At 68.6% G+C, this 44,986-nt stretch carries 40 protein-coding genes; 19 read left to right on the forward strand and 21 right to left on the reverse strand.

Annotation, left to right across the window (positions count from 1 at the left end; translation table 11 throughout):
- The 11 genes from AOZ49_RS19625 to AOZ49_RS19675 all read right to left on the reverse strand — a co-directional run.
- The coding region (locus AOZ49_RS19625) for an ABC transporter substrate-binding protein (protein ID WP_054477270.1) at positions 1-991 on the reverse strand (991 nt) is incomplete at its 3' end.
- Between the two features lie 163 nt (positions 992-1,154).
- Positions 1,155-1,883, reverse strand: a complete 729-nt coding sequence (locus AOZ49_RS19630) for an SDR family NAD(P)-dependent oxidoreductase (protein WP_054477274.1) — start codon at positions 1,881-1,883, stop codon at positions 1,155-1,157.
- A gap of 38 nt (positions 1,884-1,921) precedes the next feature.
- Entirely contained in the window at positions 1,922-2,707 is a 786-nt protein-coding gene (locus AOZ49_RS19635) for a cyclase family protein (protein ID WP_054477276.1), read from the reverse strand.
- A 45-nt stretch (positions 2,708-2,752) separates the two neighbouring features.
- Complete coding sequence (locus AOZ49_RS19640; protein ID WP_054432865.1) at positions 2,753-3,994, reverse strand: SDR family NAD(P)-dependent oxidoreductase; 1,242 nt, start codon at positions 3,992-3,994, stop codon at positions 2,753-2,755.
- Positions 3,991-5,166, reverse strand: coding sequence for a thiolase family protein (locus AOZ49_RS19645; protein ID WP_054432866.1), 1,176 nt, complete (start codon positions 5,164-5,166; stop codon positions 3,991-3,993). Before AOZ49_RS19645 ends, AOZ49_RS19640 begins: the two co-directional genes overlap by 4 nt.
- Complete coding sequence (locus AOZ49_RS19650; protein ID WP_054432867.1) at positions 5,163-6,794, reverse strand: AMP-binding protein; 1,632 nt, start codon at positions 6,792-6,794, stop codon at positions 5,163-5,165. Before AOZ49_RS19650 ends, AOZ49_RS19645 begins: the two co-directional genes overlap by 4 nt.
- Positions 6,795-6,803: 9 nt before the next feature.
- Positions 6,804-7,295, reverse strand: coding sequence for an aromatic-ring-hydroxylating dioxygenase subunit beta (locus AOZ49_RS19655; RefSeq protein ID WP_054477278.1), 492 nt, complete (start codon positions 7,293-7,295; stop codon positions 6,804-6,806).
- Complete coding sequence (locus AOZ49_RS19660; protein WP_054477280.1) at positions 7,292-8,605, reverse strand: aromatic ring-hydroxylating dioxygenase subunit alpha; 1,314 nt, start codon at positions 8,603-8,605, stop codon at positions 7,292-7,294. The genes AOZ49_RS19655 and AOZ49_RS19660 overlap by 4 nt, the downstream gene beginning before the upstream one ends.
- A gap of 27 nt (positions 8,606-8,632) precedes the next feature.
- The gene (locus AOZ49_RS19665) at positions 8,633-9,610 is read right to left on the reverse strand and encodes a PDR/VanB family oxidoreductase (RefSeq protein WP_054432870.1); all 978 of its coding nucleotides are present in this window, start codon (positions 9,608-9,610) and stop codon (positions 8,633-8,635) included.
- Between the two features lie 22 nt (positions 9,611-9,632).
- A complete protein-coding gene (locus AOZ49_RS19670; RefSeq protein WP_054477283.1) occupies positions 9,633-11,177 on the reverse strand; it encodes an indolepyruvate oxidoreductase subunit beta family protein in 1,545 nt (514 codons plus the stop codon).
- A gap of 11 nt (positions 11,178-11,188) precedes the next feature.
- Positions 11,189-13,414, reverse strand: coding sequence for an indolepyruvate ferredoxin oxidoreductase subunit alpha (locus AOZ49_RS19675; protein WP_054477339.1), 2,226 nt, complete (start codon positions 13,412-13,414; stop codon positions 11,189-11,191).
- Positions 13,415-13,785: 371 nt separating this feature from the next.
- On the opposite strand from AOZ49_RS19675, the gene AOZ49_RS19680 reads away from it, so the two are divergent.
- The 6 genes from AOZ49_RS19680 to AOZ49_RS19705 all read left to right on the forward strand — a co-directional run bounded on the left by AOZ49_RS19680 (position 13,786) and on the right by AOZ49_RS19705 (position 20,036).
- On the forward strand, positions 13,786-14,280 hold the full coding sequence (locus AOZ49_RS19680) for a MarR family winged helix-turn-helix transcriptional regulator (RefSeq protein ID WP_054432872.1): 495 nt from the start codon (positions 13,786-13,788) through the stop codon (positions 14,278-14,280).
- 231 nt (positions 14,281-14,511) lie between these two features.
- Positions 14,512-16,083, forward strand: a complete 1,572-nt coding sequence (locus AOZ49_RS19685; protein WP_054432873.1) for an ABC transporter substrate-binding protein — start codon at positions 14,512-14,514, stop codon at positions 16,081-16,083.
- 66 nt (positions 16,084-16,149) lie between these two features.
- A complete protein-coding gene (locus AOZ49_RS19690) occupies positions 16,150-17,139 on the forward strand; it encodes an ABC transporter permease (RefSeq protein WP_054416501.1) in 990 nt (329 codons plus the stop codon).
- Positions 17,139-18,053 carry an ABC transporter permease gene (locus tag AOZ49_RS19695; RefSeq protein WP_054432874.1) on the forward strand — a complete coding sequence of 305 codons (915 nt, stop codon included), beginning with the start codon at positions 17,139-17,141 and terminating at the stop codon, positions 18,051-18,053. Before AOZ49_RS19690 ends, AOZ49_RS19695 begins: the two co-directional genes overlap by 1 nt.
- Positions 18,054-18,063: 10 nt before the next feature.
- On the forward strand, positions 18,064-19,044 hold the full coding sequence (locus AOZ49_RS19700; RefSeq protein WP_054477285.1) for an ABC transporter ATP-binding protein: 981 nt from the start codon (positions 18,064-18,066) through the stop codon (positions 19,042-19,044).
- Complete coding sequence (locus AOZ49_RS19705; RefSeq protein ID WP_054477287.1) at positions 19,041-20,036, forward strand: ABC transporter ATP-binding protein; 996 nt, start codon at positions 19,041-19,043, stop codon at positions 20,034-20,036. The genes AOZ49_RS19700 and AOZ49_RS19705 overlap by 4 nt, the downstream gene beginning before the upstream one ends.
- A 497-nt stretch (positions 20,037-20,533) precedes the next feature.
- On the opposite strand, the gene AOZ49_RS19710 is transcribed toward AOZ49_RS19705, so the two are convergent.
- Positions 20,534-21,055, reverse strand: coding sequence for a hypothetical protein (locus AOZ49_RS19710; protein WP_054432876.1), 522 nt, complete (start codon positions 21,053-21,055; stop codon positions 20,534-20,536).
- 129 nt (positions 21,056-21,184) lie between these two features.
- Entirely contained in the window at positions 21,185-21,964 is a 780-nt protein-coding gene (locus AOZ49_RS19715; RefSeq protein ID WP_054432877.1) for an AraC family transcriptional regulator, read from the reverse strand.
- A 98-nt stretch (positions 21,965-22,062) separates the two neighbouring features.
- Between AOZ49_RS19715 and AOZ49_RS19720 the strand changes: the two genes are divergently transcribed.
- From AOZ49_RS19720 to AOZ49_RS19735, 4 genes are all read left to right on the forward strand, one after another.
- Positions 22,063-22,989: a DMT family transporter gene (locus AOZ49_RS19720; RefSeq protein WP_082380506.1), complete on the forward strand. Its 927-nt coding sequence runs from the start codon at positions 22,063-22,065 to the stop codon at positions 22,987-22,989.
- A 79-nt stretch (positions 22,990-23,068) separates the two neighbouring features.
- Positions 23,069-24,742 carry an energy-dependent translational throttle protein EttA gene (ettA, locus tag AOZ49_RS19725; RefSeq protein WP_054477289.1) on the forward strand — a complete coding sequence of 558 codons (1,674 nt, stop codon included), beginning with the start codon at positions 23,069-23,071 and terminating at the stop codon, positions 24,740-24,742.
- A gap of 84 nt (positions 24,743-24,826) precedes the next feature.
- Positions 24,827-25,360 (forward strand): isochorismatase family protein, encoded by a 534-nt coding sequence (locus AOZ49_RS19730; RefSeq protein ID WP_054432878.1) that lies wholly within the window; start codon positions 24,827-24,829, stop codon positions 25,358-25,360.
- Positions 25,361-25,550: 190 nt separating this feature from the next.
- Entirely contained in the window at positions 25,551-25,775 is a 225-nt protein-coding gene (locus AOZ49_RS19735; RefSeq protein ID WP_006388976.1) for a glycine zipper 2TM domain-containing protein, read from the forward strand.
- 133 nt (positions 25,776-25,908) lie between these two features.
- On the opposite strand, the gene minE is transcribed toward AOZ49_RS19735, so the two are convergent.
- The 4 genes from minE to AOZ49_RS19755 form a co-directional block, all read right to left on the reverse strand.
- The gene (minE, locus tag AOZ49_RS19740; RefSeq protein WP_006393143.1) at positions 25,909-26,166 is read right to left on the reverse strand and encodes a cell division topological specificity factor MinE; all 258 of its coding nucleotides are present in this window, start codon (positions 26,164-26,166) and stop codon (positions 25,909-25,911) included.
- A gap of 3 nt (positions 26,167-26,169) precedes the next feature.
- Positions 26,170-26,985, reverse strand: a complete 816-nt coding sequence (gene minD / locus AOZ49_RS19745) for a septum site-determining protein MinD (RefSeq protein ID WP_035361266.1) — start codon at positions 26,983-26,985, stop codon at positions 26,170-26,172.
- A gap of 168 nt (positions 26,986-27,153) precedes the next feature.
- Complete coding sequence (gene minC, locus AOZ49_RS19750; RefSeq protein ID WP_054432879.1) at positions 27,154-28,035, reverse strand: septum site-determining protein MinC; 882 nt, start codon at positions 28,033-28,035, stop codon at positions 27,154-27,156.
- 90 nt (positions 28,036-28,125) lie between these two features.
- A complete protein-coding gene (locus AOZ49_RS19755; RefSeq protein ID WP_054432880.1) occupies positions 28,126-28,857 on the reverse strand; it encodes an IclR family transcriptional regulator in 732 nt (243 codons plus the stop codon).
- Between the two features lie 103 nt (positions 28,858-28,960).
- Here AOZ49_RS19755 and AOZ49_RS19760 point away from each other — a divergent pair, with 103 nt between their 5' ends.
- Genes AOZ49_RS19760 through AOZ49_RS19770 form a run of 3 tightly spaced genes read left to right on the forward strand, consistent with a single transcriptional unit; the run spans position 28,961 to position 32,183 of the window.
- Positions 28,961-29,887 carry a hydroxymethylglutaryl-CoA lyase gene (locus tag AOZ49_RS19760; protein WP_054477290.1) on the forward strand — a complete coding sequence of 309 codons (927 nt, stop codon included), beginning with the start codon at positions 28,961-28,963 and terminating at the stop codon, positions 29,885-29,887.
- The gene (locus tag AOZ49_RS19765; RefSeq protein WP_054477291.1) at positions 29,884-31,137 is read left to right on the forward strand and encodes a CaiB/BaiF CoA transferase family protein; all 1,254 of its coding nucleotides are present in this window, start codon (positions 29,884-29,886) and stop codon (positions 31,135-31,137) included. The genes AOZ49_RS19760 and AOZ49_RS19765 overlap by 4 nt, the downstream gene beginning before the upstream one ends.
- Positions 31,138-31,190: 53 nt before the next feature.
- Positions 31,191-32,183 carry a Bug family tripartite tricarboxylate transporter substrate binding protein gene (locus tag AOZ49_RS19770; protein WP_054432883.1) on the forward strand — a complete coding sequence of 331 codons (993 nt, stop codon included), beginning with the start codon at positions 31,191-31,193 and terminating at the stop codon, positions 32,181-32,183.
- Between the two features lie 324 nt (positions 32,184-32,507).
- Here the strand turns inward: AOZ49_RS19770 and AOZ49_RS19775 are convergent, their stop codons facing one another.
- On the reverse strand, positions 32,508-34,274 hold the full coding sequence (locus AOZ49_RS19775) for a glutamine--tRNA ligase/YqeY domain fusion protein (protein WP_054432884.1): 1,767 nt from the start codon (positions 34,272-34,274) through the stop codon (positions 32,508-32,510).
- A gap of 136 nt (positions 34,275-34,410) precedes the next feature.
- Here AOZ49_RS19775 and AOZ49_RS19780 point away from each other — a divergent pair, with 136 nt between their 5' ends.
- Positions 34,411-35,754, forward strand: a complete 1,344-nt coding sequence (locus tag AOZ49_RS19780; RefSeq protein WP_054432885.1) for a cytochrome ubiquinol oxidase subunit I — start codon at positions 34,411-34,413, stop codon at positions 35,752-35,754.
- Positions 35,751-36,806, forward strand: a complete 1,056-nt coding sequence (locus tag AOZ49_RS19785) for a cytochrome d ubiquinol oxidase subunit II (protein ID WP_054432886.1) — start codon at positions 35,751-35,753, stop codon at positions 36,804-36,806. Before AOZ49_RS19780 ends, AOZ49_RS19785 begins: the two co-directional genes overlap by 4 nt.
- 102 nt (positions 36,807-36,908) lie before the next feature.
- Here AOZ49_RS19785 and recQ read toward each other — a convergent pair whose 3' ends face one another.
- Together recQ and AOZ49_RS19795 are read right to left on the reverse strand one after the other, a co-directional pair.
- Positions 36,909-38,738, reverse strand: a complete 1,830-nt coding sequence (recQ, locus tag AOZ49_RS19790) for a DNA helicase RecQ (protein ID WP_054432887.1) — start codon at positions 38,736-38,738, stop codon at positions 36,909-36,911.
- A 94-nt stretch (positions 38,739-38,832) separates the two neighbouring features.
- A complete protein-coding gene (locus tag AOZ49_RS19795) occupies positions 38,833-40,008 on the reverse strand; it encodes a fimbrial protein (protein ID WP_231690394.1) in 1,176 nt (391 codons plus the stop codon).
- Positions 40,009-40,362: 354 nt separating this feature from the next.
- On the opposite strand from AOZ49_RS19795, the gene AOZ49_RS19800 reads away from it, so the two are divergent.
- From AOZ49_RS19800 to AOZ49_RS19815, 4 genes are all read left to right on the forward strand, one after another.
- Positions 40,363-41,064: a response regulator gene (locus AOZ49_RS19800; protein WP_006393155.1), complete on the forward strand. Its 702-nt coding sequence runs from the start codon at positions 40,363-40,365 to the stop codon at positions 41,062-41,064.
- On the forward strand, positions 41,064-42,632 hold the full coding sequence (locus AOZ49_RS19805; protein ID WP_054432888.1) for a sensor histidine kinase: 1,569 nt from the start codon (positions 41,064-41,066) through the stop codon (positions 42,630-42,632). The genes AOZ49_RS19800 and AOZ49_RS19805 overlap by 1 nt, the downstream gene beginning before the upstream one ends.
- A gap of 96 nt (positions 42,633-42,728) precedes the next feature.
- Positions 42,729-43,802, forward strand: a complete 1,074-nt coding sequence (gene ruvB, locus AOZ49_RS19810) for a Holliday junction branch migration DNA helicase RuvB (protein WP_054477292.1) — start codon at positions 42,729-42,731, stop codon at positions 43,800-43,802.
- 35 nt (positions 43,803-43,837) lie between these two features.
- Entirely contained in the window at positions 43,838-44,803 is a 966-nt protein-coding gene (locus AOZ49_RS19815; protein WP_054432890.1) for a threo-3-hydroxy-L-aspartate ammonia-lyase, read from the forward strand.
- Here AOZ49_RS19815 and AOZ49_RS33640 read toward each other — a convergent pair.
- Positions 44,779-44,986: hypothetical protein (locus tag AOZ49_RS33640; RefSeq protein WP_231690395.1), on the reverse strand; the 208-nt coding region annotated here is incomplete at its 5' end. The two genes, AOZ49_RS19815 and AOZ49_RS33640, sit on opposite strands and share 25 nt — an antisense overlap.

Below are 44,986 nucleotides of genomic sequence, written 5' to 3' on the forward strand. Positions count from 1 at the left end.
CCTTGGTGCCCGGCTTGCCGGCCTTCTCGGCCAGCGGGATGGCCTTTTCCAGCAGTAGGCCGGCGTCGTAGACGTTGGCGCCGAAGGTGGCGGGCTTGGAGCCGTTGAGCTTCTCGTAGGCGGCGATGTAGTCGCTGGCGACCTTCTTGGACGGATTGCTGTCGGGCATTTCCGGCAGCACCAGCATCAGGCTGGCGGCCAGCACGGTGCCTTCGACCTTCTTGCCGCCGAGCTTGAGGAAGTCGGGCAGCGCGGCGCCGTGGGTCTGGTAGAACTTGCCCTTGTAGCCCTGGTCGAACAGCGTCGTCTGCGGCAGCACGCTGGCGGCGCCGGGGGCGGCGATCAGCACGGCGTCGGGCTTGGCCGCCAGGATCTTCAGCGCCTGGCCGGTGACCGAGCTGTCAAAGCGCAGGTAGCGTTCGTTGGCGGTGAGCTTGATGCCCTTTTCGGCCGCCATGGCCGAGAACACCTTGTACCAGTTCTCGCCATAGGGATCGTTCAGGCCGATGAAGCCGACCGTCTTGATGCCGGTCTTGGCCATGTGGTCGACCAGCGCGCGGGCGATGATGTCGTCGTTCTGGGTGGTCTTGAAGACCCACTTTTTCTGCTCGTTCATCGGCAGCACCACGGCGGCGGTGCCCACCGGCGCCAGCATCGGCACGCCGGCCTCGGCGGCGAACTGGATCACGCCCATGGCGTTGGGTGAGCCCGACGGCCCGATCAGGGCGTCCACGTTCTGTTCGGTGATGAGCTTCTTGAAGGCCGTGACCGAGTTGGTGGAATCGCTGGCGTCGTCCAGCGAAATGTATTCCACGGTCAGGTCGCCGATCTTCTTGGGCAGCAGCGGCACGGTGTTCTTTTGCGGAATGCCGACCAGCGCGGTGGGGCCGGTGGACGAGGTGACCACGCCGACCTTGACCTGGGCCAGGACGGGCAGGGAGACCAGCGTGGCCAGCACGGCGGCGGCCAGGGGGAGTTTCTTCGACAGCATGGCAAAACCTCCGGATAGGGGGCAGAGTGGGTGCGGCTGGAAAACGGAGAAAACGGATACCGCGGAAATTGCTTTTGGCTTCAACTTTCTGGCACTGCACTGTAGACGCGGTCTGCGTGCTTACCTATCCGTCAAAACCCGAAGCGGATGCGTGGGACGCCGGTCAGATGGTGATGGAACTGACGCTGGCGCCGCCGCAGACGAACAGCGTCTGGCCGGTGACAAAGCTGTTGGCCGGGTCGGCGAAGAACATCACCGCCCGCGCCACGTCGTCCGAGCGTCCCAGGCGCTTGACCGGGATGCCGTTGGCCAGCTGCTTTTCGCGTTCGCTGCCGGGTTCGATCACTTCGTAGAACATGTCGGTCTGGATCGGGCCGGGCGCCACCACGTTGACGGTGATGCCGTAGGGCGCCAGTTCGAGCGACCAGGTGCGCGCCATGCCGACCATGCCGGCCTTGGTGGCCGAATAGGCGGTGCGGGTGGGCAGGCCCAGCGCGCCGCGCGAGGACATCATGACGATGCGGCCGAAATGGCGCTCCTGCATGCCGGGCAGGGCCGCCTGCACCAGGCTGATGGCCGCGCCCAGGTGAATCTGGGTCAGGCCGTGCAGTTCCTCCTGGGTCACCTGCGGCAGCAGGTTGGGCCAGATGACGCCGGCGTTGTGGATGACATGGCTGACCGGAAAGCGCGCCGCGATCTCGGCGCCGGCCTGGGCCGTGGCGTCGGCGTCCAGCAGGTCCACCTGCACGTTGTGCAGGCGCGGGTGGCTGAAGTCGGCGGCGCGGCGCGCCATCGAGATTACTTCGTAGCCCGCGTCGAGCATGCTGCGGCAGATTTCGGCGCCGATGCCGGCGCTGCCGCCGGTGACGATGGCGACGTTGGTGTGCGTCATGGTGGATCCCCCTGTGTTCTTTAGTTATCCGCCGCCGCTCAGGCGCGCGGCGCCAGCGCCAGCACCCGCAGAGGGCTGCCCGAGCCGCTGCGGATCTTGAGCGGCGCCGAGAAGATCACGGCGCCGGTGGGCGGCAGCTGGTCCAGGTTGGTCAGGCACTGCAGGCCGTAGCGGTTGTTGCCGTGCATGAAGTAGTGGCAGGGGTAGGGCGGATTCAGGTGATGGGCCTGGCCGGCGTCGGCGCCCACCGATTCGGTGCCGAAGCCGTGCACGTCGCGTTCCTTGATGAGCCATGGCACCACCTCGGCGTCGGGGCCGGGCGAGTGGGCGCCGTCTTCCTTCATGTTCAGGTATTCGGCCGGCTTGGCGCGCTTGGACCAGTCGGTGCGCATCAGCACCCAGGAACGGGCCGGGATGCGGCCATGCTTTTCCTCCCACTTCTTGACGAAGTCGATGGTCAGCAGGAAGTCGGGGTTGTCGCGCGCCTCGGCCGAACAGTCGATGACGCTGGTGCCGGCGATGAACGCCTCGACCGGGATGGTGTCGACGGTGTTGTCGGGCTGGTCCTTGCCGGTGACCCAGTGCACCGGCGCATCGAAGTGGGTGCCGGTGTGCTCGGAGCAGGAGAAGTTGTTCCAGTACCAGGCCGGGCCGCGCTCGTCATAGCGCGAGATTTCCTCGATGCGGAACGGCCAGGCCTGGCCGAATTCCGGCGGCAGCACGATGGTGGGGAATTCGGGCGTCAGCGTCTCGGTCAGGTCCACCAGGCGGATGCGGCCCGACACCAGTTCGGTCATGAATTGCGCAAGTATGGGTTGGCTCATCTGTTGCTCCTTTGGTTTTCGTCTCGTCGGGCACGGCGGCCGCCGTCAGGCGCCCAGTTCTCGTTCCAGTCCCTTGGGGTTCTCCGCCAGCCGCGCGCGGAATTCCTGTGCCACGTCGCCGACGTACACATCCTCGACGCCTTCCTTCAGCGCGCGCACGATGGCGCCGGCGATGGCCGCGGGCGCCACGCGTGGGGGCGGCGTGCGCTGCTCCCATTCGTGGTCGACCGGGCCGGGAAACACGTTCACCACGCGCACGCCGGCCGGCCGCAGCTCGGCCCGCAGGCATTGCGCCAGCGACAGCGCGGCGGCCTTGGAGGCCGACCACATGCCGCGCGCCGGCAGGTTGACGTGGGCGTAGATCGACAGCACGTTGACCCAGGCCGTGGCGTTGTTGACGCCGTCGGCGGCGCGGCCGCACAGCGCCGGGCCGAAGCCCTGCGCCAGCCGCATCAGGCCCAGCACGTTGACGTCCAGGGCGTCGCGCGCGGTGTTGACGTCCTTGCGGCCGAGCAGGCCGCCTTCGCGTTCCAGGTCGGCGGTGTTGACCAGGATCTCGACCTTGCCGCCGATCGACGCCGCGGCGCGTTCGACCGAGTCGCTGTCGGTCACGTCCAGCGCCAGCGCCTGCACCCGCGGATCGGCCGCCAGCGCGTCGAAGGCGGCGTCGCGGCGCCAGGCCTGCGGGTCGCCCAGGAACACGGTCGGGCAGCCGGCGTCGAGCAGGGCGCGCGCCACCGCCTGGCCCACCGCCGACTTGCCGTCGGTGACCAGCGCCCGGCGGAATTTCGGATCGCACGAGGTCTCGCGCAGGGTCTTGTCGTCTTCCATATTGGGCGTATTCCTTTCGGGCAGGGCGATCATCACGGCCTGGCCGCTGCGGTCGAGCTTGAGCGCCAGCCGCACGCGGGCGCCGTCGGCGCAATCCTGGTGCACGTGCGCCACCACCGACGGGCCGGCGTCCATGCGCACCGTGCCCACCCGCCACGGCAGGCGTTCACGGAAATAGAGGTCGTTGCTGTGATGCAGCGTGGTGCTGACCAGCAGCACGCCGTCGGGATCCACCGGCCGCCACGGCAGGCGTTCCGACAGGCAGTGGCCGCAGACCTCGCGCGGCGGATATTGCACCGCGCCGCAATCGGCGCAGGCCTGCAGTTCGAAGCGGCCTTCGGCGGCCGCGGCCGTCAAGCCCAGGGCGGCGCGGCTGCGGGCGCCGGGCGGCAGGGTCGGCTGGCGCGTGCGCGCCACGGGGTTCTTGCGCGGCGGCTTGGCTAGCGGCTCGGTCATGCGTCGCTCCTGGCCAGGATGGCCGCGGCGGTGCACAGGCCGCGGTCGTAATTGATCATGCCGAAGCCGCTGACCAGGCCCAGGCGCGCGTCGGCCACCTGGGTGCCGCCGGCCGTGCCGGTCAGCTGGCGCAGCGCCTCGACCATGCCGAGGTAGCCGCCGGCGGCGCCGGCCTGGCCCACCGACAGCTGGCCGCCATTGGTGTTGAACGGCAAGCTGCCATCGACGGTGAAGGTGTTGGCGCGCACGAACCCGGGCGCCTCGCCCTTGGCGCAGAAGCCCAGGTCTTCCATCTGCATCAGGTTGATGACGGGGTAGTCGTCGTAGGCCTGCAGGAAGTCCATGTCGGCCGGCGCCGCGTCCGCCATGCCGTAGAGTTCGTCGATGTCCATGGTCCAGCCGCCGCGGGTCTGGATCGGGTCCTCGATCCAGGCGTTGTGGCGCTCGATGGTGGACAGGATGCGGGCGTAGGGCAGGTTCAGCGCCCGCGCCCGGTCTTCGCTCATCACCAGGAAACCGTCGGCGCCGGCGCAGGGCATGACGCAGTCGAACAGGTGGATCGGGTCGGTGATGACGCGCGCGTCCAGGTACTGCCTGAGCGTCAGCGGCTTCTTCATCAGCGCGTGCGGATAGCGCAGGGCGTTGTCGCGCTGCGCCACGCAGACCTTGCCGAAGTCTTCGCGGGTGGCGCCGGTGCTGCGCATGTAGTGCGCGGTCAGCAGCGCGAAGCTGGCGTTGGGGCCGCCCGCGCCATAGGGATAGACGGCGTCCTGGGCGAAGCGCGAGAACTGGCTGACGGTGTTGCGGAACGAGTCGACCTGGTTGGTGTCGCCCGCGATGCAGGCGACGATGCCGGCGTCGCCCGCCTGCACCGCGCGCGCGGCGCGGCGCAGCGCGGCCACGCCGCTGGCGCCGCCCATGGGGATGTGGTCGAGCCAGCGCGGGCTCATGCCCAGGTGCTGCGTCAGGCCCACGGCGGTGTCCGGCGCCAGCGTGAAGCTGGACACGCACAGGCCGTCGACGTCGGTCTTGGCGATGCCGGCCTGGCGGATCAGCGCGCCCAGCGCGCGGCCCAGCCACCAATGCGCGGCATGGGTGGAGTAGCGCTCATACGGAATGCTGACGGGCAGGGCCGCCACCACGCCGTCGTAGCGGGCGCGCGTCGGGGTCATCGGGCCGGCTCCTGGCGCTTCTTCATGGCGGTGGTGTCGACGCAGCGGGCGGTGCCGGGCAGCGTCGGCGCCAGCGTCTTCATTTCGCCGCGCTGGATCTTGTTGGTGGTGGTGAGCGGCAGGCTGTCGACGAAGGCGACGTAGCCGGGCGCCTTGTAGTAGGCCAGCTGTTGCAGGCTCCATTGCACGATGTCGCGGGCCGCATCGTCGCGGGCGGCGGCGTCGGCGGGCGCGGTTTCCGCCACCACGCAGGCCAGCACCTCGTCGCCGCGCACCGGGTCGGGCACGGCGGCCACCGCCACCGCCTTGACCAGCGGATGCTGCAGCAGCACGCTTTCGACCTCCACCGCCGAGATGTTCTCGCCGCTGCGGCGGATCACGTTCTTCTTGCGGTCGACGAAGCGCAGCGCGCCATCGGCCTCGCGGCGCACGATGTCGCCGGTGTGGAACCAGCCGTCTTCCCAGGCCTGCGAGGTGGCGTCCGCGTCCTTGAGGTAGCCGGCGAAGAAGCCGTAGCGCGGGTCATCGCCGGCATGGCGCACCAGCAGCTCGCCCGGCTCGCCGGCGGCGGCCTCGCCGCCGTGGTCGGCGACGATGCGCACCGCCACGTCGTCCTCTTCGCGGCCGAAGCAGCTGCTGCCGATGTGGCGCGGCTCCTGGTTGGCGATGATGACGGCGCCGGCGCCGGTCTCGGTCATGGCCCAGGCTTCCAGCAGCGGGAAGCCGAAGCGCGCCTCGAACGGTTCATGCAGCTTGCGGTCGACCCCGGCGCCGAAGCCGAAGCGAATCGCCGGCTGCCGGTCTCGGGCCGAGGGTTCGGCCTTCATCAGGATCGCCGGCATCACGCCCAGGTAGTGCAGCACGGTGGCGCCGGAATCGCGCACGCTGTCCCACCAGGTCTTGGGATGGAAGCGGTCCAGCGGGATCAGGCAGCCGCCGGTCAGCACCATGGCCATGGCGGAATAGGCCATGGCGTTCATGTGCACCAGCGGCAGCGGCGTCAGCATGCGTTCCTCGCCGGGGCGCAATTCGGCCAGGCCGCCGATGCGGGCGTACCAGCCGCCCGCGTGCAGGAAATAGCGGTTCGGCAGGATGCAGCCCTTGGGGCGGCCGGTGGTGCCGGACGTGTACAGCAGCGCGCATTCGGTCAGTTCGTCGGGCGTGCCCGCCAGCGGCGCGGGGAAGGGCGCGGCGGGCGGCGCATCGTCGGGGCCCATCACGCGCAGCGGCCGGCCGGCGCGCTCGGCGGCGGCCAGCAGGTCGGCGTGGCGCTGCGGCAGGGCGACGGCCAGCGCGATCTCGGAATGGCCCGTCAGGTACTCCAGTTCGGCCGCGCGCAGGTCGGGGTTGATCGGCACCACCGACACGCCCAGCGCGTTCAGCGCGAACCAGTGCAGGAAAAAGGCCGGCCGGTTTTCCAGCAGCAGGCCGGCGCGATGGCCGTGGCCGTAGCCGGCGCGGGCGTAGGCCGCCCGCAGCGTCTCGATGGCGGCGGCGGCCTGGGCATAGCCCAGTTCGCCGGCGCCGATGCCGTAGATGTCGGCGGTTTCCGGCAGGATGCACAGGAAGGGCCGGGCGCCATGCCGGGCCGCGGTGTCCAGGAAAGCCTGGTGGACGGTGGTGCTCACAAGCCGCTCCTACATGAACAATTGGATGTTGCCGAACGCGGCGTCGCAGTTCACCAGGTCGACGCGCTTGAGGCGGATGCGCAGCGCGCCGTCCTGCTCGACCAGGTAATGCGTGGCCCAGCCGGCGTACAGCGTCTGCGCGTCCTGCCGCGTCTCGACGTAATGGAAGGCGGTGCGCACCACGTGGCGGCCCTGGTCCGGCGCCGAATCGGGATGGTCGTGCTCGACCGTGGGCGCCTGCAGCAGGTGGTGGCAGCGGCTTTTGGGTTGCTGCGAGAAGGTGCGCTGGCCGGCCAGGCGCTCGACGCGCACGCGCAGCAGCAGCTTGTCCTCGTACATGAGCGAGGCATGCAGACGGGCGTCGGTCTGGCCGTGGGCCAGCGGCATCCAGTAGTAGCCATCGTCGGCGTACAGCTCCAGCCAGTCCTCGAAGCGCAGCTCGTCGAGCAGGCGCGCCTCGGCGTAGACGAAATCGATCAGGTCGCGGTCGCTAAAGCTCATGCCTGCTCCGTCATGTAGCGGCCCCATGCGCGGTACTGGTTGCGCATCTGCCATTCGTTGGTGCCGTTGGTGGTGACGTTCTTCTGGCTGAGCTCGGCCGGGTCGTAGAGGCGGCCGACGTTGACCCAGTCGCGGGCGCGCGATTGCAGGCCATCCTGCGCGCGCTCGTACATCTCCAGGTCGTCGTGGCCGACCACCGAGGTGGGCGCGTTGATCAGGCGGTTGTACATGAGGGTGCGTTCCAGCAGCAGGTCGGGCGCGCCGACCAGGCGGAAGGTCCACGATTCCACCAGGGTGCGGTCGGCGGCGATCGGCTTGAACACGCGCAGGGTCTGGATCGGGCCCTTGACCATGATGTTGGGGAAGTACACGGTGTTGTGGCGCACGTCGCCCAGGATCTGGTGGGCGCGCTCCTCGCCGTAGGCGGCGACCATCGACTCCCAGTAACCCGGAATGCCCGAATAGGCGGCGTGGATCGAATCGGACACGCCGGTGTGGCCGTGGCCGTTTTCCCAGACGCGGATGCCCATGTTCTCGAAGAACTCGTAGGGCGAGATGAAGGGCGCGAACAGTTCCACCGCCATCGGCTTTGGGGTGCCGGCCGGGGCCTGCTCCCAGACCTTGACGGCGGTGCCGGCCGACGATTCGTGCGCCACCATCGGGTGGCAGGTGTCGGTCTGGTTGTCGACCAGCATCTTCCAGTTGCAGCGGTGCATGTAGCGCAGCACGCCGCCGGCCACTTCCAGCCGGCCCTCGGGCGAGCGGTCGACCATGTTGTCCAGCGTCGACAGCGCGTCGCCGAAGAAGTCCTCGAACGACTGGCCGTTCGGGTTCAGGCGGCAGAACACGAAGCCGCGATGGTTGCGCACGTCTTTGACCGCCGCCATGCCCTGGCTGGCCTCGCACTGCTCCAGGCCGGTGTTCTCGTAGCCCTTCTTCAGCGGGATCGACAGCAGGCTGCCGTCGGTCTTGAAGGTCCAGGCATGGTACGGGCAGCGGAAGAACTTGCCGGTGTTGCCGCAGGCGTCGCCCGCCACCATGGTGCCCTTGTGCGGACAGCGGTTGTGCAGCACGCGCACCGAGCGGTCGCTGTGCCGCACCATCACCACCGGCTGGTTGCCGACGGTGGTGGTGATGTAGTCGCCGGGATTGGGCACCTGGCTGTCGTGGCCGACAAAGACCCAGGTGTTGGCGTACAGCCGTTCCATTTCCAGGTCGAACAGTTCCGGGTCGATGAACAGGTCCTTGTGCACCTCGGTCTCGCGCAACAGGGCGCGGATGGCGTCGGGGGTGTCGCGGTATTTGGCCATGGTGGTCTCCTCTTGTCGCGCCCGGCCCTACAGGTCCAGCACCAGGCGCGCCGACTTGGCGCGCGAGATGCAGATCTGGATGATCTTGCCGCTGGCCTTCTCGGTATCCGACAGGTAGTAGTCGCGGTGGTCCGGCTCGCCCTCCAGCACAGTGGCCTGGCACACGCCGCATTCGCCGCGCTTGCAGTCGTACATCGGGTCGCAGCCTTCTTCTTCCATGATGTCGACGATGGTCTTGTCGGCGGGGATGGTCAGCACCCGGCCGGACTGGCGCAGCTCGACCTCGAAGGGTTGGTCGCCCGCCTGCGGCGCGGCGCTGGCGAACAGTTCGAAATGGATGTGGGCGTCGGGCCAGTGGCGCGCGCGCGCTTCCTGGATGACGGCGTCGATCAGGCCCTTGGGGCCGCAGACGTAGAGGTGCTGGCGCGGATGGGCGGCGTCCAGCAGCGCCTTCAGGTCGAAGCGGCAGGTCGCGTCGTCGTCGGCGTGCGGCACCAGCGCGTCGCCGGCCAGCGCCTGCAGTTCCGGCAGGAACGCCAGCTGGTCGCGGCTGCGGCCGCTGTAGTGCAGTTCGAAGGCGCGGCCGGCGGACTTGAGCGCCGCGGCCATCGACGCCACCGGCGTGATGCCGATGCCGCCGGCGATCAGCACCACCGGCTCGTCGCCGGCCGGGGCCTCGTGCAGCGGGAAATCGTTCTTCGGGCCTTCGACGCTGAGCGTGTCGCCCACCGCCAGCCCGTGCATGTGGCGCGATCCGCCCTGGCTGGCTTCCTCCAGCCGCACGCCCAGGCGGTATTCGACGGGTTCGGCAAAGCGGCCGGCTTCCGGCGCCAGTTGCACCAGCGAGTAGCAGCGCGGTTCGCGCAGGCCGGGCACGCTGACCTTCAGGTGGGCGCCGGGGCCGAAGGCGGGCAGGGCGCCGCCGTCTTCGCGCGCCAGGCGCAGCGAGCGGATCAACGGCGATTCCTGCCGGACTTCACGGACGATGAGTTTCAGGGTTTGCACGGCGTTCGTCTCTATCTCGATGTCAGGCGGCCAGTTTTTCGGCCAGTTGGCGTTCCATGGGGCCGCATTTCTCGTCGGCCAGCGCGGCCTGGCGCAGGGCGCGCAGCGAGGCGGCCGCATCGGGCCGGCCCGCCAGCTGGGCGGCGGCCGCGATCAGCTGGCGGTACTTGCCGCCGCCGCGCACGTGGGTGTCGCTGTAGCCTTTGACCAGGCGGCGGCAGTTGACGGTCTCGACCGCCAGGTCGTAGTCGCGCGGCGCCAGGCTGGCGATCAGGTCGAGCCATTGGGTCAGCCCCGCGGATTCGATCTGGTGGCGCAGCGTGCGGCGGCGGAAGCGCCGCATGCCGGCTAGCGTGTACAGCATCAGGAAGCCGCCCAGCGTGCCGCTCTGCATGCGGCGGCCCTTGCCCAGGCGGCGTTCGACGAAACCGCCGAAGGCTTTCGACCGTTCGAGCCAGCGGCCCAGCCCGGCCGGCACCGTGCCGCAGATTTCCTCCAGCCGCGGATGCATGAATTCGGTGGTGTAGACCAGCTGGTCCGGCTTGGCGCCGACTTCGGCGCGCACCCGCTCGAAGCGGCTGCCGCGCGTCTTCAGGTCGGCCACGCGGATCACGTCGTCATAGGCCATGGCGGTGGCCAGGTAGCGCGCGGCGGCACAGGTCAGCGCCCATTGCCTGGCGTCGCCGCCGTGGCGCGCGTCGAGTTCGCGGATCGCGGCCATGCGGGCCAGGTAGTCCTCGGCATAGGCCAGGTCCTGGAACTCGATCTGGCGGCGCACGCCGGCCGTCAGCATCGGCTGCGCACAGGCGGGGAAATCGCGCTGGATGCGGTCCAGCAAGGCCTGCGCCTTCGGGCTGGCGGCGCGCTCGGGCACGGCGGGCACCGGCCGCGTCAGGTCGATCGCGGCCGGCTGCGCGGGCGCCTGGTCGGCGGCCTCGAAGCCGAGCGCGAAGGCGCGCAGGCTGGCGTCCACGCCGACGCCGGCGCGGCGCACGGTGGCCTCGAAGTCGTCGCGCGAGAACGGCAGCGCGCCGCTGCCGGCCACGGCGCCGAACAGGCTGGCGCTGATGACGCTGCCGGCGCGGTCGGCCAGGTCCTGCAGGTCGAAGCAGAGGAAACGGCGGGCCGCGGCGCGGCCGGCCTCCAGCACCTTGTTGGGATCGGCGATGCCGTTGCCGGGCGCCGATTTCTCGCTGACCGCGTAGCTGCGATGCGATGAGGTGATCAGCATGCTGCGGTCGGGCGTGACCAGCCCGCGCTGGATGGCGCGGCCGCCTTCCATCAGCTCGGCCGCCACCACCAGGTCGACGTCGCCCGGCGTGGGCATCAGCGCCAGCGCGGGCGGACGGCCGGCGCGGGTCACGTCGGACTCGGGCAGCAGTTCCAGGTAATAGATGGTGGCGCCGGTGCGTTGCGCCACGCCCGGCACCGAGGTGGTCTGGGCCCACCAGCCGGCGTGCTCGGCCATGTCGACGATCCAGTCGGCCAGCACGCCGCCGCCCTGGCCGCCCATGGCCAGGATGGCGATCTTGATGGGGGTGCCTTGCTGCAATGCCACCGGGTTCATGGGGCGGGTCCTCACAGGGCGAATTTGGCCAGGCGCGCTTCGCGGCGGCGCTGCAGGTAGCCGATCACGCCCTGGCGCAGGCGCGCCAGGAAACGGTCGCGGCCGCTGGGGTTGTGGACGATGTCGGCGCGGTAGAAGGGCGGGCACAGCACGGCGGCGTGCGCCACCTCGCCGCAGTTGCCGCAGCCGACGCAGCTGCTCTCGACGTGGGCGACCGGATCTTCCTTGAGGGGATCGCCGCTGTCCTTGACCGTCAGGGACGGGCAGCCGGACAGCCGGATACAGGCGTGGTCGCCGGTGCAGACGTCGGGGTCGACGCCGAAGCGTTCCTTGACCACGCGCTTGCCCGCCTTGACCGCCTGGTTGAACAGCGGCTTGATGCGGCGCTGCTTGTTCAGCATGCATTCCGACTGGGCGATGATGACCTTGGGGCCCTTGATGTCGGTGGTCAGCGCTTCTTCGATGGTGGCGCGCACCTTGGCCACGTCGTAGGTGCGGTCCAGCGTGCGCACCCACTTCACGCCCACGCCGCGCACGGCCTGGTCGATGGGGTTGTTAGTGGAGCGGTCCGGATTCTCGGCGCGCGAGGACAGGATGTCCTGCCCGCCGGTGGCCGAGGCGTAGAAGTTGTCGACGATGACGATGACGCCGTCGTATTTGTTGAACACCGCGTTGCCGATGCCCGAGGCCAGGCCGTTGTGCCAGAAGCCGCCGTCGCCCATGATCGAGATGGGCCGCTTGGCCGCCGGCACGTTGAAGGCCGCGGCGCTGGACGCGCCCAGGCCGTAGCCCATGGTGGTCGCGCCCAGGCTGAACGGCGGCAGGATCGAGAACAGGTGGCAGCCGATGTCGCAGGAGATATGGTGCTGGCCCAGCTTTTCCTGCGCCAGCGTCAGGGCCGAGAAGATCGGCCGCTCCGGACAGCCGGTACAGAAGCCGGCCGGGCGGGGCGGCACCACGGCGGCCAGTTCCGCGACGTGCTTGTGGAAGGTGATGGGCTGCTCGGCCGGACGCGGCGCGGGCTTGGGCCGCGTGATCTCGGTGACCTGCAGCGCGGGCTCGGCGGCGCCGGCGTCGGCGGCCACGGCCGGATGGGTCTGCAGCGATTCGGGGCGTTCGCGCTTGAGGAATTCACGCAGGCCGTCGCGCATCACCTGGGTGGTGTATTCGCCGGCCATCGGCAACACGTCCTTGCCGGACAGTTTCGTATCGACGCCGGCCTTGCGCAGCACCGCGTGCAGGGCCTGTTCCAGGTAGTCGGGCTGGCCTTCCTCCAGCAGCAGCACGGCGCGCTTGCCGCGGCAGAAGTCGATGACCTCGTCCTCGATGACGGGGTAGGCCACGTTCATCACGTACAGCGGGATGCGGCTATTGCCGAAGTTGTCGGCCAGGCCCAGCAATTGCAGCGAACGGATCACGCCGTTGTACAGGCCGCCCTGCAGGATCAGGCCGATGTCGTCCTGGTCGCCGTCGAAGTGCTCGTTGAGCTTGTGTTCCTTGATATAGCGGATGGCGGCGGGCCAGCGCTCCTTGATCTTTTCCTGCTCGTGCAGGAACGAGGCCGGCGGCAGCACGATGCGGCTGGTGTCGCGCGCCGGGCTTTCCAGCGCCTGGGCCAGCGAGAACGCCGGCCGCTGGTTGTCCTTGGCGATGAAGCGGCCGTGCACGTGGCAGCCGCGGATGCGCAATTGCAGCATCACCGGCGTCTTGCTGGCCTCCGACAGCGCGAAGCCGTCTTCCACCGCCTTGACCATGCTTTCCAGGTTGGGGCGCGGATCGAGCAGCCAGATCTGCGATTTCATGGCGAACGCGTGCGAGCGTTCCTGCATGATGGACGAGCCTTCGCCGTAGTCCTCGCCGACGATGATGAGCGAACCGCCGGTGACGCCGCCCGAGGCCAGGTTGGCCAGCGCATCGGAGGCGACGTTGGTGCCGACGGTGGATTTCCAGGTGACCGCGCCGCGGATCGGGTACATGACCGAGGCGGCCAGCGTGGCGGCGGCGGTGGCTTCCGAGGCGCTGGCCTCGAAGTGCACGCCGAGTTCCTGCAGGATGTCGTTGGCGTCGGCCAGCACGTCCATCAGGTGCGAGATGGGCGAGCCCTGGTAGCCCGCGACATAGCCCACGCCGGACTGCAGCAGCGCCTTGGTGACCGCGAGAATCCCCTCGCCGCGGAACTCCTCGCCCGCGCCGATGCGCAACTGCTGGACTTCTTTCTTGAAAGACCTTTCAGCCATCTCGAACTCCTCCACGCGGATCGGCATCCGGGTCCCGAAGCCATGCTGCTGCGCAGCACGCCCATGTCACGAAATTTCGCTCTGAAAAATACTTTAGGAGTCAACGTTTTAGCTGTCAACAAAAAAGATGAAATTTCATGGAATCAAAAAAATATCACGCGAAAACAAGGGTGTATATACTGGTTGTCCTCTAGCCTGAAGGCGCTGAAAAGGCGCTTTCATGGTGCAAAAACGGGTCGCGATTCGGGGTATACCCTGTGCTGCGCAACAGCATTGCGCCGCGTCATGGCGCGCGTTTGCGCCGCCGTGGTGCAATGCGCCTGCCGGCCTCGGGTCGTCTATTCACTATTGATGCGTGGGAGCGGAACAACATGCGGTCGGACAAGCAGGGCAACGGGACCCAGGCCAGTGGCGCGCGGTTCGTCGACGACTACCTGGCCTACCTGCTGGCGCAGGCCAGCCAGCGCATCTCGGCGGAGTTCCACCAGCAGGTGAAGGCCGCCGGCCTGTCGGTCACCGAATGGCGGGTGCTGGCCAGCCTGGAGGGCAGCGCCGGCGAGACCATCGGCGACCTGGCGGTGCTGGCGATCACCAAGCAGCCGACGCTCAGCAAGGTGGTGCAGCGCATGGAGACCGAGGGGCTGGTGGCGCGCAGCGGCGTGCGCGCCGACCGCCGCCAGACGCGCGTGGTCATCACCACCAAGGGCCGCCACCTGATCGGCGCGCTGTGCGAGCAGGCCATGCAGCACCAGAAGGCGGTGCTGGCGCCGTTCGGCGAGGACCAGGCGGCGCTGCTGATCGACATGCTGCGGCGCCTGATGGCCGAGCACGTGCCGCTCGACCTGCCGCTGGACGCCGACGAATAGGGGCGCTCCGGCCGCGCGGGACGGGGCTGGCGCCGGTATGGCGGCCGGTCCGGCCGGGCGAACAGTGTTTATATCAAGGGATGATCGATTTTTTTGTCATATTTTTATACGTCCCTAAATATGTTTCTCCTCTGAAAACCCCCTCCGGTACGCATAAACCCTTAATTGACGCGGGTCTTGGGCCTAGGCAATATCGCGCCGGTATTCAGACTATAGTCAGGAGTTAAACCTATGCGCCGCACTTTGATTGCCATCGCGATCGCCGCCGCCGTGGCCGTGCCCTCGATCGGGCAGGCCAAGACCTTCCGTTGGGCCGCCCAGGGCGACATCCTCACCTTTGATCCGCACTCGCAGAACGAAGGCATGACGATTGCCGCCAACAGCTACGTCTATGAACCGCTGGTGGACTACGACAAGGACTTCAAGGTGGTGCCGCGCCTGGCAACCGAGTGGGAGCAGGTTTCGCCCACGCTGTACCGCTTCAAGCTGCGCCCCGGCGTCAAGTTCCACGACGGCGCCGCCTTCACGGCCGACGACGTGGTGTTCTCGGTGCACCGCGCCATGGCGCCCACCTCGAACTACAAGGCCTACACCACCGGCATCAAGGAAGCGCGCAAGATCGACGACCTGACGGTCGAGATCGAGACCTCGGCGCCCAACCCGGTGCTGCTGCGCCAGCTGCCCAACGTGTTCATCATGAACAAGGCCTGGTCGGAGAAGAACAACATCGCCAAGCCGCAGGACTTCGTCAACAAGGAAGAGACCTTCGGCGCCCGCAACACCAACGGCACTGGCCCGTACAAGCTGAAGTCGCGCGAAGTCGACGTGCGCACCGTGTTCGAAGAGAACAAGGGCTGGTGGAACCAGGCCAACAAGGTCGGCAACGTGACCGAAGTGGTGTTCACCCCGATCAAGCAGAACGCCACCCGCACCGCCGCGCTGCTGTCCGGCGAGATCGACTTCGTGCTGGATCCGGCCGCCCAGGACCTGGACCGCCTGCGCCAGTCGGCCAAGGTGGTCGAGGGCAACGAATACCGCACCATCTACCTGGGCCTGGACCAGAAGCGTCCCGAGCTGCAGTACTCCAGCATCAAGGGCAAGAACCCGTTCCAGGACATCCGCGTGCGCGAAGCGCTGTACCGCGCCATCGACGTCGACGCCATCAAGCGCGCCGTGATGCGCGGCCTGTCGGCGCCCACCGGCACCATGATCGCGCCGCAGGTCCACGGCTGGGCCGAATCGCTGCACAAGCGCGTGCCCTACGATCCCGAGAAGGCCCGCGCCCTGCTCAAGGATGCCGGCTATGACGGCACCCTGAACTTCACGCTGGACTGTCCCAACAACCGCTACATCAACGACGAGGCCATCTGCCAGGCCGTGGTCGGCATGTGGGCCAAGGTGGGCGTGAAGGCGACCATGAACGCCATGCCGCGTTCGACCTACTTCCCCAAGGTGCAGAACTCCGACACCAGCGCCTACCTGTTCGGCTGGGGCGTGCCGACGTTCGACGCCATGTACACGCTGCAGAACCTGATCCGCACCAAGGGCGAGGGCGCGGACGGCATGTACAACCTGGGCAACTACAGCAACAAGGACCTGGACGCGGTCATCGACCGCATCAAGACGGAAACCGACGTGGCCAAGCGCGACGCCGACATCCGCAAGGTGCTGGAAGTCCACGCCCAGGAATTCGGCCACATCCCGCTGCATGACCAGGTCATCCCCTGGGCCATGCGCAAGAACGTGTCGGTGATCCACCGCGCGGACAACCGCCTCGTTGCCGACTGGGTCAAGGTCGACTGACCCCGCCCTTCCGGCTAATCAGACAGCGAAGCCCCGCGGGGCTTCGCCGTTTTGCCTTTCCCGCCTATGTTTGCTTTCATACTGCGTCGCCTGTTGCAGGCCGTAGCGGTGATGCTCACCGTCGCGCTACTGGCCTTCGTGCTTTTTCAATACGTCGGCGACCCTGTCACCATCATGCTGGGGCAGGACGCCACCGATGCCGAGCGCATCGAACTGCGTGAGCGCCTGGGGCTGAACGAGCCCGCCATCGTCCAGTTCGGCCACTTCGTGGCCAACGCCGCGCAAGGCAATTTCGGCATTTCCCTGCGCCAGAGCGAACCGGTCTCGACCCTGCTCAAATCGCGCCTGCCGGCCACGCTGGAGCTGTCCCTGGTGGCGGCCCTGCTGGCGCTGGTGGTGGGCGTGCCGCTGGGCGTGTATACCGCGCTCAAGCGCAACAGCCTGCTGTCGCAGTTGTTGCTGGCCGGCTCGCTGCTGGGCGTGTCGTTGCCGACCTTCCTGATTGGCATCCTGCTGATCCTGGTGTTCTCGGTGCAGCTGGGCTGGCTGCCCAGCTACGGCCGCGGCGATACCGTGGCGCTGGGCTGGTGGACCTCCGGCCTGTTCACCGCGAATGGCTGGAAGCACCTGATCCTGCCGTCGATCACGCTGTCGCTGTTCCAGATGACCCTGGTGCTGCGGCTGGTGCGTTCGGAAATGCTGGAGGTGCTGCGTTCGGACTACATCAAGTTCGCCCGCGCCCGCGGCCTGAAGCGTCGCGCCATCCATTTCGGCCACGCGCTCAAGAACACCATGGTGCCCGTCATCACCATCACCGGCCTGCAGCTGGGTGGCATCATCGCCTTCGCCATCGTGACCGAGACGGTGTTCCAGTGGCCCGGCATGGGGCTGCTGTTCATCCAGGCGGTGCAATTCGCCGACGTGCCGGTGATGGCCGCGTACCTGTGCCTGATCGCGCTGGTGTTCGTGGTGATCAACCTGATCGTCGATCTTCTGTATTTTGTCGTGGACCCGCGCCTGCGTTCCGGGCTGACCCGCGGCGGAGGTGGCCACTGATGCGCGCCGTGATGAAACGCTGGTGGGACAGCGATATTGCCTGGGCCTGGCGCCGGGCCCCCGTGGCCATCGTCGCCACCGTGCTGCTGGCAGCCCTGCTGATCGGCTCCTTCGGGGCCGGCTGGGTGGCGCCGCACAATCCGTTCGACCTGACCAAGGTCGAACTGCTGGACGCGCTGCTGCCGCCGGCCTGGTCGCCCAACGGCCAGTCGACCTATCTGCTGGGCACCGACAGCCAGGGACGCGACCTGTATTCGGCGATCCTGTACGGCACCCGCGTGTCGCTGCTGATCGGCCTGGCCTCGGTGCTGCTGTCGATGCTGATCGGCATCGTGCTGGGGCTGATCTCGGGGTACGCGGGCGGGCGCATCGATGCCTTCATCATGCGGATCGCCGACGTGCAGCTGTCGTTCCCGGCGATCCTGATCGCGCTGCTGATCGACGGCGTGGCGCGCGCGGCGGTGCCGCGCGAGCTGCACGAGATCATCGCGTTCCCGGTGCTGATCGGCGCCATCGCACTGGCCGGCTGGCCGCAGTACGCGCGCACGGTGCGCGGCTCGACCCTGGTGGAGAAGAACCGCGAGTACGTGCAGGCGGCGCGCGTGATCGGCGTGGCCTCGCCCGTGATCATGTTCCGCCACGTGCTGCCCAACGTGCTGGGGCCGGTGCTGGTGCTGGCCACCGTGCACCTGGCGACCGCCATCATCACCGAGGCGACGCTGTCGTTCCTTGGGGTGGGGGTGCCGCCGACGGCACCGTCGCTGGGCACGCTGATCCGCATCGGCAACGATTTCCTGTTTTCCGGCGAATGGTGGATCACCATCTTCCCGGGCGCGGCGCTGGTGCTGCTGGTGCTGTCGGTCAACCTGCTGGGTGACTGGCTGCGCGACGCATTGAATCCACGCCTGAATTAGAGATATACCCATGAGCGCATTACTTGAAGTCCGCAATCTGCGCGTCGAGTTTCCGACGCGCCGCGGCACGCTACGCGCCCTGGACGACGTGTCCTTTTCGATCCAGGCGGGCGAAGTCCTGGGCGTGGTGGGGGAATCGGGCGCCGGCAAGTCGCTGACCGGCGCGTCGATCATCGGCCTGCTGGAACCGCCCGGCCGCATCGCGGCCGGCGAGATCCTGCTGGCGGGCCGGCGCATCGACAACCTGCCCGACGAGCAGATGCGCCGCGTGCGCGGCCGCGAGATCGGAGCGGTGTTCCAGGACCCGCTGACCTCCTTGAATCCGCTGTACACGGTGGGCCGGCAACTGGCCGAGACCATCGTGACGCACCTGGACATGAGCTGGTCGCAGGCGCGCAACCGCGCGGTCGAGCTGCTGGCGGCCACCGGCATCCCGGCGGCGCGCGAGCGCATCGACCACTATCCGCACCAGTTCTCGGGCGGCATGCGGCAGCGAGTGGTGATCGCGCTGGCGCTGGCGGCCGAGCCCAAGCTGGTGGTGGCGGACGAGCCGACCACGGCGCTGGACGTGTCGATCCAGGCGCAGATCATCGAGCTGCTCAAGCGCCTGTGCCGCGAACAGGGCACGGCGGTGATGCTGATCACGCACGACATGGGCGTGATCGCGGAAACGGCGGACCGCGTGGCGGTGATGTACGCGGGACGCGTGGCCGAGATCGGCCCCGTGCGCGACGTCATCCACCAGCCGCGCCATCCGTATACGACGGGGCTGATGGGATCGATCCCGTCGCTGCAGGGACATGCCGAGCGGCTGGTGCAGGTCGACGGCAGCATGCCGCGGCTGAACGCGATTCCGCCGGGCTGTGCCTTCAATCCGCGCTGCGGGCGGCGCCTGCCGCGCTGCGGCCAGGACCGGCCCGAGCTGATGCCGGCGGGCACGTCCCGCGCGGCCTGTTGGTTGCATGAAAACGAAGTCGAGGTGGCCACATGAGCACGCCGTTGGTGGAAGTGAAGGACGCGGCACGCTGGTTCGATGTGTCGCCGCCCTGGCTGGAGCGCAAGCTGGCGGGCAAGCCGCGGGTGATGCTGCGCGCGGTGGACGGCGTGTCGTTCGAGATCAAGCGCGGCGAGACGCTGGCGCTGGTGGGCGAGTCGGGCTGCGGCAAGTCGACGGTGGCGCGCATGCTGGTGGGGCTGTATGGCCTGACCCGCGGCGACATCCGCTTCGACGGCCAACCGTTGTCGCGCATGTCGGAGCCGGGCGGGCGCGAGCTGCGCAAGCGGCTGCAGATGATCTTCCAGGATCCGTATGCGAGCCTGAATCCGCGCTGGCGGGTCGGCCGCATCATTGCCGAGCCGATGCTGACGCACACGAAGATGACGCCGGCCGAGCGCACGGCGCGGGTCGGCGATCTGCTCAAGCAGGTGGGGCTGGATCCGGCCGACCAGAGCCGCTATCCGCACCAGTTCTCGGGCGGGCAGCGCCAGCGCATTTCGATCGCGCGGGCGCTGGCGGTGAATCCGGAGTTCCTGGTGTGCGACGAGCCGACGTCGGCGCTGGATGTGTCGGTGCAGGCGCAGGTGCTGAACCTGATGAAGGATCTGCAGCGCGAGCTGGGGCTGACCTACCTGTTCATCTCGCACAATCTGGCGGTGGTGCATCACGTGGCCGATCGGGTCGGGGTGATGTATCTGGGGCGGATGGTGGAGGTGGCGCCGCGCGATGAGCTGTTCGCGCGGCCGCGGCATCCGTATACGCGGATGCTGCTGGAGGCGATTCCGGATATCGATGGGACCGGGAAGCCGCGCACGGCGGTGGCGGGGGAAGTGCCGAATCCGTTGAATCCGCCGTCGGGGTGCACGTTTCATCCTCGGTGTCCGCATGCGAATGAGCGGTGCAGGGCGGAGGCGCCTGTGGCTCGGGTGGCGGAGCTGGCGGTTGTGGCTTGCCATGCGGTGGAGGAGGGGCGGATTGCGGGGTGATCTTTTGCTGTCTTAGTCTTGTGGGTTGTTTGAGTTCTTGAGGCGTCTGTCGCGGCGGTCGGCGGCGGGCGCGGGGCTACGATTGCGGTCCGGAGCGTTCGCTCCGGACTGCCCCTTCCTCATCCTCGTTGCCGCCTGCGGCGGCTGCCTTCGGATTCCGTCGGGCGCATCTACACGCCCCGCGCCCACCGCCGACCGCCGCGACAGACTTGCGTCAGCGGCTCATGACGGGTGCTGGGGCGACTGGTGTGCTTGGCGTGTTTGCCGGCACTGTCGTGGGGGGAGAGGGTCTTGCGGGGCTGCTGCAACGGGGCCGCGCGGGCGGCCCGTTGCAGCGTCTGAGGGGTGGGGCGTCGAGGTGGTGCTGGCTTGCTCGCTTGCCTTTTTTTTCGGGGCGGTGTGGCGGGGGAGTGGTTTTGGCAAAGGGCTTCCTTTTGGAAGCCCTTTTGTTTGTGGGCGGACGGCGGATTGGGGCCGGCCGCCTGCCTTGTTGTTCTTCAGTGACGGTGGCCGGGGTCGTTGTGGTCGTGGGGGTGGTCGTGGGCGTCGTCTTCGTCCTCGTCGTCGTCTTCTTCGTCTTCCTCGTCCGGATCGGGCAGGGGTTCCTCGGTCAGGGCGAAGGGGAGGACGTCTTCCAGGGTGTCGGACCAGGCGGATTCTTCGCCGTCGTGGTCGAGCTTGATGAAGCGTTCGCCTTCGTTCAGTGAGATCTGGATGGCCCAGAGGTAGAGGCAGTCGTAGGTGTCGTCGCCGGTCGGGGGCAGGCCGCCGCGGTTGCCCAGGAGGCGGGCGCCGGGGCCGCCCAGCTGGACGTGGGTCTGCTCTTCGTCGGGCTCGGCGTTTTCGTCGATGGGCACGCCATAGGTGACCCATTCGGTGCCTTCTTCTCCCAGCACGACTTCGGCCAGGACGGGCTTGCCCAGGTAGGCGCTGAGGGCGTCCGCGGTCTTGGCCAGCATGTCGAGTTCGGTCGCGCTGAAGTGGGTCAGGGAAGGCGGGGGCGTGGCGGAGGCGGACATGGGGGTTCCTGGCGCGATGATGCCGCGGGGACGGCGTTACGAAAAAACAGACGCTATTGTCTCGCGATCACGCGAGGCTTGCATCGGGCGCTTGGATGACGATGCATCCAGGCGCGGCGTGGCGGGATGTCAGGCCGGCGCGGCGGGACGTTTGCGGGCGCTGTCGGGGGATTGGCCGGTCAGGCGCTGGAACATGGCGATGAAGGCGGACGGGGTGCTGTAGCCGAGTTCGCGCGCCACGGTTTGCACCGGATGGCCGGCATCGAGCATCTCCAGCGCGCTGACGACGCGCAGGCGCTGGCGCCATTCGTTGAAGGGCATGCCCAGGTGCTGCTGGCAGTGGCGCAGCAGGGTGCGCTCGGTGATGCCGGCGGTGGCGGCCCAGTGGGCCGCGCCGCGCTTGTCGCCAGGCTGGCGCTGCAGGGCCGCGAGAATCGGCGCCAGCGTGGCGTCGTGGGTGGACGGCAGATAGCTGGCGTAGGCGCGGGCCACGCGGATCTGGTCGATCACGACCTGCGCCAGGCGCCGGTCTTCGGGCGTATCCGGATAGGCGACGCCGCGCCGTTCGAAGTCGGCCAGCACGGCGCGCATGACCGGGCTGATTTCCAGCGTGCAGGGCGTGGCGGGCAGGGTGGCGCAGGCGGCGGCGGGGACGTCGATGCAGGCGTAATGCACTTCGGCCTGGTTCTGGCAGCAATGGGGGACCTGCGGCGGGATCCAGATGGCGTAGTGGGGCGGCGACAGGTAGGTCGTGTCCTCGATGCCGATTTCCATGATGCCCGAGAGGGCGAAATTCAATTCGCCCCAGGGCGAGCGATGGCGCTGGATGCTGGATTTCGGCAGGAAGTGCAGGATGCGGCAGGCCAGGGGATAGGGCCTGCCGGGGCCAAGGTCGGGAAAGGGGGCCATGTCCGAAGTTCGCGTGGAATTGTCGGTTTTTCATTATATACAGCGAGTCGGACAGCTCCTACACTGGCCGCTTGTTTTCCATGCTTGGCAGTATTTCCATGACGCGCGCAGATTCTCCCGCCACCCCGGCCCGCTACCTGATGTTCCCGCTGCTGGCGGCGCTGATCTGGTCGGTCAACATGATCGTGACCAAGATGGCGGCCGGCCTGATCTCGCCGGCGGTCATCGGCTTCTACCGCTGGACCCTGGCGGGCGTGCTGCTGACGCCGTTCGCGCTGCCCGGCCTGTGGCGCCAGCGCCGCCTGGTGTGGCCCTACCTGCCCAAGTTCGCGGTGCTGGGCGGGCTGGGCATGGCGCTGTACCAGGGCCTGGCCTATGTGGCGGCCGGCAGCACGACGGCGACCAACATGGGCATCATCACCGCGATGATCCCGCTGCTGACGATCGCGGTGGGGGCGCTGGTGCTGCGCGAGCGGCCGTCGGCGCTGGCGCTGCTGGGCGGCCTGCTGTCGCTGGCGGGCCTGGCGCTGCTGATCGGCGAGGGCGATCCGACGCGGCTGCTGTCGGTGGGCGCCAACCATGGCGACGTGCTGATGGGGGTGGCCGCGCTGGCTTACGCGCTCTACGGCGTGCTGCTGCGCCGCTGGGGCCTGCCTGTCGGGCCGTGGGTGTCGCTGTACGTGCAGGTGGCGTTCGGCGTGCTGTTCCAGCTGCCCGGGTTCCTGATGGCGCCCGCCTCGCCCATCAATGGCGACAACCTGCCGCTGGTGCTCTATGCGGGGGTGTTCCCGTCGCTGTTCGCGCCGTTCCTGTGGATGCAGGGCGTGCGGCACCTGGGGCTGAACCGCGCCAGCGTGTTTCTGAACCTGATGCCGGTGGGCACGGTGGCGATCGCGGCGGTGTTCCTGGACGAGAAGCCGCATCTCTTTCACATCATCGGCGGCGCGATGGCGCTGGCCGGGGTGATGCTGGCGCAGATGCGGGCGCCGTTCGCCGGCTGGCGGCGGGCGCGGGCCGCGTCGTAGAACGGCCGCCTGTCGCACGCCTGTCCGGGTTCCGGCCTACAATCAACGATTCATCAGCTTTCTTACCCTATACGAGCCCATGGCCCAATACGTCTACACCATGAACCGCGCCGGCAAGATCGTGCCGCCCAAGCGGCAGATCCTGCGTGACATCTCGCTTTCGTTTTTTCCTGGCGCCAAGATCGGCGTGCTGGGCCTGAACGGCTCGGGCAAGTCGACGCTGCTGAAGATCATGGCGGGCGTGGATCGCGAAATCGAGGGCGAAGCCATCCCCATGCCGGGCCTGAACATCGGCTACCTGCCGCAGGAGCCGCAGCTCAACCCCGAGCACACGGTGCGCCAGGCGGTTGAGGAAGGCCTGGGCGCGGTGGTCACCGCCAAGAAGCGCCTGGACGAGGTCTACGCGGCCTACGCCGAGCCGGACGCCGACTTCGACGCGCTGGCCGCCGAGCAGGCCGAGCTGGAAGCCATCATCGCCGCCGCCGCCTCCAGCGGCGCCGACGACATCGAACACCAGATGGAAATCGCCGCCGACGCGCTGCGCCTGCCGCCCTGGGATGCCATCGTCGGCAACCTGTCCGGCGGTGAAAAGCGCCGCGTGGCGCTGTGCCGCCTGCTGCTGTCCAAGCCCGACATGCTGCTGCTGGACGAACCCACCAACCACCTGGATGCCGAAAGTGTCGAGTGGCTGGAACAGTTCCTGCACAAGTTCCCGGGCACCGTCGTGGGCGTGACCCACGATCGCTACTTCCTGGACAACGCCGCCGAGTGGATCCTCGAACTGGACCGCGGCTACGGCATCCCCTGGAAGGGCAACTACAGCTCGTGGCTGGAACAGAAGGAAGACCGCCTCAAGCAGGAAGAGTCGTCCGAGTCGGCCCGCCAGAAGACCATCAAGAAGGAACTGGAGTGGGTGCGCCAGAACCCGAAGGGCCGCCAGGCCAAGGCCAAGGCGCGCCTGGCCCGCTTCGAGGAACTGTCGTCCTACGAATACCAGAAGCGCAACGAAACCCAGGAAATCTTCATTCCGGTGGGCGAGCGCCTGGGCAACGAGGTCATCGAGTTCAACAACGTCAGCAAGGCCTACGGCGACCGCCTGCTGATCGACAACCTCAGCTTCAAGATCCCGGCCGGCGCCATCGTCGGCATCATCGGCGCCAACGGCGCCGGCAAGTCGACGCTGTTCCGCATGATCGCGGGCCGCGAGCAGCCGGATTCGGGCGAAGTGAAGATCGGCCAGACCGTCAAGCTGGCCTACGTCGATCAGTCGCGCGACGCGCTCGAAGACAAGAAGACCGTGTTCGACGCGGTCGCCGACGGCGCCGACCTGCTGACCGTGGGCAAGTTCGAGATGTCCTCGCGCGCCTATCTGGGCCGCTTCAACTTCAAGGGCGGCGACCAGAACAAGGTGGTCGGCCAGCTGTCGGGCGGTGAACGCGGCCGCCTGCACATGGCCAAGACGCTGATCGCCGGCGGCAACGTGCTGCTGCTGGACGAACCGTCCAACGACCTCGACGTCGAAACGCTGCGCGCGCTGGAAGACGCGCTGCTGGAGTTCCCCGGCAGCGTCATGGTCATCAGCCACGATCGCTGGTTCCTGGACCGTATCGCCACGCACATCCTGGCCTTCGAAGGCGATTCGCAAGTGGTGTTCTTCGATGGCAACTACCAGGAGTACGAAGCCGACAAGAAGCGCCGCCTGGGCGAAGAGGGCGCCAAGCCCAAGCGCCTGCGCTACAAGGCATTGAAGTAAGCTGGCCTGACTGGCAGTCCGAAAACCCGGCCATTGCGTGCCGGGTTTTTTTCAAGCGGTTCCCAATATTCCAGGAGTCCCCCCATGCTGCTGCAAGCCTCCGATTCCACGCTGCTCATCGTCGACATGCAGGGCCGCCTGATGCCCGTGATCCACGACGGCGACGCGGTGTTGGCCGCCAACGCCAAGCTGGCGCAGGCCGCGCGGCTGCTGGAGGTGCCGGTGGTGGCCACCGAGCATCACAGCAAGATGCTGGGCGTCACGGTGGCGCCGCTCGCCGAACTGGTGCAGTCCACGTTCCAGAAGATGCACTTCTCCGCGGCGCGCGAGCGCGGCTTCGATGCGTGGCTGCCGGCGGCGCGCAAGACGGTGCTGGTGACCGGCTGCGAGGCCCACATCTGCGTGTTGCAGACCGTCATCGGTTTGACCGAACTGGGTTACAAGGCGGTGCTGGTGGCCGACGCGGCGGGTTCGCGCAAGCCGTCCGACCACCATGCCGCGCTGCGCCGCGCGCGCGCCCACGGCGCCGAGATCGTGACCACGGAGATGGCGATTTTCGAGTGGATGGAGACCTGCGAGCATGCGCGCTTCCGCGACGTGTTACGTCTGGTCAAATAGCGGTCCGTTCCAGCAACACTGTCCCTGGGAAGCGCAAAGATTCCCTCGCCGTTTGACACAATTCCTGGGCAAACTTCACAGCGCGGGACGGGATATTTTGCGATCCTGAAGGCTCTAAACCCACAAGGGGCATCGTGCGCTCGCGTCTGGATCTTGGTGCGACCCCGGGGACAAGAATAGGAGCCTCATCATGAAAATCGCATCTCTTTCCAAAATCTGTGTCGCTGTTGCCATGGCCGCCGCCATGGCGGGTTGCTCGTCGTGGGATAGCATGAGCCATCGCCAGAAAAGCACGGTGGGCGGTGCGGCGCTCGGCGGCGTGGCGGGTGCCGTCATCACCAACGGCGGCATTCTCGGCACGGTGGGCGGCGCGGCCATCGGCGGCGTCATCGGCGATCAGGTGGGCAAGCACTAAACCGCGAACCAGGCGGTCGCCAGCGCAGGCTGGCGCGCTGCGCCCAAATGCGAAAACGCCCGGCATTGCCGGGCGTTTTTTTGCGCGCATCGCGTGCGGATCCGGCGCCGGCCAGCGGCGCGCGGAAAACGCGTCAGGATTCGCTTTGCGGCATCTCGATCTTCACTTCCAGCACTTCGAGGGTGTCCTGGCGTTCCAGGTGCACCTTGATGTCCTCGGGGTTGATCTTCACGTATTTGGAAATCACCGCGATGAGTTCCTGCTGCAACTGCGGCAGGTAGTCGGGCGAGTCGCCACGGCCCCGCTCGTGGGCCAGGATGATCTGCAACCGTTCCTTGGCGACGGAAGCGGATGTTTTCTTTTGACCAAGCAGAAACGACAGGAAGGACATTGCTTACTTGCCTCCGAACAGGCGTTTCAGGAAACCCGGCTTTTCGTAGTCGGTAAAGCGCAGGGCCTTGTCTTCGCCCAGGTAGCGGGCCACGACGTCCTTGTAGGCCTCGGACACGTCGGTATCTTTCAGGTGGATGGCCGGCAGGCCCTGGTTCGAGGCCTGCAGCACGGCTTCGGACTCGGGGATGACGCCGATCAGCTTGATGCGCAGGATGTCCTCGATGTCGCCCAGCGACAGCATCTCGCCGTCGACCACGCGCTTGGGGTTGTAGCGCGTCAGCAGCAGGAATTCCTTGACCGGGTCGCCGCCTTCGACGGCGCGCTTGGACTTGGCCGCCAGGATGCCCAGGATGCGGTCGGAGTCGCGCACCGACGAGACTTCGGGGTTGGTCACGACCAGCGCGTCGTCGGCGAAATAGGCCGCCATCAGCGCGCCCGTCTCGATGCCGGCGGGCGAGTCGCAGACGATGTAGTCGAAGCCCATTTCCTTCAGGTCGTTGATGACCTTTTCCACGCCTTCCTGCGTCAGCGCGTCCTTGTCGCGCGTCTGCGAGGCGGGCAGGATGAACAGGTTTTCAAGCTGCTTGTCCTTGATCAGCGCCTGGTTGAGCGTGGCTTCACCCTGGATCACATTGACGAAGTCGTACACCACGCGACGCTCGCAGCCCATGATGAGGTCGAGATTGCGCAGGCCGACGTCGAAGTCGATGACAGCGGTCTTGTGGCCCCGCATCGCGAGGCCCGCGGAAAAACTGGCGCTCGTCGTGGTTTTGCCCACGCCGCCTTTGCCGGAAGTCACCACAACAATGCGTGTCATGACGATCAAACCCTTATGTTCGAATAAATCGCGTTATCGTAAAGCAAAAAGCCCGTGTAAGGCTTCTTACAGAATGTGTTGAACGGGCACCGCCCGTTCAAGGTAAACAGAGTCTGTCGATGCAAGACCGTTCCGAGCCTGGCGCGGTCTTGCCAGAGGCCGGCCCGCTCAGGCTTTCAGGGCCTCGATGCGCAAGGTATCGCCATCCAGGCGCACCAGCGCGGGCTGGTTGTGCAGCGAGCGGTCGAGCTTGTCCTCGACCACGCGATAGACGCCGGCCACGGCCAGCAGCTCGGCATCCAGATGCGTGGTGAAGATGCGCGCCGAGGTGTCGCCGCGCGCGCCGGCCATGGCCTTGCCGCGCAGCGGTCCGTACACGTGCACGTTGCCGTCGGCGATGACTTCGGCGCCCTGGCTGACCATGCCGATCACGACCAGGTCGGTGTGGCGCGCGTAGACGCGCTGGCCGGAACGCAGCGGGCGGGTGATGACCAGGGCCGACGACGATTGCGGCGCGGCCGGCGTCGGGCTGGCGGCCGACGTGGTGCTGGCGGCGGCGCGCTCGGGCAGCGGTTCGGCCGCGCTCTTGGGCGTGGCGGGTTCGGCGGCCTTTTCGGCCGGCGCTTCGGCAGCCGTGGTGGGCGCGGGCGCGATCTCGACGGCGGCGGCCGGCACCGACGGCACCGGCGTGGCGACGTCGTTGGGCGGGGCGGTGTCGATCACCTGCGCCGGACGCGCGGCCGGGGTGGACAGCTCCACCGGCGTCAGGCCCGCGGCGCGGGCCGCGGCCAGGTTGGCGCCTTCGGCCACCACGCCGATGGGCGGCAGGTTGTGCCCGCGCAAGGCGCCGACCAGCGCGGCCCAGTCGATGGCTTCCTCGACGCGGCTGGCGTCGATCACCACGGGCTCGTTCTCGAAGAAGCTGCCGGCGTCGGCCATGCGCTTGGCCAGCGCGGCGTTCAGGCGTTCGGGGTCGGCGCTGTGCAGGACCACCCGGATCGCATACAGGGTGGCGCTCTTGAAGTCCAGGGCTAGGGATTCAGTGTTCATCTTGATTGGGGCTGGCGGTTCGGGGCGCCTGGAAGGGGCGCGCGCAACCGGCTGCGGAATGTCGGGCATGATAACCCGCCCGGGCCCCGTTCAATCGTTCGGCCAAGGGTAAAAACCCCCCAGGTTGCGGGTGGCTTCGGCGGCGGCGGCCACCACCAGCGCCGCATGTTCGCGTTGCAGCCGCGGCGTGGGCATGGTCAGCGTGACGGCGCCGGCCAGGGCCCCCGTTTCATTGAAGACCGGCGCCGAGATGCCGGACAGCTCGGGCATGCGGTCACCCTCCAGCACCACCACGCCGCTGTGGCGGATGGTCTCGTACGGCTCGCCGGCCGCGCCGGCGAAGGCCATCAGCACGCGTCCGCCCGCGCCCCGTTCCAGCGGCAGCAGGTCGCCGGCCTTGATGTGGTCGCGCACCGGCTGCGGCGAATCCACCCGGTACAGGCACAGGCGATGGTCGCCCTGGCGCACGTGGAACGCGGCGCTTTCGCGGGTCACGCGGGTCAGTTCCCGCAGCACCGGCATCACCACCCCTTCCAGCGAGAACGACGCCGCATACACGGCGTGCAGCCGCGCGATCTCCGCGCCCAGCGTGTAGTGGCCGTCCGCGCTGCGCTGCACCAGGCGGCCGTGTTCCAGCGAGGCCAGCAGGCGCAGCACGGTGCTCTTGTAGAGCTGGGTGCGCTCGGCCAGTTCCGCCAGGGTCAGGGCGGTGTCGCCCGTGCGGAAGGCGGACAGCACCGACAGCGCGCGATCGACCGCGGCGGCGCCGCCGGGCGCGGCGTGCTGGTCGGCGAGGGAGGGCTGGCTGGCTTTTCTGGGCATGGCGAAACGGCCTTTCGGGCAGGCAGGGTTGACACCCGGAATCCGGATGGGGAATAATTTATAGAACGTCGTTCTATCTTATAGAACGCTAAGGAGAAAGTCAATGCCCCAGATTCTAGTCAGCGAGGTCGGCCCCCGGGATGGGTTGCAGAGCATCGCCGCCGTCATGTCCACGCCCGCCAAGCTGCGCTGGATCGGCGCGCTGGCGGCGGCCGGCCTGCGCGAAATCGAGGTCTGCTCGTTCGTGCCGCCCAAGCTGCTGCCGCAGATGGCCGATGCCGCCGAGGTGGTGGCCGGCGCGCGCCAGTTGCCCGGCCTGCACGTCGCGGCGCTGGCGCCGAACCTGCGCGGCGCGCAGGCCGCCTTCGAGGCCGGCGCGGCCAAGGTCACGCTGCCGGTGTCGGTGAGCGAGGCCCATTCCCTGGCCAACGTGCGCAAGACCCACGCGCAGATGCGTGACGAAGTCGCGGCCGTGGTGGCGCTGCGCGACGCCCGCCATCCCGGCGTGAAACTCGAGGCCGGTCTGTCGACCGCCTTCGGCTGCACCCTGGCCGGCCAGGTGCCGGAAGCCGACACGCTGCGCATGGCCGTGGCCATGGCGCAGCTGGGCGTCGACGAGGTCGGGCTGTCGGACACCACCGGCTACGCCAATCCGGCGCAGGTCGGGCGCCTGTTCAAGGCGCTGCGCGCCGAGCTGGGCGCGCGCGCCGGCGGCGCCCATTTCCACAACACCCGCGGCCAGGGGCTGGCCAACGTGGTGGCGGCGCTGGAGGTCGGCGTCGACACCTTCGACGCCAGCCAGGGCGGCCTGGGCGGCTGCCCCTACGCGCCGGGCGCCTCCGGCAACATCGTCACCGAGGACCTGGTGTTCCTGCTGGAGTCGATGGGCCTGGATACCAGCATCGACGTCGACGCGCTGATGGCGGCCCGCGCCGCGCTGCGCGACGGGTTGCCGGGCGAAGCGCTGTACGGCCACGTGCCCGACGCGGGCCTGCCGAAAGGATTCACCTACGCGCGGGAGGCCGCATGAGTACGCATGACGCACATCCGGCCAGCGCCGAACCGGCCCTGCCGCTGACGGGCATCCGGGTGGTCGAATTCACCCACATGGTGATGGCCCCCACCTGCGGCATGATGCTGGCTGACCTGGGCGCCGAGGTCATCAAGATCGAACCGGTCCAGGGCGACAACACGCGCCGCCTGAAAGGCTCGGGCGCGGGCTTCTTCACCATGTTCAACCGCAACAAGAAGAGCCTGCCGGTCAACCTGCAGGATCCGCGCGGCATCGAGCTGGTGCTCAAGCTGATCGCCACGGCCGACATCGTCAGCGAGAACTTCAAGGCCGGCACCATGGCGCGCCTGGGGCTGGACTACGCCACGCTGTCGAAGCTGAACGAGCGCCTGATCTACGTCTCGCACAAGGGCTTCCTGCCTGGTCCCTACCAGCACCGCACCGCGCTCGACGAGGTGGTGCAGATGATGGGCGGCCTGGCCTACATGACCGGCCCCGAAGGGCGTCCCCTGCGGGCGGGCGCGGCCGTCAACGACATCATGGGCGGCATGTTCGGCGCCATGGGCGCCATGGCCGCGCTGCTCGAGCGCCAGCGCACCGGCCGCGGCCAGGAAGTGCAGAGCGCGCTGTTCGAGAACAACGTGTTCCTGGTCGGCCACCACATGATGCAGTACGCCGTCACCGGCAAGCCCGCCGCGCCCATGCCCAGCCGCATCTCGGCGTGGGCGGTGTACGACGTCTTCACCGTCAAGGATGGCGAACAGATCTTCCTGGCCGTGGTGTCCGACACCCAGTGGAAGCTGTTCTGCGACGCCTTCGGCTTCGCCGACCTGGCCGCCGACGCGCGCCTGGCGGGTAACAACGACCGTGTCGAGGCCCGCGCCTGGCTCATGCCGATCCTGCGCGAACGCCTGGCGTCCGAGCCGGCCGCCGCCATCGCCGCCCGCTTCGAGGCGCACGGCCTGCCTTACGCGCCCATCGCCAAGCCGCAGGACCTGTTCGACGATCCGCACCTGGCCGCCACCGGCGGCCTGGCCGAGATCGCCCTGCCGCAAGACGGTGCGGGCAGCGGGGCGGGCAGCGGGGCGGTCAACGCGCATGCCAAGGTGCCGCTGCTGCCCATCACGCTGGGCGGCCGCCGCCCCGGCGTGCGTATCGATCCCCCGGCATTGGGCGCGCATGGCGCCCAGTTGCTGGAAACCCTGGGGCTGAGCGCGACGCAGATCGCGGCCCTGACCGAAGCAGGCGTCGTGGGGCCTGTGAACTAACCCTGTCGGCCCCGGCCGTCCCGCCCGATATATATCCCCTCTGGAGACAACTCATGCATGCCCTCTCGCGCCTCTTGCCGCGCCGCCTGGCCGCGGCCGCGATCGCCGTCGCCACCCTGGCCGGCGCCGCGCCCGCCATCGCCGCCTATCCCGAACGCCCCATCAACCTGGTCGTGCCGATGCCGCCGGGCGGCGGCACCGACGTCGTCAGCCGCCTTCTGGCCGAGCGCCTGGGCGTGGCCACCGGCTGGAACCTGGTGGTGCAGAACAAGCCCGGCGCCACCGGCAACATCGGCATGGACTACGTGGCCCGCGCCCAGCCCGACGGCTACACCGTCGGCATGGGCCAGGCCGCCAACCTCGCGATCAACCCCGCGCTGTATCCGAAGATGCCCTTCGACCCGAAAAAGGACTTCACCCTGGTCGGCCTGGTCGCGGCCCAGCCGGTGGTCCTGGTGGTGCGCGCCGACTCGCCCTACAAGACCCTCGCCGACCTCGTCGACGACGCCAGGAAAAAGCCCGCCGCCGCGTTGCGCCTGGCCTCCGCCGGCAACGGCACCATCGGCCACATGTCCGGCGTCATGCTCGCGCGCCGCGCCGGCGTCGAGTTCCTGCACGTCCCCTACAAGGGCGCCGGCCCCGCCGTCACCGACCTGGTCGGCGGCCAGACCGACCTCTACTTCATCACCCCGCAGACCGCCTTCCCCCTGCTCGCCGCCAACAAGCTGCGCGCCCTGGCCGTCACCTCCAACGCCCGCCTGGCCGCCTTGCCCGACGTCCCCACCGTCGCCGAATCCGGCTACCCCGGCTTCGAAGCCTCCGCCTGGACCGGCCTGGTCGGCCCCGCCGGCATGTCCCCCGACATGGTCAACCAGCTCAACGCCCGCATGCAGGCCGTCCTCAAGGAACCCGCCGTCATCAAGCGCCTGGAAGACGAAGGCAGCCAACCCCTGGGCGGCACCCCCGCCGACTTCGAGGCCTACATGAAAAGCGAAACCGCCAAGTGGGCCGACGTAGTAAAGGCCGCCAACATCAAACTGGACTGAAAGAGGGCGGGGGGGGGCGTCCCCGCCCCCCCCAAAGCAATCTCCCTGCCCCCCTCCGCGCAGCGCCCATCGCCCCAACGCCAGACACCACGTATGCCAAAACCGGCCGCCCGCGCGGCCGATTTTGGCGGGCCCCGAAAACCTCTCCGGAACCCCTGTATCCAGCCCGGCCTCAACGCTCGATTCCGGACCGCAATCGTGGGCGCGCCCTCCCCAGGCCCACCGCGCGAGGCGCGGCCTACGAAGCCCACAACCTCGCTGGCCATAAAAAAAAGCGCCCGAAGGCGCTTTTTTGAATACACAACGCAACAAGGCAAAACCCGTTCACCCCTGCGCCCAAGAATCCCGCAACGTCACCACCCGATTCAGCACAGGCTTCTCCACGGTCGACTCCTTCAAGTCAGCCGTGAAATACCCCAGCCGCTCGAACTGCCACGTCGCCCCCGGCGTCGCCACCGTGCCCGGCTCCAGCCACGCCGTCACCGTCTGCTTCGAATTCGGATTCAGGCAGGCCAGGAAATCCTTGTCGCCGCCATCCGGCCGCGGATCCGCGAACAGGCGGTCGTACAGATGGATCTGCGCCGGCACCGCATGCGCCGCGCTCACCCAGGTGATATTGCCCTTGACCTTGACGCTGTCCGCCCCCGGCGTGCCGCTGCGCGTCTCAGGCAGGTACTCCGCCTGCACCTCGACCACCTCGCCCGCCTCGTTCTTGGTAAAGCCGGTGCAACGCACCACATAACCGTACTTCAGGCGCACCAGGTTGCCCGGGAACAGGCGGAAATACTTCTTCGGCGCTTCCTCGCGGAAGTCATCGCGCTCGATCCACAGCTCGCGCGACAGCGGGAATTCGCGCACGCCGGCTTCCGGATCGTGCGGATTGCGCGGCGCCGTGCAGATCTCGGTCTGGCCTTCCGGATAGTTGGTGATGACCAGCTTGAGCGGGTCCAGCACCGCCACCGAACGCGGCGCGATCGGGTCCAGGTCGTCGCGCACGGCCTGCTCCAGCAGGCTGTAGTCGATGCGCGAATCCGACTTCGACACCGCCGTGCGGTCGCAGAACAGGCGGATCGAGGCCGGCGTGTAGCCGCGGCGGCGCAGGCCGAAGATGGTCGGCATGCGCGGATCGTCCCAGCCGTCCACGTGGCCTTCGCGCACCAGTTGCAGCAGCTTGCGCTTGCTGGTGACCACGTAGCTCAGGTTCAGGCGGGAGAACTCATATTGGTGCGGCAGCGGCCGGGCCAGCTTGCCCAGTTCGGCCAGGCGTTCCAGGATCCAGTCGTAGAACGGGCGCTGGTCTTCGAACTCCAGCGTGCAGACGCTGTGGGTGATGCCTTCCAGCGCGTCCTCCACCGGGTGCGCCCAGCTGTACATCGGGTAGATGCACCACTGGTTGCCGGTGCGGTGGTGGGTGGCGTGACGCACGCGGTACATGACCGGGTCGCGCAGGTTGATGTTGGGCGACGCCATGTTGATCTTGGCGCGCAGCACCAGGCTGCCGTCCGGGTGCTTGCCGTCGCGCATCTCGCGCAGCAGCGTGATGGACTCGGCGGCCGGACGGTTGCGCCAGGGCGAGTCGGTGCCGGGTTCGGTCAGGGTGCCGCGGTTGGCGCGGATCTCGTCGGGGCTCTGCGCGTCGACGTAGGCGTGGCCGGCCTCGACCAGCGCCTCGGCGAACTCATACATATAGCCGAAGTAGTCGCTGGCGAAATACAGGTTCTCGCGGCCGTCGGCCTTCCAGTCGAAGCCCAGCCAGTGCACGGCCTCGATGATGGCGTCGACGTATTCCTGGTCTTCCTTCTCGGGGTTGGTGTCGTCAAAGCGCAGGTGACAGACGCCGCCGAAATCGCGGGCCAGGCCGAAATTCACGCAGATGCTCTTGGCGTGGCCGATGTGCAGGTAGCCGTTGGGCTCCGGCGGAAAACGGGTGCGGATCTTCGCCGGGTCGGGTTCGCCCTGCTGCTGCACGGAGGCCGGTCCAGGCTTGCCCGCCCAACGCTTGCCCTGGAAGCGGTTGGCTTGCAGGTCGTCTTCGACGATGTTGAGCAGGAAATTGGATGCGGCGGGGGTCGGCGTCGTGGCGGAGGTCATTCTTGAAAGAATAGGAAAAAGCAGCGACAAAGCGTCAATTTTGCCACGTTCCCGTGACAAGCCATTTTTGGCTCGCTGCAAGCGGTTTCAAACTGGCCCCCATTGCCATGTAACTGGCTCTACACTACGGGCCATCATGGATATCTCCACCCTTTCCCTGGCCCGCGCGCAATTCGTGGCCAGCCTGAGCTTCCTGGCGCTGTTCCTGGCCGTGGCCCTGGCGCTTGCGTGGGTCCTGCTGTTCTTCAAGATACGCGCCCGCGTCTCGGGGCAGGGCGGCTGGACCGCCGCCTACCGCTTCTGGGTCCGCATCTTCGCCCTGTCCTTCGTGCTGACCCTGGCCGCCTGTGTGCCGGTGCTGATCCAGCTGGGCAGCCTGTGGGCCGGTCTGATGGACAAGATCGGCAACGTCGCCGGGCCGTTGCTGGGCTACGGCATCCTGTCCGTCTTCATCCTCAAGTCGTGTTTCCTGGGCGTCATGCTGTTCGGCCAGCGCCGCGTGTCCGACGGCGCCCACACCCTGGCGGTGCTGATGGTGGCCGTGGGGCAGCTGGTGGCGCTGTTCTGGGTGCTGGCGCTGCAATCGTGGATGCAGACGCCTGACGGCGCCGTGCTGGTCGATGGCCGCTACCAGGTCTACGACTGGGCGGCGGTGGTGCTGAACCCCTCGGTCGGCTGGCGCATGGCCGTGGTGGTGGTGGGCTCGGCCCTGGCCGCGGCCTTCCTGATGATGGGCGTGACCGCGCTGCAGGCCCTGCGCCGTCCGCTGGACGACGGCGAGCGCTGCACCTTCAAGACCGGCCTGGCGATCGCCGCGCTGGCTTCCGTGCTGCAGTTGCCGGTGGCCTCCGGCGCCGGCCAGATGGTGGCGCAGTACCAGCCCGCCAAGGCCGCCGCCGCCGCCGGCTACTGGGAAAGCGGCGCCGAGCCGCGCCTGGTGCTGTTCGGCTGGCCGGACGCCCGCAACCACACCAACGTGGCCGACTGGACCTGGAACAACGCCGGCGGCATGTGGCTGCACCGCAATGAAGACGGCACCTACCAGGGGCTGGACAAGTATTCGGGCATGCTGCCGCCGGTGGCGCTGACCTTCTGGTCGCTGCGGGTGGCGGCGGGGCTGGGCCTGCTGATGCTGGCCGTGTCCTGGGTCACGGTCCTGCTGACCTGGCGCCGCGGCATGGATGTCGCGGTGGTGTCGCGATGGTGGCAGCGCGTGCTGTGCGGCATGATGTTCTCCGGCGGCATCGCCGTCGTCGCCGCCTGGTGGGTGTCCGTCATCGGCCTGCAACCCTTCGTCGTCAACGGCACGATCACCCAGACCGAGGTGCTGGGCCCCATGTCTTCCAGCACCGTGCTGTACGGTCTGATCGGCTACGGCCTGCTGTACGCGCTGCTGCTGGCGGCCTTCGCCGGCATGCTGTTCCACGCGGCCCGCTACGGCGTGGTGCCGGTGCGCAAACTGGGCGGGGGAACGCCATGATCGCCATGCTCGCCGCCTCGCAGGGGCTGAGTCCCGATGATCCTTCCTTCTGGATGCCGCTGGCGTTCATGGGCCTGCTGTTCGTGGTCATCGCCGCCGGCGTGGTGCTGGACGGCTTCGACCTGGGCGTGGGCATCCTGCTGCAGCTGGCGCCCGAACAGGAGCGCGGCCGCATGATGAGCCTGCTGAGCCCCTGGCGCGACGCCAACGAATTCTGGCTGCTGCTGGGCATGGGGCTGTTCGCCTCGGCCTTTCCGTTCGCCTGGGGCGCGGTGCTGGGCAAGCTCTACGGACCGCTCACCTTCATGGTGCTGGGCGTGGTGCTGCGCAGCGTCTCCTTCGAATTCCGCATCCGCGCCCGCAACGAGGCCAAGCCGCGCTGGATCTTCGCCTTCTGGGCCGGTTCGCTGATGACCGCCTTCGGCCAGGGCATGCTGCTCGGCCGCATCGCCACCGGCTACCAATCCGACGCCGGCTATGGCTGGTTCGCGCTGTTCGTCGGCCTGTGCGCCGTGGCCGCCTATGTGCTGCTGGGCGCATCGTGGCTGGTGATGCGGGTCGACGGCGACCTGCAGCGCCGCGCCGCCAACTGGGCGCGCCACGCGATCCGCTGGACCGCGGTCGGCATGGTCGCCATCGCCGTCACGCTGGGCCTGGCCAACGCCGGCATCTTCTACAAATGGAGCAACATCGCCCACCTGAGCCTGGCGGCCACGGTATGGGTGCTGATGCTGGCCGGCTTCGTCGCCGCCGAAATGCTGCTGGCCCGCCTGCCGGGCCGCGCCGACCGCTTCAGCTGGCTGCCCTTCGTGCTGTGCGTGGCGCTGTTCCTGCTGATGCTGAGCGGCCTGGCCTACAGCCTGTTCCCCTACCTGATCCTGGACGACATGACGCTGTGGGACGGCGCCGGCGCGCTGGGCTCGATGCGGCTGGTGATGGCCGGCGCGGTGGTGGGGATTCCGGTGGTGCTGGTGTTCAACATCCTGGCCTACCGCTCGGTGTTCGGCCGGGAACGCGCGCCCGTGCCGCTGTTGCCGCCGCCGTCGCCCTGACGGCAACGCGGGCGCCGTCGAGGCGCCCGCCGCATGGGCCGCCACGCGGACGGCCGCCGCACAGCCGTCATCGAAGCGGCTGCTATCGAGAACCGCCGGCCGCTACAGCACCGGCCGCGCCACCCGTTGCAGGATCTCTTCGCCGTAGGCTTCCAGCTTGCGCGCGCCGACGCCGCTGATGTGGCTGAGCGCGTCCATCGATTCCGGCTGGGCCAGCGCGATCTCGCGCAGCGTGGCGTCGTGGAAGATGACGTAGGCCGGCACGCCGTGGCTCTTGGCCACTTCGCCGCGCCACGCGCGCAGCGCCTCGAACACCGGTTGCAGTTCGGCGGGCAGGTCGATCGCCGCGGCCTTGGCGCGGGTGCCGCCGGTCTTGCCCGAGCGGGTCTTCTTTTCGGAGTCGCGCCGCAGCATCAGCTGGCGTTCGCCCTTGAGCACGGCGCGGCTGCCCTCGGTCAGGGCCAGGGTGCCGTAGCCCTCGTTGTCGACGGTCAGCAGGCCCTGCGCCAGCAACTGGCGCAGCACGCCGCGCCAGGCCGTGTCGCTCAGGTCTTCGCCCACGCCGAACACGCTCAGGGTTTCGTGGCCGTGCTGCTTGGTGCGGTCGGTGACCTTGCCGCGCAGGATGTCGATGATGTGGCCGGCGCCGTAGCGCTGGCCGCGTTCCTTCCAGAGGCGGTAGACGGCCGACAGCACCTTCTGCGCGGCCACGGTGCCGTCCCAGGCCTGGGGCGGATCGAGGCAGACGTCGCAATTGCCGCAGGCCGTGATGTGCTGGCCGAAATACGCCAGCAGCCGCACGCGGCGGCATTCCACGGTTTCGCACAGCCCCAGCATGGCGTCCAGTTGCTGGCCGAGGCGGCGGCGGTAGGCGTCGTCGCCGGGGGATTCGTCGATCATGCGGCGCTGCTGCACCACGTCCTGCAGGCCATAGGCCAGCCAGGCGGTGGCGGGCAGGCCGTCGCGGCCGGCGCGGCCGGTTTCCTGGTAGTAGCCCTCGACCGACTTGGGCAGGTCGATGTGGGCCACGAAGCGCACGTCGGGCTTGTCGATGCCCATGCCGAAGGCGATGGTGGCGACCATGACCACGCCGTCCTCGCGCAGGAAGCGCGCCTGGTTGGCGGCCCGCACCTGGGCGCTGAGCCCGGCGTGGTACGGCATGGCGTCGATGCCCTGGTTGCAGAGGAATTCGGCGGTTTCCTCGACCCGCGCCCGCGACAGCGCGTAGACCACGCCGGATTCGCCCTCGTGCTCGGTGCGGATCATGTCCAGCAGCTGCTTGCGCACCTCGTTTTTCTCGACGATGCGATAGCGGATGTTGGGACGGTCGAAACTGGAGACGAAGTGGTGCGCGTCGGTCAGCGACAGGCGCTGGGCGATCTCGGTGCGAGTCTCGGCGGTGGCGGTGGCCGTCAGCGCGATGCGCGGCACATCGGGCCAGCGTTCGTGCAGCATCGACAGGCCCAGGTATTCCGGGCGGAAATCGTGGCCCCATTGCGAGACGCAGTGGGCCTCGTCGATGGCGAACAGCGCGATGTTGCCACGTTCCAGCAGCTGCAGGCAGCGGTCGGTCAGCAGGCGCTCGGGCGCCACGTACAGCAGGTCCAGCTCGCCGGCCAGGAAAGCCTGCTCGACGTCGCGGGCCACGCGCCATTCCTGCGTCGAGTTGAGGAAGGCGGCGCGCACGCCGAGTTCGGTCAGCGCGTCGACCTGGTCCTGCATCAGCGCGATCAGGGGCGACACGACGATACCGGTGCCTTCGCGCACCAGCGACGGAATCTGGTAGCAGAGCGACTTGCCGCCGCCAGTGGGCATCAGGACCAGCGCGTCGCCGCCGTCGATGACTTGCTGGACGATGGCTTGCTGGTCGCCGCGGAAGGATTCGTAACCGAAAACGCGCTGCAGGACGCCGAGGGCGCGCGCGTCAGACATGGGGATAGGCCGGGAGCATCATGGCGGGGATTTTAAGCCGCAAATCCGGCCGCCCGGGCGCGGGGGGATATTTCCGTCCGCCGGGCGACCCGCATCACCAGCTCAGCCACGTGCCGCGCATGAAGGTGTCCACCGGCATGCTGAGGTTGGCGCGCCACTCGTAATTGCCGGAAATGATGTCGCGGTCGGCGCCCACCGCCAGCTTGACCTTGGGCGCCACGAACATGCTGTGGGACAGGCCGACGCGCTGTTCGGCCAGCACCGAGCCCTCGTGCAGCCCCGAATAGGTGCCGCTGAGCGTGCCCCAGCCGGTGATCGGCACCCCGGCCGACAGGGTGTTGCGGGTCTGCGGCGCCGCCGCCACGCCGCCGGAATAGGTGGACAGGTCGCCGAAGCCGGCGCCGATCTGTTCGTTGGTGTAGCCCAGGTTGACCGCGTCGGCCACGTCGACGTTGTAGCCGAAGCGGTAGCGCCAGGCGCTGGCGGCGTCGAACGAGCTCTGGGTGGCGCCGGCCTGGAAAGTGCCGTAGTCGCCGGCGGAATAGGTGGTGCCCATGCCGCGCGTGGTCAGCGCCGGCGCGCTCTGCATCTGGCCTTCCAGCGTCAGCACCGGCGTCAGCCCGTAGCGGACGGTGCTGTTGCCGACCGAGGCGCCGTAGTCGACCGCCCCGGACGTGGCGCTCGGATCCATGCGGTTGAGCCGGCCCAGCGACGAGGAATAGCCGAAGCTGCCTTCCGCCAGCGGCGCCGTGGTGCTTTGCAGGTTGGAGATCTGCAGCCCGCCGACGGGCGCGCTGCTGCCCCAGGTGGGCGCGTTGGCGTTGATGTTGCCCACCGAGAACGACGGGCCGGTGGTGTTGCGGTAGACCCAGTTGCGGTCGCCGCCGTAGCGCAGGCCGTCCTGGCCGCTGACCGAGGAGAACCAGGGACGGGTCGGCCGCGACACCCCGGAGATCACCACCACCGGCACGCGCGGGATATCGCCGCTTTCCAGGTCGAAGGCGTATTCGGGCGTGTCGGACGGGTCGGCGGCGGCCTGGGGCGGCGTGCAGCCCAGCGGGCCGGCGCTGGCATCGCCGGACAGGGTCGAGCCCGTCCCCGGTATCAGCTCCGCGTCATTGCCGCCGGCCACGCTGGTATCCATGGCCGGTTCGGCCGTCTGCATGTCGCAGGGCGTGGGGTCGAGCGGCACCGCGCGCGACTCCAGCGACGGCGCGGGCCGGACCGGCACCGGTTGCACCGGCGCCAGCACGCCGATGCCGCGCGCCACGTAGGTCGGGGCCGGCGAAGGGGAGAGGGGGGGCCGCGGGCGTGCCGCCGAACGCCGACGCCAACGGGCTGGCCAAGCCTGCCGTCAACGCCGTGTACAGCAGCCGTCTGCGCCAGGATGCAGGGGCGGGCATAACGACAGTGTAGAAAGGGGACGCTGCCCCAGCTGTAAACGATTTTTAGTAAACCGGACCAGCGTATGCGGGCAATGGGATTTATTTTAGGGCCAGTCCGCCCCGCACGGCCATGCCGACGCGAAAGGACCGCCAACGCCGGCAAACATCGTGCAACAGGTATATTTCAGATGATTTCCCGGCTCTTGCCGCCAACGCGGGACGGCTCCACTATGGCATCCATGGACAATCACCACACCAAGCTGCTGGTCGTCGACGACGATCCGGCCCTGCGGCAACTGCTGGCCGACTACCTGAACCGCCACGGCTACGACACCCTGCTGGCGCCGGACGCGAGCGACCTGCCGTCGCGCATCACCCGCTACGCCCCCGACCTGCTGGTGCTGGACCGCATGCTGCCCGGCGGCGACGGCGCCGACGCCTGTCGCCGCCTGCGCGAGCAGGGCGAGGACATCCCCGTCATCCTGCTGACCGCCCGCGACGAGGCGGTCGACCGCATCATCGGCCTGGAGGCCGGCGCCGACGACTACGTCGGCAAGCCCTTCGACCCGCGCGAACTGCTGGCCCGCATCGAGGCCGTGTTGCGGCGCAAGCGCGGCCCGTCGGCGCTGACCAAGGACGCGCCGGTGTCGTTCGGCCCGTTCCTGTTCGATCCCTCCACCCGCCAGCTGTCGCGCGAAGGCACGGTGGTCAAGCTCACCGGCGGTGAAATCAACCTGCTCGAAGCGCTGGTGCGCAACGCCGGCAAGCCGCTGTCGCGCGAACGCCTGCTGGCGCTGGCGCGCGACGACGACGCCGGCGAACGCAACGACCGCGCCATCGACATCGCGATCCTGCGCCTGCGCCGCGTCATCGAGGACGATCCCAAGCAACCCCGCTGGATCCAGACCGTCTGGGGCATCGGTTACCGGTTTTCCCCCTGATGCGCTTCTCTGCCGGCTTCCTGGTGCCGCGCTCGCTGCGAGCGCGGCTCATCCTGCTGATCCTCGGGTCGGTGCTGCTGACGCAGGCGGCGACCCTGGTGACGGTCTCGTACTTCCGCCACAAGTTCATGGAAGACGTGGCCATCGGCTACATCACCACCACCATCCGCACCTTGCGCGCCGCCGTATCGCAGGTGCCGGCCGAGGATCGCGCCGACTTCGTGCGCGCCGCCTCGCAGAACCAGTGGCGCCTGTGGTCGCGGGTGCTGCCCGCCGAGGCCAAGCTGCAACGCTTCAACGGCCGCCGCCCGCCGCCCCGCAATGCGCAGCATCCTCCGCCCCCGCCGCCTCCGCCGCCGCCGAGCGCCCAGATCCAGGGGCCGCCGCTGCCGCCCGAGATGCGCGGCGACGAGCGCGAAGTCGAACACGAGCGCGAACGCGAAGAGCGCCACGCCGACCGCGAGCGCGAACGCGAAGAGCACATGCGCCGCTACAAGCCCGAGCCCGACGACATCCGCCGCGACCTGCGCGGGCTGGTGCAGCAGCTCAACGAGCGCCTGAACGACGGCACCCGGGTGGCGCTGTCGCGCGGCCCCACGCCGGAAATCTTCATCTCGCTGGCGCCCAACCCGGCCAGCGAGGATGCGCCGCGCCTGCGTGAATGGCTGGTGATCCCGCTGGATCGCCTCGACCCGCCCGTGGCCACGCCGTTCATCGCCGCCTGGCTGGGCGGCCTGGGCCTGTTGCTGCTGCTGGCGGTGGGCTTTTCCTGGCACATCACCCGTCCCATCACCCGCCTGGCCGACGCCGCCGACCGCCTGGCCGCCGGCCAGCCGCAGCGGGTCGAGCCGTCCGGGCCGCACGAGACGCGGGTGCTGGGCGAACGCTTCAACGCCATGCTGGACGCGCTGGCCGAATCCGATTCCGTGCGCCGCACGCTGCTGTCGGGCCTGCCGCACGACCTCAAGGGGCCGCTGTCGCGCATGTGGCTGCGCATCGAGCTGGCCGACGATTCGGCCCTCAAGGAAGGGCTGCGCACCGACCTGCAGGACATGCAGCACATGGTCGACCAGTTCATCGGCTTCGTGCGCGGCACCGATCCCGCCGCCTACCGCTACGCGTCGATGGTGCTGCCCGACTGGCTGACCGAACGCGTCAACGCCTGGCGCGGCGCCGGCACCGACGTCACGCTCAAGACTTCCGGCGGCGACGACGCGCTGATCGTGCACGGGGACGCCGTGGCGCTGGGCCGGCTGCTCGACAACCTGATCGGCAACGCCCTGAACCATGGCGCGCCGCCCGTCGACATCTGCCTGCGGCGCGAAGACCGCTACGCGGTGCTGGATGTCTCCGACCACGGCCCCGGCATCGTGCCGGAGCGGCGCCTGGAGGCGCTGCGGCCCTTCAGCCGCCTGGACGACGCCCGCACCCGCACCGGCAGCGTCGGCCTGGGCCTGGCGCTGGCCGAGGCCATTGCCCGCGCCCATGGCGGCTCGCTGGAACTGCTGCGGGCCGAGTCGGGCGGGCTGTGCGTGCGGGTCAAGCTGCCGGTCGTCGACGGCGCCTGATTCCGGCCCGGGGCGTTTTGGGCCCGGACCCCGCCCCGGGCCCGGCGGTTACGGTACGATGCAGCATCCCGCTCAGTATCCAGTCGTTCCCGCACCATGGCCATCCAGTCCGATTCGCTTTCCTCCCGCCCCGACGCGCCTCGCATCGTCGCGCCCCAACCGGCGTCGCCCAACGAGGAATCGATCGAACGCGCCCTGCGGCCCAAGGCGCTGGAGGAATACGTCGGCCAGCAGCGCGCCCGCGAACAGCTCGAGATCTTCATCGCGGCCGCCCGCAAGCGCGGCGAGGCGCTGGACCACGTGCTGCTGTTCGGCCCGCCGGGCCTGGGCAAGACCACGCTGGCCCACATCATCGCGCACGAAATGGGCGTGCAGCTGCGCCAGACCTCCGGCCCCGTGCTCGAACGCCCGGGCGACCTGGCGGCGCTGCTGACCAACCTGGAAAAGAACGACGTCCTGTTCATCGACGAAATCCATCGCCTGTCGCCCGTGGTCGAGGAAATCCTCTATCCGGCGCTCGAGGATTTCCAGATCGACATCCTGATCGGCGAGGGCCCGGCCGCGCGCAGCGTCAAGCTCGACCTGCAGCCGTTCACCCTGGTCGGCGCCACCACCCGCGCCGGCATGCTGACCAATCCGCTGCGCGACCGCTTCGGCATCGTTTCGCGGCTGGAGTTCTACAGCGCCGACGACCTCGGCCGCATCGTCACCCGCAGCGCCGGCCTGCTCAAGGCTGGCATCACGCCGGACGGCGCCGCCGAGGTGGCGCGCCGCGCCCGCGGCACGCCGCGTATCGCCAACCGCCTGCTGCGCCGCGTGCGCGACTACGCCGAGGTCAAGGCGGGCGGCACCATCGACGCCGACGTCGCCGGCCGTGCGCTGGCCATGCTCGAGGTCGACCCGCAGGGCCTGGACCTGATGGACCGCAAGCTGCTCGAAGCCATCATCCACAAGTTCGATGGCGGCCCGGTGGGCGTGGACAGCCTGGCCGCGGCCATCGGCGAAGAGCGCGACACCATCGAGGACGTGATCGAGCCCTACCTAATCCAGCACGGCTACCTGCAACGCACGCCGCGCGGCCGCACCGCCACCCTGACCACCTGGCGCCACCTGGGCCTGACCCCGCCGGCCGGCGCCGCCAGCTCCAGCGGCGAGCTGTTCGGCAAATAAAATCCGACTTTCTTCGCGTACAAAGGACTGTTTCCATGTTGCCCGAACTGCCCACCTTCGACGACGTCGCGCGCGCCAGCGAGCGCCTGGCCGGCAATGCGCACCGCACGCCGGTGCTGACCTCGACCACGGCCGACGCCATCGCCGGCGCCTCGTTGTTCTTCAAGTGCGAGAACTACCAGCGCATGGGCGCGTTCAAGTTCCGCGGCGGCTACAACGCCATCGCGCGCCTGACGCCCGAGCAGCGCGCCGCCGGCGTGGTCACGTTCTCGTCGGGCAACCACGCGCAGGCGATTGCGCTGGCCTCCAAGCTGCAGGGCGTCAAGGCCACCATCATCATGCCGCTGGACGCGCCGGCGGCCAAGCGCGCCGCCACCGAAGGCTACGGCGGCCAGATCGTCACCTATGACCGCTACACCGAGGACCGCGAGCAGATCGCGCTGCGCATCCAGTCCGAGACCGGCGCCACGCTGATCCCGCCGTACGACCACGAAGACGTGATCGCCGGGCAGGGCACCGCGGCCAAGGAACTGTTCGAGGATGTCGGCGAGCTCGACTACCTGTTCGTGTGCCTGGGCGGCGGCGGCCTGCTGTCGGGCTCGGCGCTGTCGGCGTTCGCGCTCAGCCCGCGCTGCCTGGTCTACGGCGTCGAGCCGGAAGCCGGCAACGACGGCCAGCAATCGCTGCGCAAGGGCGAGATCGTCCGCATCCAGGCGCCCAAGACCCTGGCCGACGGCGCCGCCACCACCCATCTGGGCAACCTGACCTTCCCCCTCATCCAGAAGCACGTGCGCGATATCGTCACGGTGACGGATGACCAGCTGGTCTCGACCATGAAATTCTTCGCCGAACGCATGAAGATGGTGGTGGAACCCACTGGCTGCCTGGCGGCCGCGGCCGTGCTGCAGGGCGTGGTGCCGGTGCGCGGCGCGCGCGTCGGCGTCATCATCAGCGGCGGCAACGTCGATCTTCCGGCCTACGGCAAGTTGCTGGCGGGCTGACCCCACGGGCGAAGCGCCGGCGGGATATCGTCCGGCGCTTTGGCCGCCAGCTTGCGGAGGCGGCGCACGCAGGGCAGAATCGGACCTGAATCCTGAAGAACAGGGGCTGCTCCATGCGTATCCTTGTCATCGGCGGCACCGGCTTCATCGGCCGTCATCTCATCGCCCGGCTGGCGGGCGGGC

This window comes from Achromobacter sp. 2789STDY5608615 (assembly GCF_001298995.1).
In the GTDB taxonomy this organism is placed as follows: Bacteria; Pseudomonadota; Gammaproteobacteria; order Burkholderiales; family Burkholderiaceae_B; genus Achromobacter; species Achromobacter insuavis.

Excerpts from the sequence above, each read along its gene's own strand:
- AOZ49_RS19630 (WP_054477274.1), bottom strand. The coding sequence starts at position 1,883 with ATGACGCACACCAACGTCGCCATCGTCACCGGCGGCAGCGCCGGCATC.
- AOZ49_RS19635 (WP_054477276.1), bottom strand. The coding sequence starts at position 2,707 with ATGAGCCAACCCATACTTGCGCAATTCATGACCGAACTGGTGTCGGGC.
- AOZ49_RS19640 (WP_054432865.1), bottom strand. The coding sequence starts at position 3,994 with ATGACCGAGCCGCTAGCCAAGCCGCCGCGCAAGAACCCCGTGGCGCGC.
- AOZ49_RS19645 (WP_054432866.1), bottom strand. The coding sequence starts at position 5,166 with ATGACCCCGACGCGCGCCCGCTACGACGGCGTGGTGGCGGCCCTGCCC.
- AOZ49_RS19655 (WP_054477278.1), bottom strand. The coding sequence starts at position 7,295 with ATGAGCTTTAGCGACCGCGACCTGATCGATTTCGTCTACGCCGAGGCG.
- AOZ49_RS19660 (WP_054477280.1), bottom strand. The coding sequence starts at position 8,605 with ATGGCCAAATACCGCGACACCCCCGACGCCATCCGCGCCCTGTTGCGC.
- AOZ49_RS19670 (WP_054477283.1), bottom strand. The coding sequence starts at position 11,177 with ATGAACCCGGTGGCATTGCAGCAAGGCACCCCCATCAAGATCGCCATC.
- AOZ49_RS19675 (WP_054477339.1), bottom strand. The coding sequence starts at position 13,414 with ATGGCTGAAAGGTCTTTCAAGAAAGAAGTCCAGCAGTTGCGCATCGGC.
- AOZ49_RS19680 (WP_054432872.1), top strand. The coding sequence starts at position 13,786 with ATGCGGTCGGACAAGCAGGGCAACGGGACCCAGGCCAGTGGCGCGCGG.
- AOZ49_RS19685 (WP_054432873.1), top strand. The coding sequence starts at position 14,512 with ATGCGCCGCACTTTGATTGCCATCGCGATCGCCGCCGCCGTGGCCGTG.
- AOZ49_RS19690 (WP_054416501.1), top strand. The coding sequence starts at position 16,150 with ATGTTTGCTTTCATACTGCGTCGCCTGTTGCAGGCCGTAGCGGTGATG.
- AOZ49_RS19695 (WP_054432874.1), top strand. The coding sequence starts at position 17,139 with ATGCGCGCCGTGATGAAACGCTGGTGGGACAGCGATATTGCCTGGGCC.
- AOZ49_RS19700 (WP_054477285.1), top strand. The coding sequence starts at position 18,064 with ATGAGCGCATTACTTGAAGTCCGCAATCTGCGCGTCGAGTTTCCGACG.
- AOZ49_RS19705 (WP_054477287.1), top strand. The coding sequence starts at position 19,041 with ATGAGCACGCCGTTGGTGGAAGTGAAGGACGCGGCACGCTGGTTCGAT.
- AOZ49_RS19710 (WP_054432876.1), bottom strand. The coding sequence starts at position 21,055 with ATGTCCGCCTCCGCCACGCCCCCGCCTTCCCTGACCCACTTCAGCGCG.
- AOZ49_RS19715 (WP_054432877.1), bottom strand. The coding sequence starts at position 21,964 with ATGGCCCCCTTTCCCGACCTTGGCCCCGGCAGGCCCTATCCCCTGGCC.
- AOZ49_RS19720 (WP_082380506.1), top strand. The coding sequence starts at position 22,063 with ATGACGCGCGCAGATTCTCCCGCCACCCCGGCCCGCTACCTGATGTTC.
- ettA (WP_054477289.1), top strand. The coding sequence starts at position 23,069 with ATGGCCCAATACGTCTACACCATGAACCGCGCCGGCAAGATCGTGCCG.
- AOZ49_RS19730 (WP_054432878.1), top strand. The coding sequence starts at position 24,827 with ATGCTGCTGCAAGCCTCCGATTCCACGCTGCTCATCGTCGACATGCAG.
- AOZ49_RS19735 (WP_006388976.1), top strand. The coding sequence starts at position 25,551 with ATGAAAATCGCATCTCTTTCCAAAATCTGTGTCGCTGTTGCCATGGCC.
- minE (WP_006393143.1), bottom strand. The coding sequence starts at position 26,166 with ATGTCCTTCCTGTCGTTTCTGCTTGGTCAAAAGAAAACATCCGCTTCC.
- minD (WP_035361266.1), bottom strand. The coding sequence starts at position 26,985 with ATGACACGCATTGTTGTGGTGACTTCCGGCAAAGGCGGCGTGGGCAAA.
- minC (WP_054432879.1), bottom strand. The coding sequence starts at position 28,035 with ATGAACACTGAATCCCTAGCCCTGGACTTCAAGAGCGCCACCCTGTAT.
- AOZ49_RS19755 (WP_054432880.1), bottom strand. The coding sequence starts at position 28,857 with ATGCCCAGAAAAGCCAGCCAGCCCTCCCTCGCCGACCAGCACGCCGCG.
- AOZ49_RS19760 (WP_054477290.1), top strand. The coding sequence starts at position 28,961 with ATGCCCCAGATTCTAGTCAGCGAGGTCGGCCCCCGGGATGGGTTGCAG.
- AOZ49_RS19765 (WP_054477291.1), top strand. The coding sequence starts at position 29,884 with ATGAGTACGCATGACGCACATCCGGCCAGCGCCGAACCGGCCCTGCCG.
- AOZ49_RS19770 (WP_054432883.1), top strand. The coding sequence starts at position 31,191 with ATGCATGCCCTCTCGCGCCTCTTGCCGCGCCGCCTGGCCGCGGCCGCG.
- AOZ49_RS19775 (WP_054432884.1), bottom strand. The coding sequence starts at position 34,274 with ATGACCTCCGCCACGACGCCGACCCCCGCCGCATCCAATTTCCTGCTC.
- AOZ49_RS19780 (WP_054432885.1), top strand. The coding sequence starts at position 34,411 with ATGGATATCTCCACCCTTTCCCTGGCCCGCGCGCAATTCGTGGCCAGC.
- AOZ49_RS19785 (WP_054432886.1), top strand. The coding sequence starts at position 35,751 with ATGATCGCCATGCTCGCCGCCTCGCAGGGGCTGAGTCCCGATGATCCT.
- recQ (WP_054432887.1), bottom strand. The coding sequence starts at position 38,738 with ATGTCTGACGCGCGCGCCCTCGGCGTCCTGCAGCGCGTTTTCGGTTAC.
- AOZ49_RS19800 (WP_006393155.1), top strand. The coding sequence starts at position 40,363 with ATGGACAATCACCACACCAAGCTGCTGGTCGTCGACGACGATCCGGCC.
- AOZ49_RS19805 (WP_054432888.1), top strand. The coding sequence starts at position 41,064 with ATGCGCTTCTCTGCCGGCTTCCTGGTGCCGCGCTCGCTGCGAGCGCGG.
- ruvB (WP_054477292.1), top strand. The coding sequence starts at position 42,729 with ATGGCCATCCAGTCCGATTCGCTTTCCTCCCGCCCCGACGCGCCTCGC.
- AOZ49_RS19815 (WP_054432890.1), top strand. The coding sequence starts at position 43,838 with ATGTTGCCCGAACTGCCCACCTTCGACGACGTCGCGCGCGCCAGCGAG.